Here is a 57,259-nt window from a genome sequence, read left to right as displayed (position 1 = left end):
TGAGCACCGCTCTTGAATTGTCGACCGTCGAGGCCTACGCTGATCCGAGAGAGCACTGCTCTCGTTTATTGTTCGGAGGCATCGGAAGGGATCCGTTATGAAAGCAGCACTCGTCATCGGCAGTGGTCAGATCGGTTCGGAGATCGCGGCTCAGCTCATCGCGTCAGGCACAGATGTCCGCATCGCCACCCGCTCCGGCGGAGGTTCATCCATTACCTCGGCCGGCGCAGCCAATGCGCACGCCCCATCGGAAACGTCGTCAACGACTGGTATGACGACAGTCAGCACGCCGACCCACCTCAAGGCCGATGCGAGTGATCGCGCCCAATTGACTGAAGCCGCGGCGGGAGTCGAAGCGATCTTCGCCTGCGCCCACGCACCCTATGACAGTCGGATATGGGAGCAGATCCTCCCCCGCCTCGATGCGGCGATTCTCGACACCGCGGCCGAAATCGGCATTCCCGTCGTCTTCCCGGAGTCGGTCTACGCCTTCGCGGGACTGCACACCCCGATCACCGAAACCTCACCATTCGCTCCGGTGGAGGACAAGGGTCACATCCGACAGCAGCTCATCGAGGCCCGTGACGCTCACTCAGCGACTGGTGCGAGCGTCATCGCCGGGGACCTGCTCGGCAGAACCGCAGAGAAATGGTCGTCGGTCGTGCGCATGTGCATCACCGAACCGATCTCCGCCGGGCGCCGGGCCATGGTGCCGGCACGGACTGATGTCCCTCACGGCATCACTGTCATCGCCGATCATGCAGCCGCCATGATCCGGGTGGCAGAGGATCTGAAAGGCGTCCCCGCGGGGACCCATCAGCTGCGGATCGCACCGGCATCAAATCCGACACTGGCCGAGATCGCCGACTTCACAGCGGACACTCTTGGGCAGAAACACAAGCGTCCGCTCTCGGTCCCACGTTGGGCGACCCGGGCCATCGGTGCGTTCGAACGCTCATTCTACGAACTCAACCAGCTGGCGCCGATCTGGTACGAACCCTGCGTGATCACCCCGGGAGACCTTGCCGCGGAGGTCGGCACCACCGACTGGCGTGCGGGAGTCACACAGATGCTTCGGGCGGAGACGCCTGAGATTCCCGCACAGCAACCTCGGTGATAGGGGCCAGCCTCACAGTCGGATCCCGTTGCCCGGGCCCAGTGGCAGGTCGAAGAGGAACCAGATGCCCAACAGCACGGCCCAGGCCAACCAGAACGGGATGACGAACGGGAACATTCGGGAGATCACCGTGCCCAGCCCGGCATTCGGCTCATAACGGCGGACGAGGCCGAGCAGCACGATCATGTAGGGGTTGAGCGGTGTGATCACCTGAGTGGCCGAGTCACCGACACGGAACCCGGCCTGAATGAACGCCGGTTCATAGCCGAGCAGAGCGAAGAGCGGGACGAACACGGCGGCCATGAGCGTCCACATCGATGATCCGGACACGATGAACAGGTTGAGCACGCTGGCCAGGAGCATGAACCCGATGACCGCGGCGAACCCGGTCAGACCAATCGCCTCGAGCCCCGATGCACCGGCGACGGCGATCCACGAGCCGATCCCCGTCCAATTGAACAGGGCGATGAACTGGCCGAGGATGAACGCGAGAATGAGGAAGGACATCATGTCGATGATCGACTGGCTCATCATCTTCACCAGGTCGTTCATCGACCGCACGGTGCGCACGACGAAGCCGTAGACGACGCCCATGAGCATGAAGTAGGCGAAGACGATGAACACGATCGACGACAGCAGCGGGGACTCCGGGAGGAATCCGCCGTTCTCGTTTCGCCAGGGCGACGCGGGGAGCAGGAATGCGAAGAGGAAGGCCGCGGTGAGGATAAGCGCCGCCACGACCGACCAGATCAGTCCGCGTTTCTCCTCCGGCTCGAGTTCGGCCTTGATCTCGGTGGCATCGCCGTCGTCGGAGCCATCTGACTTCGCCGAGGCATCCCCGTAGGGGCTGTCGGGAGCTTGGTATTCCTTAGCCAGCCCACTCGCCGAGGCGCTCGCGTATTCGCGAGGCACCCCTTTGCGCACCATGTTCGGTTCGATGAGCCGGTCGATGATGAATCCGGCGATGATCGCCAGCACGATCGATGAGGCGATGTTGAAGTAGTAGTTCGATACCGGGTTGACCGCGGTGTAGTCGGTGTTCGGCAGGGTCTCCATCACCGAGGTGGTGATGCCGGCGAACAGCGCATCGAGGCTCGTGGGGACGATCGACGTCGAATAGCCGGCACCGGTGGCGGCGAACCCGCCGATGAGACCCGCCATCGGATGTCGGCCGGCAGCCTTGAACACGAGTGCGGCCAGAGGCGGGATGATGACGAAGGCCGAGTCGGCCATGATCGACCCGACCACCCCGACGAAGCCCACGGCATAGGGCAGCAGCCACTTGGGGCTCTTGCCGAAGGCGATCCGCACGGCCGCGGCGAGCATTCCCGACTTCTCGGCGACACCGACGGCGAGCAGAATCGGCAGCACCGTGGCCAGGGGCGGGAATCCGATGTAGTTGTCGCCCATCGTCGTGGTCAGCCACGCCAGGCCCTCCCCGGTGAACAGGCCCTTGATAGCGATCGTCTCGTCGCCGCCGGGAATGGCCACGGTGACATCGGCCATGGCCATCGCCGTGGAGACGAGACCGGTGATGATGAACAGCCCGAGGAACAGCGTGAACGGTTCGGGCAGCTTGTTTCCGATGCGTTCGATCCAGTCCAGCATGCGCTGGCCGAAACCGACTTTCCCATCTGTCGTCGTCGACATGAGCGGTCCTTCTCTTCGATGGCGCGGGTCTGGGTGCGGCGGAACGATCTCAGTCGAAGAAGTGCTCGACGTCGATCGCTCCCCCGTCGCGGGCGAATTCTTCGGTCACCTCGGCGGCGAGGGCATCGTCGACGAGGAAATCCAGGGCGGTGCACGCAAGACCGTAGGCCCCGTCGTAGGCCGCGGATTCGGCGGCGTGGGACTTCGCGGCTGCGGCGAACTCACGAGTATGCAGGGCCACCTCGGCGTCGGCGGTCTTGATGAGCGGATGGATGCCGGGAATCCGGTAGGAGACATTGCCGAAGTCCGTGGACGCAGCGATCGATTCGTCGAGGACACCGGCGGGAAGCGGGTGACGGCCGCGGGTCTGTTCATGTTCGGCCCAGCGGGCGGTCAGCGCCGAATTCGTACGCACGGGCAGCGAGGGCGGGTGTTCGTCCCAGTCGACAGTGACCCCGGTTCCGGACATGAGCGCGGCACCCTTCGCCGCGTCCTCGACCCGGTCGGAGAGCTCCTTGAGCGTCTCGGGGAACTTCGAGCGGACGTAGCACTGCACAGTGGCGGATTCGGTGATGATCGACGGCCGCGTTCCACCGTCGGTGATGACCGCGTGCAGGCGGGAGATCGGCGGCATCTGCTGCCGCAGCAGGCCGAGCCCCTGGTAGAAGAGATTCGCCGCGTCGAGGGCGTTGCGCCCCATGAAGGGCTGCGCCGAAGCGTGAGCGGCGATCCCTGAGTATGTGACCTTCAGCAGGCGGCGGCCCAACCACACCTGGTCGGAGCAGTCGTAGCCGTAACCGTGAACCATGATGGCCGCGTCGAGACCATCGAAGGCACCGGCCCGGGCCATGACTTCCTTGCCCGAATGACCCTCCTCCGCGGGAGTGCCGAGCAGAACGACGGTGCCGGGCACTGCTTCGGGGTCTTTTTCGTACAAGGCGTGGAGGGAGAGGAAAGCACCGACTCCGGCGGTGGCGATGATGTTGTGCCCGCAGGCGTGCCCGATCTCGGGCAGGGCATCGTATTCGGCGAGGATCGCAATCCTGCGACCGTGACCGGATCCCGTCGTCGCCCGCAGAGTGGTCTCCACCCCGAAGAGGCCCGTCTCGACGTCGATTCCCTGCTTCTTGAGCACCGAGGCGATTGCGGCGACCGAATCGAACTCCTCGAAGGCGGTCTCGGCCAAGTCATGGATGGTGTGGAGCAGGTCCGTCAGGTCCCCCTGAGCTGCGTCCAATCCGGCGGCTATGCCGGAGCGGCTCGACTCCGGGGTCCCGGTGAAGTCGGAGACCCACTCGGCGGCCTGGGCGGCCCGTGCCCGGGTCTGCCGAGCCATCTCGTCAAGATAGCTGTCGTCCGGTGCGGTCGAGTGGCCGAGGTCACGGATTTCGCTCATGGTTCACAAGCATAAAGGCCGCGCCGATCTGACACGCCCGGAACAGTCAGACTTCGACGAGGCGGATGGCCAGCGAGTCGATCCTCGCCACGAGGTCCTCGTCACCGGCGACGGCTTCCTGGAACCGGCGCACCTCCTCCGTTGGCACCTCGGGCTCGACTCCGAGGGTGATGCCGAGCTCCGGTCCGCCGAGGTGGACCCTGTTGCTGCCGGGGCTCACCCCGATTCGAGCCAACCAAGGGAAGGACTCGGCGATGGCACCCAGTCGCTGAGCCACCTCGGCGTCGGCCCAGGACGGAGTCCAGGGCTGGGACTGCACGAACGCGAACATGGCCGGGCGGCGCAGCAGGAACGAGGACTCGGCTCCGGGGTCGAGGACGACGAGCTGGGACTCGGCCTCGATCGCGCCGAGCACGAGCCTTTCGGACTCAATCGGCACGGGACGAGCATCGGAATGCCACGCAGTCAGCGGTGGGATTCCGGAGAATCCCGGAGTGCACTCACGTCCGTCCTCGGCCTGCAGGCGAACCATCGCCATCTCCGAGGAGTTGTCGGCCATCAGCCCGTTCTCCCCGACCTCCTGGTCGAGAACCATCGGCACGATCGGGGCATAGAGCCTGGCCCCGGACAGGGCCGTGAGGACCTGCTGGTGTGCGGCCGGATCCAGGGGCGCCTGAGCGACCTGGGTCAGGGCCTCCATCAGGGCCGCATCCGCCAGCCCGGTGTCCCCGGAGAACGGGTTGGGTTTGAGATCCCGGCCCTCCCACGCCTGTCCGGCGGAATCCGTCGGGACCTGGGCACCGCCTGACTGGTCAGCGGACGCGGCGGGCCGGGCCTCATCCGGTTCGTGTGGTTGGTGCGGCCCGTGCGAGTGGATGCTCACAAACTCACCGTCCTGCGACGTCGAGGGCTTCTTCCAGAGTGAACTTTCCGGCGTAGAGCGCCTTCCCCACGATCGCCGAGTCGACACCGAAGGGCACGAGCTCGCGGAGGGCGCGCAGGTCATCGAGGCTCGAGACGCCGCCGGAGGCGACGATCGGCGAGTCGGTCTTCTGTGCGAGGTCCTTGAGCAATTCGACATTGGGTCCCTGCAGGGTGCCATCCTTGCGCACATCGGTGACGACATAGCGCGAGCAGCCGGCGGCTTCGAGGGTGGCGAGGACTTCGTAGAGATCGCCGCCGTCCTTGGTCCAGCCGCGGGCCGCCAGGGTGGTTCCGCGCACGTCGAGTCCGATGGCGACCTGGTCGCCGAAGCGGGAGATCATCTCGGCGGTCCATTCGGGATTTTCAAGTGCGGCAGTGCCGATGTTGACGCGTTCGGCTCCGGTGTCGAGCGCGCGTTCGAGGCTTTCGGTGTCGCGGATTCCGCCGGAGAGTTCGACTTTGATCCCCACGGCCTTGACGACCTGGTTGAGCAGGTCGGAGTTCGATCCGCGTCCGAAGGCGGCGTCGAGGTCGACGAGGTGGATCCATTCGGCTCCGCGGTTCTCGAAGTCCTGGGCGGCATCGATGGGTGAGCCGTAGTCGGTTTCGGTTCCGGCTTCGCCCTGGACGAGGCGGACGGCCTTGCCGTCGGCGACGTCGACGGCGGGGAGGAGGACCAGCTTGTTCGAACTGTCTGTCATTGTGACCTTTCTGCCAGGGTGCCACGGGGTTTGCGGGCAACCATAGTCGGTGTGCTCGGTCAGGAGCTGAGTGAGTCTGTGGGGTTGGTGCCGGAGCTGCCGGTGCTGCCCGGGCTGCTGTCGGCGGAGAACGAGGCGAGCCAATTGCGCAGCAACTTGGCGCCCGCCTCGGAGGATTTCTCGGGATGGAACTGTGCTGCCCAGGTGGTGCCGTCTTCGACGGCGGCGATGAAGTCGCCGCCGTGACGGGCGGTGGTCACCGACGTGTTCGTCGGCGGCTCGGTCGCGGCGTAGGAATGGACGAAGTAGAAGCGTTCATCTCCGATGCCGGCGAACATGGCCGAGTCTGCGGGAGCGTTGACCGTCGACCACCCCATATGCGGGATGACCGGGGCCTCGAGGCCGGTGACGGCTCCGGGCCACAGTCCGATGCCCTCGGTCTTCACCCCGTGTTCGACACCACGGGCGAAGAACACCTGCAGGCCGACGCAGATGCCGAGCAGCGGTCGGCCCTGATCGTGGCGGGCTCGGATGAGATCGACTCCCCCGACGTTCTCCAGTCCGGCCATCACGGCCGAAAAGGCGCCGACGCCGGGAACCAGCAATCCGTCGGAGTCATTGATGACGTCATGGTCGGCGGTGAGCGTGACCTCGGCGCCGGCTGCAGCGACCGCACGCACGGCGGAGCGGACGTTGCCGGCTCCGTAGTCGAGGACAGCGACCGTCGTCATCGTTTCGCCCCCTTGCTCAGCACCGACCAGATTCTCCACAGGGAGAATCCGAGGACGACGGCGCCGAGTGCGGCGACGACCCACGCGACGGTGTTCCCACCCAGCGCCAGCGCGATGCCGAAGGCGGTGACGAGTCCGGCGAGAACGGCGGCGATGATCCACAGCAGTGCCGTGCGTGCCATGGCGGCCCGCCCCGGGCTCATTGTGGCGGCGCTGGCCTGCAGCTTCGTCATCGAATCGGTTCTGATGCTGCCTTCGACATCGTCGGCGGCAACGGTTTCGAGCAGCAGACCTTCGAGCACATCGGGCAGGTTCTTCAGCGCCAGTCCGGCCGGCACATCGGATTCGCGGGCGCCGTGGCTGTAGTGGCCGGCGTCGATCTGCTCTTCGCTGCGCACGAGCAGGAGCACCTCGTGCTTGCCGGCGAGCTTCGAGATCGCGGCGGCCGCCTCGTTGCCGGCTTTGACGTCGGTGTCAGCGAGGACGATTCCGCTGAACTCGCCGATCGGCACGATGGTGCCGGAGATGTTCGACAGTACGCAGGCGGCGGCCAGCTGCTGGGCGACCCCGAAAGGGGTCACGATGACAGTGGTGCTCACAGGACTCCCTTGGTGCTGGGAACGGAGTTGCTGCGCGGGTCGGTTTCGACGGCTTCGCGCAGCGCTCGGGCGAAGGCCTTGAACTCGGCTTCGACGATGTGGTGCGGGTCGCGGCCCCGGATGAGGTCGAGGTGGACGGTCAGACCGGCGTTGAAGGCGATGGATTCCAGCGAGTGGGAGGTCATCGAACCGGTGAAGTGACCGCCGATGAGGTGGTACTGCTGGCCTTCGGGTTCGCCTTCGTGGACGAAGTAGGGGCGGCCGGAGACGTCGACAACGCACCGAGCCAGGGCTTCGTCCAGGGGCACGGCGGCGAATCCGTAGCGGCGGATTCCGACCTTGTCGCCGAGCGCTTCCCGCAGCGTCTGGCCGAGCACGATCGAGGTGTCTTCGACGGTATGGTGGACGTCGATGTGAGTGTCGCCGGTGGCGGTGATGTCGAGATCGATCATCGAGTGCTTCGACAGGGCGGTGAGCATGTGGTCGAAGAACGGCACGCCCGTCGAGATGGTCGAGGTGCCGGTGCCGTCGAGGTCGACGGACACGGACACCGTGGACTCGGACGTGGTGCGTGAGTTCTGGGCCTGCCTCATGGAGTGCCTTTCGTCGGGGCGGCTGAGGACGGGGTGGGAGACTGCGGACGGTCGAAGAGGATGTCCGGGTCTTCGGCGAGGATCTCGTCGATGGCGGTCAGGAACGCTTCGGTCTCCTCCTCGGTTCCGGCGTTGACACGGGCGTGGCCGGTGATGCCGATATCGCGGATGAGCACTCCGCGGTCGAGGAGTTTCTGCCACAGATCTGCCGGTGAGGCGATATTGCCGAAGAGGACGAAGTTCGAATCGCTGTCGTGGACGGTGAAGCCCGCCTCGGCGAGGTGGCCGGCCATCCGATTGCGTGAGTCGATGAGCCGGTCGACGTTGCCCAGCAGCAGCTCAGCGTGTTCGAGCGCCGTGCAGGCCAGCACCTGGGTGACCTCGGACAGGTGGTAGGGCAGTCGGACGAGGCGGAGGACATCGATGAGCTCGGGTGCGGCGATGGCATAGCCCAAGCGCAGTCCGGCGCAGGCGAAGGCCTTGCTCATGGTGCGGGAGACGACGAGGCGGGGCCGGCCCTCGAGCAGTGTCATCGCCGAGGTTTTGGCGGGGCGGGAGAACTCCGCATACGCCTCGTCGACGATGACGATTCCCGAACAGTTGTCGTAGGCGGCTTCGATGACGTCGAGGCCGATCGACGTACCGGTCGGATTGTTCGGAGTGCACAGGAAGACGATGTCCGGATTCACCCGAGCCACCTCGGCGGCGACCGTCTCCGCGGCGAGAGTGAAGTCGTCCTTGCGTTCGACGTGCTGCCATTCGGCACCCGTACCTGTGGTGATGAGCGGGTGCATCGAATACGAGGGGGTGAAGCCTAAGACGGTGCGGCCCGGCCCACCGAAGGCCTGAACTATATGGCTGAGCACTTCGTTCGAGCCGTTGGCGGCCCAGATCATGGAGGGGTCGAGTTCGACGGAGTCTCCGGCGCGTTCGTTCACACCGTCCAGATAGGTGACGAGGTGTTCGCGCAGTGCGGTGAATTCGCGATCGGGATATCGATTGAGACCGGCGAAGTGATCGTCGACGGCTGCGCGCATGCTGTCGACGACGACGTCCGGAAGCGGATAGGCGTTCTCGTTGACGTTGAGCTGGACCGGCACATTGAGGTGCGGTGCCCCGTACGGCTTGAGGCCGACGAGGTCTGAACGCACAGGCAGAGAGTCGATGTTTCCCACGGCGATCATTCTACCGAGAGGCCCCCGCCGCCCGGGCGGCGGGTCGGGCATCGAGATCCGCTGGTCGGCTCACCCGATCGGATGGGTCAGCACGCTGCCAGTCGGGCCGGCATCCTGCCGGTCGAGCAGGTTCCGACCTCAGCGGACGGGGACGTCGAGAGTTTGGCCGGGGTGAACCGTCGGGGTGTCCAGGTGGTTGATCTCGACGATATCGGCAATGACATCGCGGGTGTCGCGGTCGATGCCGAGGTTCGACGCCACGGTCCACAGCGATTCGCCCTCACCGACGACGACCGCCTCGGCGTCGATGCCGATGCTCTCCGTCTCCGATTCGGCGACGGCAGCGGCCGAGAACGACTGGGTGGCGAGGAGGACCGCTCCGCCGATGACGACGAGAGCGACGAGCAGGGTCCGGAGAAGGCGCACAGCCTGGCGTCCACGAGGGGTCAGGTGCAGCTCGGTGTTCTGTGCAGACATCGCATTACCTCTTTCATTCGTACGATTCCACCAGCAATTGGTAGAACGTCTGTTCTATTCAACATGCCAATCGAACAAATGTCCAGTCCAACTCGAACATCTATGCGACAATGGGAGGGAACCAGCGTTGTTGATTGATCTGTCAGAACCATCTCAGTCGGCACTGACACGAGAATTTCCGTAGCGGAGATCACGGCGTTCAGCGGCAGGGAATAGAACGAAGGGGAACGAGCAATGGTTCAGAACAAACGAGGCAGAGGCAGGCCTCGCAACGAAGATGTTGCCAGCGAGATCGCTGCCGCTCGCACCGATGACGACGTCGTCCAGATCCCTGAGGGGTCATCCGGTGAGGGCGACTTCCGCCTCACTCCCCGTCAGCGTCTCGTGCTTGAGACCATCGAACGTGCCGTCGTCACCAACGGCTACCCGCCGAGCATGCGCGAGATCGGCAAGGCCGCCGGGTTAGCCTCCCTCTCCAGCGTCGCCCATCAGCTCTCCCAGCTCGAACGCCTCGGCTATGTCCGCCGCGACCCGAAGCGTCCGCGTGCCATCGAAGTGGTCAATCCGTTCGAAGAGGAAGAGGCCGAACGCGCGAAGTACGAGGAGCTGGCCAACAACACCGTGCAGGTGCCGGTCGTCGGACGCATCGCCGCCGGCGGCCCGATCCTGGCCGAGCAGGAAGTCGACGATGTCTTCTCCCTGCCGACCCAGGTCGTCGGCTCCGGTGAGATGTTCCTGCTCAAGGTCGTCGGCGATTCGATGATCGAAGCCGCCATCTGCCACGACGACTGGGTGGTCGTGCGCAAGCAGCACACCGCTGACAATGGTCAGATCGTCGCCGCCCTGCTCGACGGTGAGGCCACGGTGAAGACGCTCAAGCGCAAGGCAGGCCAGCAGTGGCTGATGCCGCAGAACGAGAACTACGAACCCATCGACGGCACCTACGCGCAGATCATGGGCCTCGTCGTCGCCGTCATCCGCCGCCTCTGATCCTCGGCCGGCGCGCAACGGAGGCCTGAGCCGCCTCGTTTCCGCGCACGTCGGAGGCCCGAGCCATTGGATGTGGCGAAAAGTCTGATTTCACGAAGGATTTCAGACTTTTCGCCACTTTCAAAGACTGATTGGCCGGCGCTCCCCGTCATATGGCGGCTCCGCAGTCTGAACACAAAGGCCCGCACCCGGTTCGGTCGCGGGCTTTCTGTCATCCCTCGTCGGTTTCGGCCAGCCTCGCCAGGCTCTTGCGGACGAGACCGGAGTTCGTCGTCGGCCACATCCTCGGCATCGAGTTGACGAGGAACCCGGCATACCGGGCCGAGCGCAGCCGCGAGTCGAGCACGGCCACCACTCCCCTGTCCTTGGTCGACCGGATGAGCCGTCCGGCTCCCTGAGCCAGACGCAGTGCGGCGTGTGTGGCCGACACCGCCATGAATCCGTTGACTCCCCGCTGGTCGGCATCGCGCGCTCGCGCCTGCATGAGCGGGTCGTCGGGGCGTGGGAACGGCAGACGGTCGATGATGACCAGGCGGTTCGTTCGTCCCGGCACATCGACTCCCTGCCACAGTGACATGGTTCCGAACAGGCAGGTCTGGTCGTCGGCCGTGAATTGTGAGACGAGGGCGGGCAGTCCGTCATCGCCTTGGAGCAGGATCGGGAAATCGAACTTCTTCCGCAGGTGCTCGGCCGCCGCGTTGGCCGCCGCCCGGGAGGAGAACAGGCCCAATGCCCCACCGTTCGAGGATTCGACGAGTTCTTCGAGTTCGGTCAGCGCTTCTTCGCTCAGTCCGCTGCGCCCGGGTTTCGGCAGATGGGAAGCGACGTAGAGGATGCCCTGTTTGCCGTAGTCGAAGGGCGATCCGACATCGAGGCTGTCCCACTTCGGGGCATCTGGGCCGAAGAGTCCCAACGAGGCTGCGACCGCGTCGAAGTTGCCGCCCAGGGACAGAGTCGCCGAGGTGGCCACGACCGTGGATTCTTCGAAGATGCCGTTGCGCATAGTGCCGGCCACGCTCAGGGGCGCGACAACGATGTTCGTCGTCTCCTTCTCTCTGAAGGTCGAGCGCGAGAGCCAGATGACGTCGTTCTTGCCCGGATCGCAGAAGCGTTCGGCGAGTTCGAAGATCTCCTGGCAACGGGCCTTGGCCATCTGGCGACCGGCGTCGGCGTCCTCGGTCCTGCCTCCGATGTCGTTGATGATCTGGCGGGCGGAGTCGCGGATCTGCGTCAGGGCCAGTCCGAGAGCCTCACTGATGTGCAGAATAAGTCCTTCGGGCACCGATTTCTGGGCGCGTTCGAGTGCCGCTGCCGCGGAGTCCAGCAGGGAGACGACGCCGTCCTGGACCGTCGTGTGTTTGCGCACGGAACTCGTCGCCGCCGAGAGCATGCTCGTGTTGATCTGCCCGGACAGGGCGCTGGTCACCCGATCTTTGAGCTCGTGAGCCTCGTCGATGATGATGACGTCGTGTTCGGGCAGCACGTTCGATTCCCCGAAGGCGTCTATGGCCAGCAGGGCGTGGTTCGTCACGACGATATCGGCTTCGGCCGCCTTGTTCCGTGCTATTTCGGCGAAGCATTCGGTGAACAGCGGGCAGTTCGAACCGAGGCAGTCGAAGGCGTTGACGGACACCTGTGACCAGGCACGATCACTGACGCCGGGCAGCAGGTCGTCGCGGTCGCCGGTGTCGGTGGTCTTCTCCCAGATGCGAATCCGTTGGATCTCCTCCCCCAGGCCCGAACGTTCGGTGGGTTTGCGTCCCGCCTCAGCGTCGGCACCGAGGTCGAAGAGCATCCCCTCCCCCTCGTCAGGGTATCCGCCGGCGAGCTTGTGCTTGCACACATAGTTCCGCCGCCCTTTGAGCAGTGCCGCCCGGGGCAGCGGATCGAGGTCCTTCTTCACGGCTTTGAACAGCCTGGGCAGATCGCGGTGGATGATCTGCGTCTGCAAGGCCAGGGTCGCCGTGGACACGACGACCTTCCCGCCGGTGCGGGTAGCGTATTCGGCTGCGGGCACAAGGTAGGCCAAGGATTTTCCAGTGCCGGTTCCCGCCTGCACAAGCAGGTGGATTCCCTTGTCCAGCGCCGAGGCGACCGCCTGCGCCATCTCCTGCTGACCTTCTCGTGGCGATCCGCCGATGGCGCCGACGGCGGATTCGAGGAGGTTGTCGACTTCTTTCACTCGTCGATGACCAGGTCAGGACGTTGGAATTCGCGGAGTTCGTCGACGAGTTCGGCCGGCACCTTGACCTGCATACTGGTGCCCTCCGTCCCGTACGATTCGTGTTCGACCGTACCGAGGGCGTAGATCTTCGACACGAGGTCACCGCGTTCATAAGGAATGAGCACGGTCATGTCGATGTCCGGGACGGGAAGACGATTCTCGATGGCCTCGATGAGGTCGTCGATGCCTTCTTTCGATACGGCGGAGACGAACTGCGCATCGGGATACTCCGTGCGCAGCCCGGTGATCACGGCTTCCTCGGCGAGATCGGACTTGTTGAACACAAGGAGTTCGGGGATGTCCCCAGTATCGACGTCGCCGAGGACGTCGCGCACGGCTTGGATCTGCCCGTGTGGATCCGGGTGGGAGGCGTCGACGACGTGGAGGAGCAGATCCGAACCGGCCGCCTCCTCCAGGGTCGAGCGGAAGGCTTCGACGAGCTGGTGGGGCAGATTGCGGACGAATCCGACGGTGTCGGTGTAGGTGAAGGCGATGCCATCGGCGGTCTTGGCCTGGCGGACGGTCGGATCGAGGGTGGCGAACAGGGCGTTCTGCACCATCACCTCGGCGTTGGTGAGCAGGTTGAGCAGGGAGGACTTGCCCGCGTTCGTGTATCCGACGATCGCGACGGACGGGACGTGGTGGCGGGCGCGGTTCTTCCGCTTCGTCGCCCGGGAAGGCGCCATGGCGTTGATCTCACGGCGCAGCTTCGACATACGCGCGCGAATACGGCGGCGGTCGAGTTCGATCTTCGTCTCACCTGGTCCGCGGGAGCCGATTCCGGCACCGCCTGCCACGCGGCCACCGGCCTGCCGGGACAGCGACTCACCCCAACCGCGCAGTCGCGGCAGGAGGTATTCGAGTTGGGCGAGTTCGACCTGAGCCTTGCCCTCGCGGGATTTCGCGTGCTGGGCGAAGATGTCGAGGATGAGCGCGACGCGGTCGACGACCTTGACCTTGATGACGTCCTCGAGTCCGCGCCTCTGGCTGGGAGCGAGTTCGGAGTCGATGATCACAGTGTCGGCGCCGACGCTGGCGACGACCTCGGCGAGCTCGGCGGCCTTGCCTTTGCCGAGGTAAGTGCCTGGGTCGGGCTTATCGCGACGCTGGATGAGCGCGTCGAGGACTTCGGAACCGGCGGTTTCGGCTAGGGCGGCGAGTTCGCGGATCGAGTTCTCGGCTTCGGCCTGGGTGCCGTTCCAGATGCCGGCGAGGACGACGCGTTCGAGGCGGACCTGTCGGTATTCGACCTCGGTGATGTCTTCGAGCTCGGTGGAGAGTCCGGCGACGCGGGTGAGCGCGGCGCGCTCGGCGAGGTCGAACTGGTCGTCCTCGGGGGTGGTGTCGTGATCATCGAGGGCTTGGGCGCCTCGGGAGAGCACACGGTCGAGCATCGCGTTGCGACGCTCTTTGTCTTCAGACGTCATTCATTCCTTTGTTCTGTGCCGTCGGCGGCCATTCGCACCGACAGTGGTGTCCATCAATTCTCCCACAGCCGTCTAGACTGAAACTGTGTCAGAGCACTATTTCACCGAATCGCCGAGCAGCGAAGCCAAGTCGCGGGAGCTGAACCTCGAGTTGGCCGGCCGCGCCGTCACCGTCGAAACCGTATCAGGCACCTTTTCGCCCACTCGCCTCGACCTCGGGACGGCCGTTCTGCTGCGGCATCTGCCTCAGCCGCCGGCCGGGGATATCCTCGACCTCGGCTGCGGTTGGGGGCCGATCGCCCTGCACACGGCCCTGGATGCCCAGTCCGCCGAGGTGGCTGTGCGAGTGTGGGCACTCGACGTCAACTCCCGGTCCCTGGAGACCACCGCGGCGAATGCGCGCAGGCTGGGACTCGAGACGATCAACACCGTCACGGCCGCAGATGTTCCAGAGGACCTGCAGTTCGCTGCGATCCGCTCGAATCCGCCGATCCGCATCGGCAAGGAAGCGCTGCACGAACTACTGGAGACATGGCTGCCGCGCCTGGCTCCTGGCGGGCAGGCCGACCTCGTCGTGTCGAAGAACCTCGGTGCCGATTCCCTGCAGAAGTGGATCGCCGGGATGCTCGGCGACGGGTATTCGGTCACTCGGACAGGGTCGTCAAAGGGCTTCCGCGTGCTCACGATCGAACGCGGCTGAGCGGTCCGCTCAGCCCTTCCCACGTCCGGCTCAGCTGATCGTGCCGCTGGCGACGAGCACCGCGGGGCCGGCGAGGCTGACGCGCCCACTCGTACCGTCGGCGTTCGGGTCGATTTCGATGCGCAGCTGACCACCGGGGACGTCGACTCGCCACTGCAGAGGCGACTTCTCGCCGGCCCAGTGGTGGGCTGCGATTGCGGCCGCGCAAGCGCCGGTTCCGCAGGAGCGGGTCTCACCGACGCCGCGTTCGAACACGCGCATGCGCAGGGCGCCTTCTCCCCCGGCCACATCAGATCGGGCGGGTTCCATGACGATGTATTCGACGTTGGATCCCTGGGCCGGGACGGGGTCGAGGACGGGCGCGTCGCGCAGTTCGGCTGCTGCGAGTTCAGCATTCTCGGCCAAGGCGACGACCGTGTGCGGGTTGCCGGTGCTCACGCTCAGTCCGGGGCGGGCGACTTCGATGCCGCCAGTGGTCACGAGCACGCTGTTCGAGGGGTCGAGTGACCATTCGCCCATATCAATCGTGTACCAAGCATCGCTGGCGGTTCCGGGTCCGGGTGTGCCGGTGTCGACGACGTCGTCTCCGGTCTGGACGCCGAGTGCCGGGTTGAGGGTGGTGCGCACGGTCTTGATTCCGTCGCGTGTACCCACGAGGATTTCGCGGGCATCGGCGGAGACGCGGCCGCTGGTCACGAGAGTATGGGAGAAGACGCGGACGCCATTGCCGCACATCTCGGAGAGGCTGCCGTCGTTGTTGTAGTAGTCCATGAACCATTCGGCACCGGCTTCGGCCTGTTCGGCGGCTCCCGGGATGCGACTGGCTGCGGAGCGCACGATGCGGATGATGCCGTCGGCACCGAGCCCGGCACGTCGGTCGGCGAGCGTGGCGACGGTCTCGGGATGCATTTCCAACTTGCTATCGTCGTCGGAGATCAGAACGAAGTCGTTCTGGGTGCCGTGCCCCTTGACGAAGGCGGCATCGGTCCAGGCGACGAACGGGGTATCCGGAGTGCTCATGGCTCCATGGTATCGGTGACGCAGCGGCCAGGTCTTCAGTGCCCGCTCAGGACATCGATCGCAGTCATCGTTTCGTCAGAACGCGGCGAGCACGTCGAGTGCTGTCGCCAGATTCTGCTCGGCGTCTGCGGCGCTGCCGTCGATCCAGCAGATGCGCGGATCACGACGGAACCACGTATCCTGTCTGCGTGCGAACTGCCGCGTGCGGATCGTCGTGTCGTCCTTCGCCTCGGCGGCGGTGAGTTCTCCGGTCAGGTGCCGCTGGATCTGCGCGTATCCGATGGCGCGCGATGCGGTCTTGCCTTCGGCCAGGCCGACCTCGAGCAGCCGAGTCACTTCATCGACCCATCCGTGGTCCCACATGCGGTCGACACGTGTGGCGATCCGCTCATGCAGAATGGCCCGGTCCATGTTCAGTCCCAGGTGGATGGTCGGTTCGATCTCCTGATAGTCCGGCAGCTGGGCGCTGAAAGGACGTCCCGTGAGTTTGATGACTTCGAGCGCTCGAGCGATTCGCCGTTGATCGTTGACGGTGATCTTCTCGGCCGCTTGAGGGTCGAGTTCGCGCAGCTTCTGGTGCAGCGCCCAGCGGTCGGTGGCAACCTCGGCCTCGAGGCGGGCCCGCACCCCGGGGTCGGTGCCCGGGAACTCCATATGATCGACAGCGGCACGCACGTAGAGCCCGGACCCGCCGACGAGGATAGGCCGCAGTCCGCGCTCTCGGATGTCCGCGATCGCGGCCCGAGCCCGTGCCTGAAAATCTTGGACGTTCGCTTCTTCGGTGACGTCGAGGATGTCGATGAGATGGTGCGGGATCCCCCGCCGCTCATCGACCGGCAGCTTCGCCGTTCCGATGTCCATCCCCCGATAGAACTGCATCGAATCCGTGTTGATGATCTCCCCGCCGAGGCGGTCGGCCAGATCCAGCGCCAGATCCGATTTCCCGGTGGCGGTGGCGCCTACGACGGTGATGATCGGCGAACGGTCCTCAGTCATGGACGTTCACTGCCAGGTTCCGGTGCCGCAGAGTGTGCGCACTTCGTGAACGGGCTCGTCGACGATCGGCTCCAGCGTCGAGACACGAGCACTCCGGCTGACGGCGTATCGGATTCCGGCGGCGAGAGCACTGAGATTCGCGGCCACGGAGTCCGCTCGATCGCAGAATTCGAACAGTCTTTCGGTGTCCATGGTGGGTCCGGAGGTGAGTGCCTCGATGACCGCAGCGTCGAAATCTGCGGCGCCGTCGACCGGGGCCAAGGGAGCGTCCTCTGTGGCAGCTCCCGACAGATCGATCGGCAGCAGAAGATTCTCACTCGTTCCGAGCGTGCCGATGTCGACGCCGGCGGCGTGAGCGTGAAGGATCGCGACGATGATGGCGGGGTCGGCCGCCTCGGCGAGTCTGCGTTCTTCCGGTGTCAGGGCTTCAACGGTCTCGCCCCAGTCCGACCCGGTCAGGAGCCGGCCGGTGCGGGTGTCGACTCCACGGTCGATCCCCCAGCCGCCGAGCCCGGCTACGGGCGGCAGGACCTCGATCGGCAGAGCCCACTCAGCCTGCGTCCGCACGGTATCGCGGATGGCGGTTCGCAGTTCGACCATTCGAGTGGTCTCGATACGGTCGATGTCCTCGAGCAGCACAGGTGCTGCCGGGATGATGGCGAAGGTGCCCATCTCAGCCGCGGGGGCGGATGGTCGGCATGCCGAGGTTCGTCGATCCTGCCGAGCCCTGGCCCGGGCTCGGTGCGCCGCAGCTCTCGGCCTGTGCCCGGTCATAGGCATCGCCGGCGCGGGAGGGGCGCACCGAGTAACCGGAGTCGGCGAGGAGGAAGTAAGGCTTCGCCTCGGTGATGGTGGCGGTGACGAAGTCGCCGGGCCGCGGCATCTGGGCGCCTTTGGGGATTCCAACGTGGACCAGGCGGTTGTCTTCGGCTCGTCCACTCAGTCGCGGGGAATCGTCGTGGGGCAGCTTGGTCACTAGCACTTCGACCTCACGGCCGATCTGGGTCTTGTTCTCGTCCCAGGCGATCTCGTCCTGGAGCGCGGTGAGGCGTTCGAACCGTTCCTGAACCACGTCTTTCGGCACCTGGTTGTCCATCGTGGCCGCCGGTGTGCCGGGGCGGATGGAGTACTGGAAGGTGAAGGCCTGGGAGAAGTGGGCGCGGCGGACGATGTCCATCGTGCCTTGGAAGTCCTCTTCTGTCTCGCCGGGGAAGCCGACGATGATGTCGGTGGTGATGGCGGCGTGCGGGATGCGTTCGCGCACGGTGTCGAGGATGTTCATGAACCGCTTAGTCCGGTAGGAGCGGCGCATTGATTTGAGGATCGTGTCCGAACCAGACTGCAGCGGCATGTGCAGCTGCGGCATGACCGTCGGGGTCTCAGCCATCGCGTCGATGACGTCATCGGAGAAGGCGGCCGGGTGCGGGCTGGTGAAGCGGACCCGCTCGATGCCCTCCACGTTGCCGACGGCACGCAGCAGCTTTGCGAAAGCGCCCTTGTCGCGGAATTCGGCGCCGTATGAGTTGACGTTCTGTCCAAGCAGGGTGACTTCGACGACTCCGTCGGCGACGAGTGCTTCGACCTCGGCGAGGATGTCGCCGGGTCGGCGGTCCTTCTCCTTGCCGCGCAGGCTGGGTACGATGCAGAAGGTGCAGGTGTTGTTGCAGCCGACCGAGATCGACACCCATCCGGAGTGCTGGGATTCGCGGCGGCTGGGAAGGGTCGAGGGGAATACGTCGAGGCTTTCGAGGATCTCGACCTGAGCTTCCTCGTTGTGGCGGGCGCGTTCGAGCAGCGCGGGCAGGGATCCCATGTTGTGGGTGCCGAAGACCACGTCGACCCAGGGGGCCTTCTTCACGATGGTGTCGCGGTCCTTCTGTGCCATGCAGCCGCCGACGGCGATCTGGAGACCGGGGTGGTTCTCTTTGACCTTCGCGAGCTGGCCGAGGTTGCCGTAGAGACGATTGTCCGCGTTTTCGCGAACGGCACAGGTGTTGAATACGACGACGTCGGCCTGGTCGTCGGTGTTCGCCTGAACGTAGCCGGCGTCATCGAGCAGTCCGGACAGACGCTCGGAGTCGTGCACGTTCATCTGACATCCATAGGTCTTGACCTCGTAGCTGCGAGGAGCGGTGCCGGATGTCGTCGGGGATTCAATCAGTTCAGTCATGGCGCACCCATTCTAGCCGTTCCATAGGTGCCATTTCAGTCTTCGGCGAGCACTTCCCGTGTGACCTTGATGCAGATCGCCGAGGGGAAGCCGCGGCGGGCGAGCATGCCGAGGATCCGGCGCTCCCGCACCGCATAGTCGAGGCGCCGGGTGGAGTCTGCTTTCTTCTGGGCGACTTCGCGGGCGAGCTCTTCCTCGCCGTCGATGTCGGCCACGGCTTCGGAAGCCAGTTCGGGGCTGATGCCTTTCTTGCTGAGTTGGCGTTTGAGCACGGACCGGGAGAGTTTCCGGTTCTCTCGCTGCGCCCGTGCGAAGCGGTGGGCGAATTCTTCGTCGTTGAGCAGGCGCGAGTTCTGCAGCTTCTCGATGAGGACATCGATCGCTTCGGGCATGAGATCGCGTTTGAGAAGCTTCTTGCGCAGTTCGTCACTGGAGTGGTCGCGCATGGCGAGCATGTTCATCGCCGTCTTCTTCGCCTGGGCGTAGTCCTCGTCGAAGTCCGGGGCGTCGTCTTCGTCCTCGTCGAAGCTCAGTCCGGGCCCGGCAGCGAAGTCCGGTCCGCCGTCGTCTCCACTGTCAAGGAAGTCGGGAACGTCGATGAAGTCAGGGGTCGATTCGGTGCCGCCTTCGGCCCATCCGTTGTCCGGTTCTTGCGTTGGTCGTTTCCAGCTGCTGGACTTCTTCTTCCGCCGCGTAGTCGTGCTCGTACCCGAACGGGCAGTCTTGCCGACACTCTTCCGTTTGCCGGTTCGACCGCCGCCGGTGACATCGTCGTCGAGTCCGGAGAGACCGGCGAAGAATCCGGTCTCTCCTTCGGCATGGCGTTGGTCGATCTCCGAGATCGCGCTGCGCAGCTGGGAGAGCGTCTCGGTCTGAGGCGAGCCGGTCGAATCGGAGTCACCCGCACCGGCCTTGTCGGTCGATGCGGTGGACTCATCGTCGATCGACTCGGTCTCAGTCGACGAAGCGTCAGGAGACTTCGACGTCATCCGTCTGTGCTTCTCCGGCTGCCTCGGTGTCGTCCTCGGGTTCGTCGACCTGGATCAGTCCGAGCTTGTGCTTGATCTTCAGCTCGATCTCTTCGGCCAGACCGGGGTTGTCGCGGAGGAAGTTGCGGACGTTCTCCTTGCCCTGGCCCAGCTGGTCGCCATCGTAGGTGAACCAGGATCCGGACTTGCGCACGATGCCGTTGTCGACGCCCATATCGATGAGGCTGCCCTCGCGGGAGATGCCCTGACCGTAGAGGATGTCGAACTCGGCCTGCTTGAACGGCGGGGCGACCTTGTTCTTCACGATCTTCGCACGGGTTCGGTTGCCGACCGCGTCCTGACCTTCTTTGAGGGTCTCGATGCGGCGGACGTCGATGCGCACGGATGCATAGAACTTCAGCGCCTTACCACCCGAGGTGGTCTCCGGCGAACCGAAGAAGACGCCGACCTTCTCACGCAGCTGGTTGATGAAGATCGCAGTGGTCTTCGACTGCGCCAGGGCACCGGTGATCTTACGCAGAGCCTGCGACATCAGACGAGCCTGCAGACCGACGTGGCTGTCGCCCATCTCGCCTTCGATTTCGGCCTTGGGCACCAGCGCTGCGACGGAGTCGATGACGATGATGTCGAGGGCACCGGACCGGATGAGCATATCGGCGATCTCGAGAGCCTGCTCACCGGTGTCCGGCTGGGAGACGAGGAGCTGATCGGTGTCGACGCCGAGCTTCTTCGCGTACTCGGGGTCGAGAGCGTGCTCAGCATCGATGAACCCGGCGATTCCGCCGGCCTTCTGAGCATTCGCCACGGCGTGGAGAGCCACGGTCGTCTTACCGGATGATTCCGGGCCGTAGATCTCGACGACGCGACCGCGCGGCAGACCGCCGATGCCCAGTGCGATGTCGAGGGCGACCGAGCCGGTCGGGATGGAGGCGATGGGCTCGCGCACACCGTCACCGAGGCGCATGATCGCGCCCTTGCCGTAGTTGCGATCGATCTGGCCCATAGCGGCTTCGAGCGCCTTCGACTTGTCTCCGCCGGTGGGAACCTGGAGGTTCTTGGGTGTACGTGCCATGACGTCTCCTCTTCGTTGCTTTTCCGTTGAGACCAAGGCTAGAAGATGGCACTGACATAACGACAGAGGATGCGATTCCCCCGTGGATAACCAGCCACTCATGGTCACAGGTCCCGTGATTCCTCACCAGGATAACCCACATGGGAACAGGTGTTCTATATATTCACGTGTGTCGCGTGTCTCTGCGAGACCTAAGCCGATGCGAGGCCCAGCTGCCAGGTGAGTCCGAAGCGGTCGCCCACCCACCCGAATGGTCCGAATCCGTAATCGTCGAGCGGCATGTACACAGTTCCCTGCTCGCTCAGCGCAGCGAAGAGACGCTCGAGCTCCCCGGTCGATTCGCAGTCGACCATGAGTGACACACCAGGAGTGATGTCCCACTCGTGTGCGACGAAGCTGTCGCTGAAGCGCAGTCTCTGTCCGGCGACTTCGATTTCGGACATGATGACCGTGCCCTCTGCGCCAGGTCCTTCGGAACCGTAGCGATGGTCGAGGATCACGCGTCCGTCCGCGAAGACCTCGAGGTAGGTCTCCATAGCCTCGGCTGCGCTCTGGCCGCGGCTGGGCTGAAGAGTGATGAACGGGACAGCCTGATTCATACGGTCAGTCTACACGCGGGCGATGCCGCGCCCGCAGAACAATACCGGGACGTCTCCGACCGGACAGAGTTGAACACCTCCCATCGATCAGGATGGTGCTGAGCATCGCTGAGAACAGCGCCGAACATCGTTCAGAACGGGGTCGAGCGCGGCTTTTCTTTGCCGAGGCGACGGGATTCGGGAACGCCCATGGAATCGCACACGGCGATCCAGATGTCGCGGGGTTCGACGCCGGCTTCGAATGCCTGCGCAGCGGTCCGCGAACCGAGGGAGCTCAGAGTGAGGTCGGTGTGCAGGGAGGCGGCACGAGCCTCACCGAACTCCTCGTTCATGAGGATCCAGTAGAGCGTGTGCCGCATCAGGGCTTGGCGGCCAGGCGCGGAGAAGAGAATCCCTCAGGGTGGCCGAGGATCTTGTCCGAGAGCTCCTGCGGAATGGTATCGGGGATCTGCACGCCCTCTTCGAGGGCGAAGCGATCAGACACCGACGACAGCAGTGCCGACAGAGGCAGGTCGAGTGCTTCACAGATCGCCGACAGCAGCTCCGAGGAGGCTTCCTTCTGTCCGCGCTCGATCTCGCTGAGGTAGCCGAGCGAAACGCTGGCCCCGGTCGAGACATCGCGAAGGGTGCGTCCTTGACGACGGCGGGCGGAACGTAGTGCGTCGCCGATTTCGACTCTCAGTAACATAACGCGGCCCTCCCTTTGTCAGCGCGTCCCGTCAATGTAGTTCCAACTACCTTACAACCTGGCCGTGACACTGCACCAACCTGGCGCCCCGAGCGGATGGTATTGCCAGTCCATTCGAAGACTTTGGAGAAATTTCGTCCGATGGTCATCACTCAGTCAACCCCGCGGCGGACAGACTTATTCCTCGAGGTCCCCGCGGCCCTTTCCCGGCCCCGCAACCGGCCCGAATGCGAGTTCGCCGACGAATTCGTCGAGGTTGACCGCCATCGCCTGGACCGTCTGGCTGCGGATGGAATCGCGGTCACCGGTGAACTCGTGCTCGAAGACCTTGGCCTTCCCACCGAAGGCGATCGCCGTATAGACGAGTCCGACGGGTTTGTCGTCCTGCGGATCGGGACCGGCGACTCCGGTGCAGGAGATTCCGATATCGGCCACGCACTGCACAGCCGTGCCGACGGCCATCTGCGCGGCCACGACCGGATCGATCGGACCGGTCTCCTCGAGGTGGTCGGCATCGACTCCGGCCAGGCTCGCTTTGAGGTCGGTGGCGTATGTGACCAGTCCCCCGCGCACCACGGCCGAGGCGCCCGGCACATCAACGAGCGAGGCGACGAATCGTCCGCCGGTCAGCGACTCCGCCGACGCCAGCGAGATCCCCAGCTGAGAGCAGGTGGAGATGGTCCGCCGCGCAGTCGCCATCAGATCGGAATCAGCCACGCTGCTTGTTCCCGCCGTTCTTCGCGTCCTTGTACAGCTTCGCCGCCTGCACACAGTAGTCGACGCCGGTGACGATGGTGACGACAATCGCCGCGGTCATGATGATCCACGCAAGGACGAGCAGGATGACGTAGACGACCGGGGGCACCACAGCTGAGAGCGGGAACACCAGCAGGAACAGTCCGATCGCCGCTGTCTGCAGCACGGTCTTGATCTTGCCACCGCGTGAGGCCGGCATGACGGCGATGCGGATCATGAAAAACCGCAGCACGGTGATTCCGAGTTCGCGGACGAGGATGATCACGGGCACCCACCACGGCAGTTCGACTATGATCGCCAGACCGATGAGTGCGGCGGCCATGAGTGATTTGTCGGCGATGGGATCGGCGATCTTGCCGAAGTTCGTGATGAGGTTGTCCCGCCTGGCCAGGTAGCCGTCGACGAAGTCGGTGAACATGGCCAGCAGGAACACGACGAGAGCCCACCAGCGCAGTGTCACATCGTTGCCGCCGTCGGCCAACAGGAACACGAGGAACAGGGGCACCAAGAGGATGCGCAGCACCGTGAGCGCGTTCGGCACATTCCACGGACTCGGTTCTGCAGAGGGCTGCTTTGAGGCTCCGGCCTCGACTCGATCGTTCACACGTCCAGCCTATCGGAGTGAGCTGTGCAGATCATTCCAACCAGTGGTACCTCAACCACTATCGCCGAGGCGGCGCACCGTCGGTACGGTGCGCCGCCTCGGCGAGGGGTGGGGTTCGGACCGGATCAGCGGCCGGTGAGCTGCCAGGCGTCCTCTCCGCTGGCTTCGACGACCTCGAGTCCGGTCTCCGGGTCGATGTCGCCGACGGTGAGGTCGCCGGCATGGCCGACTCCGTTCGCATAGCGGTCGGAGCCGCTGGAACCACCGGAGCCATCGGCCGCCGTTCCGCTGCCGGACGACTGACCGAAGTCCTCGAACTCCTCGTCGTAGTCCCCCGCCGCAGAGGCGTGTCCGGAGTGACCCTGACCGGCGGGTTCGGCCGCGGCACCGGACGAGTCATCATCGGGCGGGGTCTCGCCCTTGATGATCGCCAGGGTGCCCGGCAGATCATCAGGGCGCACGAGCACATCGCGTGCCTTCGAGCCCTCGGAGGGGCCGACGATTCCGCGGGACTCCATGAGGTCCATGAGGCGACCGGCCTTCGCGAAGCCGACGCGCAGCTTGCGCTGGAGCATCGAGGTCGATCCGAACTGAGTGGTCACGACCTGCTCGATCGCCTGGAGCAGCAGTTCGAGGTCGTCTCCGATGTCCTCGTCGATCTGCTTCTTCGGTGCTTCGACCGCCACGTCTTCGCGGTAGTTCGGCTTCAGCTGGCTCTTGACGTGGTCGACGACCTTCTCGATCTCGGACTCGTTGACCCAGGCTCCCTGGACACGCATCGGCTTGGCCGCACCCATCGGCAGGAACAGAGCGTCACCCTGACCGATGAGCTTCTCCGCGCCGGGCTGGTCGAGCACGACTCGCGAGTCGGCCAGCGACGAGGTCGCGAACGCCAGACGCGAGGGCACGTTGGCCTTGATGAGGCCGGTGACGACGTCGACGCTGGGTCGCTGAGTGGCGAGAATCAGGTGGATGCCTGCGGCTCGGGCCAGCTGAGTGATGCGCTGGATCGAAGCTTCGACGTCGCGCGGGGCGACCATCATGAGGTCGGCGAGCTCGTCGACGACGACCAGCAGGTACGGGTACGGCTGGAGGACGCGCTCGGATCCGGCGGGCGGCTGGATGCGGCCCTCCCGGACGGCCTTGTTGAACTCCTTGACGTGTTTGAACCCGTAGTTCGCGAGGTCGTCGTAGCGGGCGTCCATCTCGCGCACGACCCATTCGAGCGCCTCGGCGGCCTTCTTCGGGTTCGTGATGATCGGGGTGATCAGATGCGGGATGCCTTCGTAGATCGTCAGCTCCACGCGTTTGGGGTCGACGAGGATCATGCGGACCTCGTCGGGGGTCGCGCGCATCATGATCGAGGTGATCATGGAGTTCACGAAGCTCGACTTACCGGCACCGGTGGCACCGGCGACCAGCAGGTGGGGCATCTTCGAGAGGTCGGCGACGACGAATCCGCCTTCGACGTCCTTGCCCACGCCCATGACCATCGGGTGGTCGGTCTTGCGGGCGGCCTTCGACCGCAGCACATCACCGAGGGCGACGTTCTCACGGTCGGTGTTCGGGATCTCGATGCCGATGGCCTTCTTGCCGGGGATCGGCGAGAGGATGCGCACATCGGCGCTGGCCACGGCGTAGGCGATGTTCTTCGACAGGGCCGTGACCTTTTCGACCTTCGTGCCGGCGCCGAGCTCCACCTCGTAGCGGGTGACCGTCGGGCCGCGGGAGAATCCGGTGACCTCGGCGTCGATCTTGAACTGCTCGAGCACATCGCGCAGGGCTTCGACTACGCGGTCGTTGGCCTCTGACCGTTCCTTTGCGGGAGGTCCGGGCTGGAGGTTGTCCGAGGCGGGCAGCGTGTAGGTGACGTCGCCGGCCAGGGTGAGCTGCTCGACGCGTTCGGGCAGCTGCTCCGTGGGCGGGGGTGCGGGTGCGTTCGTGATCGGCACCGGCGCCGAGGCGGCAGCGGGGTCGGACTTCTTCGCCTGGTTTGCGGCGTCGTCGTCCATCCCGATCGTCTTCTTCAGCTCGGCCATCTCGCGTTCGGCCTTGGTCGGGCGGCGCTGGCCGGGCTTGAGCTTCGGTTCCGGGTCGGTTTCGATCCGGGTGGTGTCGGCTTCTTCGTCGCTGACATCGTTCTCGTGGATATAGGCCTTGTCGTAGGCCTTCGTCACGGCGTCGTCGTCGGCGGAGTCGGGGTTGTCGGTCTTCTTCTTCCGGCCGCGGCGTTTGGTGCCGGTCACGGATTTGAGGTCGGAGGTCCGGCCGTTCTCCGCAACGAGGTCGGACTGCTTGGTGTCGGCCGATTCGGATCCGGGGCGGACACCGCCGGTGAGGCGGTAGTACAGGTCAGTGAGGCGACGGGGAATCGCACGTACCGGTGTCGCGGTGACCACGAGCAGAGAGAACAGTCCAAGCAGCACGAGCAGCGGCACCGCCACGTAGACGGTGGTCGCGATGACCAGCGGTGAGGACACGACGAATCCGAGCGCGCCTCCCCCATTGGCCATGGCCTCGCGGGAGTTCGTGAAGGTCGGGTTGCCGGCGGCGATATGGGCCAGGCTCGAGGCGGCGAGCAGACCGAAGATCATCCCGATGAGGATTCGGTTGTTACCGCGGTTGTCGTCACCGCGCAGGAACAGGCGGATCGCGTAGCAGGTGAAGACCACCGGCAGGACGAGTGCTACGCGGCCGAAGGTGCCTTCGACGATTCCGCGGACGCCGTCGCTGATCGCGCCGGGGAAGTTCCACCATTCGAAGGCGGCGATGATGACCGAGAGCCCGATGAGGAAGAAGGCGGTGCCGTCCCGCTTCGTCGGTGACTGATCGGTCGGTTCGTCGCTGAGAGTCTTTCGCGCACGGTTTCCGGCCATGTGGGCCACTCCCCTCCATGCACCGGTGACAACATTTGTCCCGGGTTCTTCGGTCCCCGCTTTGCCGGACCGACCAGCGTTTTTGCGCGCTGTGCGTTTCCCGGAACCAGAAGCGGGGGAAGTCGTTCTGGTCGCCATGCCTCTCATCTTAGGACGATATTGCGCTCCTGCCCAGCAAATCCGCAGGGTTCGGCGTGTGGCGCGGCGGGCAGCTGCGGGTTCGACGGGCGGGTCGTGTCGGGTGGATTTCGACGTCAGCTGGGGTGCTGGCGGGAAGGTCAGACAGGGCGGCGTGGTGCCGATCGGAATCTTGGAAGAGCTGCATTCGACAACATGCGGAGTGAATGTCCACGTCAGGCCGCATCTCTCGACACTTCACCTGCATCTCAGCGACGGCGCTCTGCCGGGATCCGTACTGCGTGACGGCTGAATCTCTGCGCATGTGGGGATCGACTATCCGCGCCTAGCTCCCAAAAAAGTAGGATGCGTAAGTTCGCCGCTAGCTGGCCTAAAACGATCGAAAAACAACAGATATTGTATGCTCCCAGTGGACCGCCGCACACGAAAGGGAAAGTTGTTGAAACGCTTCGCGATCGGAATCATAGCTGTGGCCTGCGCATTCACGCTGCCCGCCTGCTCTGACGGATCCGGAGATCAGGCAGGGCAAAGCCAGAAACAGCAGGAGGCTTCCCCCGATCCAGCATCTATTGAATCTCAAGAAGCAGACGAGCGCGCAGTTCTGAGCGGCGACGAATACAGCGACAGAATCCTCTCGCTGGAGGACTTGCCCGGCGGTTTCACGTTTGAGGACGACGTCGAATTCGGGGAAAAGGACGAGCAAGCGGCCAATCCGTTCGACTCTGAGGACAGCTCTCCCGACGAGCAGTCCACACAATCCGAGTGCGTCATCGGTGTCATGTCCGCCTACTCATCCGATCTGGACGGCGTATCCGCTTCGCGATCATTTGATCAGTCCGATGACAGCACCGGTACATACGTCCTGACATCGCTGACCAGACCCGAAAGGGGATCGGCGGAGCTGCTCCATGATCTCCGAAACACCGTGGGCGACTGTCAAGAATCGATCAGCGCGGAGGCGACAGAGTCGGTCGAGGTCTTCGAACCCAAAGGCAACAAAGGCGAAGGCTTCTGCATCGCGGCCTACAACGGAACGTTTTTGGACCAAGGGAAGATGGCAGCGTCAGAGTGCTACGTTTCTTGGGCAGGAGAATTGCTGACAGTCCATCAAATGGCATTCGACTCAGAGACCAGCCTCGCCATCGACAAAGAAGCGATGAACGGTGTCAGCGACTACCTGACTGAAGATCTCCTCCCGACGGCACTCAAGAAGGCGGATATGGCGGAGAACCAGGGCTGAGCCCGGTGTTGAGCGAGATAGTTGTGTCCAGAGTGCTCAGTTTGCTCGCCATTTTGGCAATCCGAAAACAATTGACTTGCCGTTCGCGGCAGAATCAGCGCAGCTGGTCCAGGTCGGCGCCCCGCCTATAGGGGTACCCGAGCGATGAAGACGAACTCGCGGCCCGGTCGGTCCGGGGCGTCACGAATCCCCTCGACGACGAACCCGACGCTTTCCAGTGACCTCGTCAGCTGACCCCGGTCACGAAACTGCAGCCGGTTCTGCTGCTCGACTCGATAACCGTCTCGCTCGAAGACCAACACCCCGGTGAAATCAACGAACGCGCCAGAAGCGCTTCCGAACTCCACCCACGATTCGGCTGTCCCCTCGTCGTCGACCTCGGCCGAGGAATAGGTGTTCGCCTTTGTCCACTCCAGCCATGCCCGCCGTTGAGGGTCACGTGATTCGAAGACGAGGAGCCCTCCCGCTCGCAGGCTCCGGCGGATCGCCGTCAGAGTTTCCATCCACGCTTCGTCACCGAGAATCGCCTGCGCCACATCGGCCGTCATGAATGCCATATCGGCCTGCAACGGCGGCAGATCCGCGGCGACCCCGTGAACCCATGTCACCTCATCGGCGTGAGGTTTTGCGCGAGCCACATCCAGGGCAAGCGCCGATGGGTCAACGGCCACGACGTTCCTCCCACGACAGGCGAGCATCGTTGCGAACGTTCCCGTTCCGCATCCGACATCCACCACCGAGGCGGCCCCGAATTCCTCGACCATCGCCGCGTAGGCGTCAAGGTCATCCCTCTCGGGCCCTTCGAAGACGTCATAGACAGCCGCACAGCGGGCGTCGACATGGTTGTCCGCTTCAGAGGTCATGCGGATCACTCGGATGCATGGCGATGAACAGACCCCACTGAGTGGCGCCGGGCCTTCTGCGGCGACCGCGGAACTCTTCGAACAGCTCATCGATGCGGGATCGGAATTCCTCGACTTCATCCTCGGTGAGCATCGCAGCCATCCGCCCCATCGTCCGCTCCTCATAGGGTGCGGCTGTGAACTCGGCGGTGAAGGCCTCGAGCATCTCGGTCGTCATGTCCCCGGTGTTGAGGAACCAGCTCTTGCCCATGGCAAGGTACGGAATCTCCCTGGACCCGCGCCTGCCTCGCCGCGCCTCCTGGGCGATAAGGAATCCGGTGTCGGCGAGCATCCGCACTCGGTGTTCCGCTCGCCTCGCTCCTGCCCGCTCTGCCGACCCTGCTGATCAGCTGGTTCGTCGTGGCCTGGGCAGTGGTTGTCTACAACATTGCGCAGGTGAGCTTCCGCCAACGCCTGTGCCCAAAACCGCTGCTGGGCCGGATGAACGCCTCGATCCGCTTCCTAGTGTGTGTGGGGGGCCGATGCCACTCGGCGCGTTCGTCGCGGGCATCCTCGGTGACTGGTTGGGTGTGGCGATGACGATGTGGATCCTGGCGGTCTGCGCGCTGCTCGGTTCGATGCCGGTGTTCGCCTCCCGGCTGGTGCGGATGCGCGAGCTTCCCCGAGAACTCGATCTGCTCGACAGCGGCGACGGAGCAGCCGAAGCGCAGCGGTAGAAGGTTCACAAGACGGCGTAGTTCCCCATGGGAACGCGATGCGAACCGTCGATGAGCAAGATAAGTGTGCTCTGATTGCACACTTTCCCCTCACAATCGGCAATCCGCGCCCACTTAACTTGCCGATCGAGCGCGACTGAAAGTTGAGTGTGGCGATAAGTCTGAATTCTCCGGAGAGTTCAGACTTATCGCCACAATGAACGTGTTCAAAGCAGCGTGGCAGGCGGATTCACGCCAGCGGGAGGTCAAGATGGGCGGTCGCCACGGTTTGAGCAATCTACTTCGTGGCGTAGAGATGCTCGGGACGGCCGGTGTTGCCGTACTGCAGGGACACCGTAATCGTGCGGGCTTCGGCGAGCTTCGCCAGGTGCCTCTGCGCGGTCGCACGGGAGGCACCGACCGCCTCGGCGACCTCGAGTGCCGTCATCGGACCGCTCGCTTCCTCGAGCGCGGCCAGGATCCGGGTCGTCGTCGACGAGCCTGCCGGGCTCGCACCAGTCCCGCCGACGGCCGCGGCATCGTGGAGGTTGCGCAGCTGCCGCTCGAGATCCGCCTGCCCCACCTTCTCCCGCTCCCAGTAGCGGAGGAACCTCGCGTAGCGGCGCAGGAAGCTCTGCAGCACCTCGGCGGCGAAGGGCTTGACGATGTACGTCATCGCTCCCGCCCGCAGCGACGAGCGGACCACCTGCGGATCCGTGACCGCCGAGAGCACGATCGCATCTATATCGGTCTCGCGGATGAGTTCGGCCCCGGTGCCCTCGGGCAGGACGTAGTCGACGAGAAGCAGGTCGACATCATTCTCGGCGATGACATTGCGAGCCGTCCTCAGGTCACGGACGGGTTCGAGCGCCGTGAAGCCGGGCACCTCGTCGACGTAGCGGGCGTGGATCTGCCCGACGAAGAAGTCGTCATCGAGCACGAGAACGTTGACCATCATCTCTCCTCATCAGTTGGGAAGTCATTGTCGGCGGCGAAGGCAGCACCCTCGCCGTCAGGGTCGTCCAGGGCATCGGGCAGGCGCATGCCGAAGCTCGCCCCGCCGAGGTCCGGATCGTGGCCGTCGATGAGCCACACGGCTCCCCCGCCCTTCTCCGCGACCCGGCGGCTGAGCGCGAGGCCGATGCCGAGACCGTGGCCGTCCCCGGTGCCGGTTCCCGTGGTCAGCCCGATCCCGAAGTCCGGCGCCGAGGCGGCGGTCGAGGTCGAGAATCCCTCGTCGAAGATCTGTCCCACCACCTCGTCGTCGATACCGTCGCCGGTGTCGGTGACGACCGCGTGGAGTTCCCCTCCGGAGCTCAGCAGCTGCACTTCGACCCGGCCGCCGTCCTCGGCATACCGGCGGCCTGCGACCGCCGCACGTACGGCGTTGTCGATGAGGTTGCCGAGGATGAGCGTGACCGCCTCCGGGTCGCGGACCGCACCGACGGCCAGGGAATCAGGGGTGACGGCCAGACTCACACCCGCCTCGGCGGCGGTCGTCCCCTTCGCCTCCAGGACGGCGCGCAGGTACGGGTCGGAGACGAGGTCGATGTCCTCCACCGGGGTCGTGATCGGCCCGGTGCCGAGGATCGACGACAGGTAGGTGTGGGCCTCATCGGTCGCACCTGTGTCTACGAGTCCGAGCACGGTGTGCAGCCGGTTGGCGAACTCGTGTCGCTGAGTGCGCAGGGCTCGGGCCATGGCGGTGACGGACTCGAGTTGGCGCGCCATCGTGAGCATCTGCGTCTCGTCGCGCAGGGTCACGACGCCTCCGACGGAGACCCCGTCGCGCTGCACCCGCACGGCGGTGGCCAGCAGAATCCGGTCGTTGATCGTGATCCGCCGTCGCAGGGCGCCGTCTGCTGGGGCTTCGGCCATGAGTGCGGTGACTTCGTCGGGCACGTCGACCAGATCGTCATCAGTTCCCCTCGCCGAGGCGGCTCCGCCGTTCGCCTCGTTCGCGCCGTCCGCACGGTCGCCGTCCTTCGCCGAGGCGGTTCCGAGCAGCTCCTTCGCGTTCGAGTTGCTCAGTGTGAGCGTCCCATTCGTGTCGAACCCGAGCACTCCGTCGTCGAGGCCGTGGAGCACGGCCCCTTGATCACGAGCCATTTCGGCGAGCTCTTCGGGTCCGACGCCGAGTGTCTCCCTCCGCAGTCGGCGCCCGAGCATGAGCGACACCACCCCGCCGAGCGCCAGGGCGAGCACCGCGACGGTGCCGAGCAGGATGAGTTCACGGCGGACGTCAGCATCGAGCACGGAGGCGAAGATGCCCACCGAGACCTCACCGACGACGGTCTTGCCGTCCTCACTCGAATAGATCGGGACCTTTGCCCGCACCGTCTCGCCCAGGGTTCCGGATTCGTGGGACACGTTTTCGCGGCCGGCCAGCGCCTCGTCCGGAGATGTCGAGACCTTGTGCCCGATCTTCGACCTGTCGGGGTGGGTGAGTCGGATGCCGCGGTCGTCGGTGATGACGGCGAAGCTGATGCCCGAGCGGTCGCGCAGATCATCGGTGATCGCCAACATCGAGGTGACGATCTGCTCATCGGGTTCGTCGGCATGTTCGGCCGAGGCCTGAGTCGAGGCGGCGCGAACATCCGGATCGATCGCGAGCGTGCGGGCAGTAGCCAGCGCCTTCGTCTCGGTCACCTCGGTGACGGTGCGCGCCCCCATCCACGCGAATACGCCGGTGACCAGGGTGAGGATCACAATGACGAGCGCGAGCTGAGAGATCAGCACACGTCGGGAGAACGAACGATGGGGCCGGGGCACGCGCTCAGCGTAGTCGCGCTTGAGCGCAATGCGCAAAAGGCACTCAACGAGCTAATCGCCATCAGTGCACACAAACGCGCGCGGCACGTGATCTGGACCCTACGGTGTTTCGAGCCTCACATTCGCCTTCGAAGGAGAAGCTCGTGCTTGTCATTCTCGGTTTTGCCATGATCTTCGTCTTCATGACGCTGATCATGACCAAACGACTCTCGCCGATCCTCGCACTCATCCTCGTGCCCACGATCTTCGGCCTCTTCGCCGGGGCCGGTCTGGGCATTGGGGACATGGTCATGGACGCGATCGCCTCGATGTCGTCAACGGCAGCGCTGCTGCTCTTCGCCATCATCTACTTCGGCATCATGATCGACGTCGGCCTCTTCGACAAGCTCGTCGACTTCATCCTCAAGGTCGCCGGCAACGACCCCGTCAGAGTCGTCCTCGGCACCGCGCTGCTCACCGGTGCCGTGTCCCTCGACGGTGACGGATCGACGACGTTCATCGTCGTCACCGCGGCCATGCTGCCTATCTACCAGCGCCTCGAGATGTCACCGGTGGTGCTCACCTGCGTGGCCGGTCTCATCAACGGCACCCTCAACATCGTCCCGTGGGGCGGACCGACGGCACGAGCCTCCTCGGCGCTGCAGATCGACGCGAACGAGATCTTCGTCCCCATGGTTCCGTCGCTGGTGGCGGGCCTGCTTGTGTGCTTCGTCTTCGCCTATGTGCTCGGCATCTCCGAACGCCGTCGCCTGGCCAAGAACGGCGTTGCCTGGGTCGAGGACCGCGGATCGAACCGCCGCAGGGACCTCGTCGGCGCCGTGGCCGGAGCCCGCGCCGCCACCGGCTCAGCCTCGACCAGCAGCTCAGCCGCGACCGGCGGTCACGGGGCGGGGAACTCCGGTGCCGCCTCGGCGATCGATGGCACCACCACCGAGGCGGCCCCCGTCTCCGCGAACGACACAGACGGATCCGCCGGAACTGGTTCGGGCCTGTCGAACACCGCGCTCGATCCCAACCGCTCGACCCTGCGACCGAAGCTGTTCTGGTTCAACCTGGCCCTGACCGTGGCCGTCATGGTCCTGCTCATCATCGACATCCTGCCGCTGCCGTACCTGTTCATGATCGGCACCGTCATCGCGCTCATGGTCAACTTCCCGAAGATGAAGGACCAGCAGGAGGAGCTCGCTTCCCACGCCACCGCGATCATCTCCGTCGTGGCCATGGTCATGGCCGCGGGCGTGCTCACCGGCATCATGTCCGGCACCGGAATGGTCGATGCGATGGCCGAATGGCTGGTCGCGGTCATCCCGAACTCGATGGGGCCCTATATGGCCGTCATCACCGGTCTGCTGTCGATCCCGATGACGTTCTTCATGAGCAACGACGCCTTCTACTTCGGCATCCTGCCCGTGCTCGCCGAGACCGCCTCCCACTTCGGCGTCTCTGCGGCCGATATGGCCCGCGCGTCGATCACCGGCCAGCCCGTGCACATGCAGTCGCCGCTGGTGCCCGCGATCCTGCTGCTTGTCTCACTGTCCGGCGTCGAGCTCGGCGATCACCATAAGAAGGTGCTGTGGCGTGCGCTCATCGTCGCCCTCGTCATGCTCGCCGTGGGTGTCGCCGTCGGCGTCATCGGAATCGGCTGAACGGGGACCTGCGATGACTGATCTCTATTCGGCTCCGCAACGCCGATTCCCCGCCCCGTCCCTGCAGGTCACCGCCTCACCGAACATCAGTTCGGCTGCCGCGACCGTAGTCCTGGCGCTGCGTCCGGATACCTCGGACAAGGTGCTCGAGCAGGCGATCACCGCAGCCCTCCGTGAGAACGCGGCGGTGCAGGCGGTCGTGTTCGGCACGGATACGACGACAGCACCGTCGACGTCTCCCCTGGCCGAGTGCACTAAGTTGGGTGCCGCCCTCGCCGAGGCGGGACTCGAGTATGCCGTCCACCGCTCCGGCCCCGACCCGGCTGAGCAGATCCTCGGCCTGGCCGACGAGCACGACGCTGCGGTGATCGTCATGAGCACGAAGCGCCGCTCACCGGTGGTGAAGCTGCTGCTCGGGTCGAGCGCGCAGCAGGTTATCCTCGAAGCCGAGTGCCCGGTGCTGTTGGTGAAGTAGAAGTCCAGGTTTCGTCGATGCGCGGCGCCAGTCGCGTGAAGTCGGTCGCGCGGGGCTAGATCCCGGCGGTTCCCCGACCCGGTGCCAGAATCCCGCGCGGGTCGACGAGCGCCTTCAGCTCCTGCAGGCCCTGACGCCCCGGACGCGGCCCCCACGCGTCAACCTCGCCCCAGACCGGTGCTGGTGCATGGATGAGCCAGGCGGCGACATGGTGCAGGCCGAAGCTGCGCAGATGTTCGAGGACCACGCGGGTGGCCATTCCCGGTTCGGATTCCGGAGCGCCGATGCCTAATTCGAACGACCCCGTTGCGCTTCCGCGCAGCTGCAGCGGATAACCGATCGTCGTCTCCAGCCGGTCGACGGCATCGATGAGGGTCGGGATGAAGCTCGGTGCCACCGACACCCCGATGGTCGCGGCCAGTCGCGCTCTGCTCCCCCACCAGCCCGGTTCCCCACACGGAGTCGCGCCAGGGTTCCAGGCGACGAGGTGGCCGACTTCGGCCTCGACTTCGCCGGTCTCCCCTTCAATAAGGACTACCGTCGTCGCCGGTGACCCGGGTGGGCGTTCGATGACGACGGCATCGGGGACACGGCGTGCGACAAGGAGATCGGCGGCAGTCTCGGTGACGGGGATCCACACGAATCTCTGCGCTTCGGGTCGCCGGGTCAGACCGATTTCTGCCTCAGCGATGATCGCTCGGGTCCCCCAGGATCCGGTGATGAGGCTGCGCAGATCGCGGCCGCCCAGCTCCGGGTGGAGACCGTGAGCGGTGCGGGCGATGGTCCCGTCGGCGGCGACGGTCGTCATGGACAACACGGTCTCGGCCAGCCGAGGCCGGCGCAGGCTGCGGGGTCCGGTGGCCGCAGTTGCGATCATTCCGCCGAGGGTGGCGCCGGCGTCGATTCGGTCGAGGGGAAGGTCGGCGAGGATCTCCTGCCCGGACTGAGCGGCGAACCTGTTCAGCGCGGTGATCCGGGATCCGGCTCCGGCACGGATCGTGTCGCCTGCACCGGAACTGACGGCCACCTCGGCGATCGAGGTCAGATCGATGAGCAGGCCCGGAGTGGACGCTGGCGGATGATCATCGAAGGCGGTGCCGCCGCCGAACACAGCGACGGTGCGGTTCTCGGCATGGGCGCGGGCCATGAGCTCGGAGAGTTCGGCGATGCTGCCGGGACTGGCCAGTCGGGGCAGTTCGTCTGTGGTCAGGCTCATCCGCATCTTCCGTTCCTGCGATCTCGGGCGCTGCGCTGCGTTCATGTGTACGACGAGCCTAGCGAAGAACGCCCCCGAAATCGGTGCTTCCGGCACAGATTTCGGGGGCGTTCGGCGTTGTCACCGGTCATGGACCTGCATGCCCTGGCCGGGGCACGCGGTGCGGCCGGAGTCGATCACGACATGCGGATCACGGCATGCGGGCGTAAGCCGGCAGGGTGAGGAAGTCGACGTATTCGGGGTCGAGGGCGACCGAGACGAAGGTGTCGGTGGCGTCCTTCCAACCTGCGTCGTCGCCGGGCAGCTTGGCGACCTCCTCGGCGACGATGCGCTCGACGAGCTCCTTCGTCACCTTCTCACCGGAGTCCAGCGTGATTCCGGCATCGTGCCACTGCCACACCTGGGAGCGGGAGATCTCGGCGGTCGCGGCGTCCTCCATGAGTCCGTTGATGGCGACCGCGCCGTTGCCCTCGAGCCAGGCGCGCAGGTACTGGATGCCGACGGACACGTTGGTGCGCAGACCGGCCTCGGTCATCGAACCCGGGGTCGACTTCACGTCGAGGAGATCAGAGGCGGCGACGCTGACGTCTTCGCGCTTGTTGTCGATCTGGTTGGGCTTGTCGCCGAGGGTCTCCGTGAAGACCTCCTTGCACAGAGCCACCATTCCGGGGTGAGCGACCCAGGAACCGTCGAAGCCGTTGGAGGCCTCACGCGACTTGTCTTCGCGGACCTTGTCGAAGGCGGCCTTGTTCGCGGCTTCGTCCTTCGAAGGGACGAATGCGGACATTCCCCCGATGGCATGTGCCCCGCGCTTGTGGCAGGTGCGCACGAGCAGTTCGGTGTAGGCCCGCATGAACGGCACCGTCATCGTCACGTCCGAACGGTCCGGCAGCAGGAAGTCGGAGCCGCGCGAGCGGAAGTTCTTGATCACGGAGAAGATGTAGTCCCAGCGGCCGGCATTGAGTCCGGCCGAGTGCTCGCGCAGTTCGTAGAGGATCTCTTCCATCTCGAAGGCCGCGGTGTAGGTCTCGATGAGCACGGTGGCCCGGATGGTGCCGCGGGCCAGGCCGAAGGCATCCTCGGCGTGCTCGAAGACCTGATTCCACAGGCGGGCCTCGAGGTGGGATTCCATCTTCGCGAGGTAGAAGTAGGGTCCGCGGCCCTTCTCGATCTGGACCTGGCCGGCGGTCGCGAAGTAGAGCGCGAAGTCGACGAGCGAACCGGAGGTCTCCTCACCGTCGATGAGGATGTGCTTCTCGGGCATATGCCAGCCGCGGGGACGCACGACGATGGTCGGCAGATCCTCGTCGGGAGCGAGCTTGTATTCCTTGCCCTCGGGGGAGGTGAAGTCGATTTCGCGGTTGAGCGAGTCGAGCAGGTTGATCTGGCCCTGGATGACCGAGTCCCACTGCGGGGTGTTCGCGTCTTCCTGGTCGGCCAGCCACACCTTCGCACCCGAGTTGAGCGCGTTGATCGTCATCTTCTTGTACGTTGGGCCGGTGACCTCGACGCGGCGGTCTTCGAGGCCGGGAGCCGGAGGTGCGACCTGCCAGGACGGGTCGTTGCGGACTTCGGCGGTCTCGGGCAGGAAGTCGAGGTCCTTGCCAGCGGCGATTTCGGCCTGGCGGACCTTGCGAGCTTCGAGTCGCTCGAGACGGTCGCCGTTGAACTTCCGGTGCAGGTCGACGATGAGCTCAAGCGCCTTGGGCGTGAGGACCTTCTCAGCCCCGTCCGGCAGCTCACCGGTGATCTCCATCCCGGCGGGGATGTCCAGGTTTTCGATATGAGCGGTCATCGATGGTTCTCCTTAGTCAGCACATCAGTGCTGCGTCCTTATCAACATCTGGTGATGCGATATGTTCGCTGGTCAACGGGGTTATGACTGCGACATTTTCACATCGTGAAAATGTTTGTTCACACAACGAAAGAATATGAGGTGATGCACGTCTCGTCAAACCATATCCTGCATTCGAGACGGTGTGTTCGTTGACTCCGCCCGTGGGCCTGGGGAGGATAAGGGGAACATCTCTCATGGACTCGCCGAGGCGGCCCATCGTCACCGACCAACCCCTGGTTCCCGGTCGGCTGAGGACAATCGTCGCCCCAGGTCAGGTCCTTGGAACGATGCGGCAATGACGCCGCGGATCGGACTCACGGTGGACAACCTCGCTGTTGCAGCTCTTTTGGCCCTCTCGCCCATCCTCTTGGCCGGAATCCTTCTCATCGGCTTCCGCTGGCCCGCCAAATACGCGATGCCGGTCGGCCTGATCGCCGCCGCGTTGGTGGCGAACTTCGCGTGGAAGATCGAGTGGGTGACGATCGGCGCCTCGGTCGTCCAGGGCCTTCTCGTCGCGATCGGCCTGCTGTGGATCGTCTTCGGTGCGCTTCTGCTGCTGGCCACGATCACACGGTCCGGAGCAATCGAGACGATCCGCTCCGGCTTCATCGCGATCTCCCCTGACCGACGGGTGCAGGTCATCATCGTCGCCTGGCTCTTCGGCTCCTTCATCGAGGGTGCCGCCGGCTTCGGCACTCCGGCCGCCGTCGTCGCTCCGCTGATGCTCGCCCTCGGCTTCCCTGCGATCGCCGCTGTGCTCGCCGGTCTCATCATCCAGTCGACCCCGGTGAGCTTCGGCGCGGTGGGCACTCCGATGGTGCTGGGCATCGGCTCAGGGCTGGCGCAGGAGGACGGGTCGATGTCGGCCGATGTCGCCGAACGTGCCGGCCAGCTCGGCCTCGACCAGGCCGAGTTCGTCGCTCACACGGCCACGCAGGTCGCGCTCATCCACGCCTGCTGCGGCATCCTCATCCCCCTTCTGCTCTCGTGCCTGATGACCGGGTTCTTCGGTGCCACCCGGCGCTTCGCCGACGGTCTGGCCATCGCCCCGTTCGCGATCTACGCGGCCCTGGCGATGATCGTTCCCTACCTCATCGTGGCCAATGTGCTCGGGCCCGAGTTCCCGTCGCTGCTCGGTGGGCTCATCGGTCTGGCCATCGTCGTGACGACCTCGCGGATGGGCTTCCTCATGCCGAAGAAGACCTGGGACTTCGCTCCGCGTGAGAAGTGGCCGGCGTTCTGGATGGGCACCGTCGATCCGAACAAGGAGAAGGCGCAGCTGACCAAGAAGATGTCGCTGGCCCGCGCCTGGTCGCCCTACCTCATCGTCGTCGCGCTTCTCCTCGTCACACGCAACGTGCCCGCGATCAAGGAGTTCCTCAACGGTCCGGCCGTGATCAAGATCGACAACATCTTCGGCACTCCGATCAGCCAGAACATGGATCTGCTGTGGTCGCCCGGCGCGATCTTCGTCCTCGCCTGCGGGCTGACGTACTTCATCCACCGGATGACGAAGAAGCAGATCGCCGGCTCCTGGCAGATCGCCGGTTCGCAGATCGCCGGCGCGGCCGTCGCCCTGCTGTGCTCCCTGCCGCTGGTGCGCGTGTTCATCAACTCCGGTGCCGACTACAACGGCGCTGGCCTGGAATCGATGCCGGTCACCCTCGCCGAGGCGGCCGCCAGTTCCGTGGGTGACGCCTGGCCGCTGTTCGCCCCGTTCGTCGGTGCCCTGGGTGCCTTCGTCGCCGGATCGAACACCGTCTCGAACGTCATGTTCTCGCAGTTCCAGTTCTCCACCGGCACCGCGATCGGTGCTGCCAGCCCTGAGACCGTGGTCGCGGCTCAGGCGGTCGGCGGCGCCGCTGGAAATATGGTGGCCGTGCACAACGTCGTGGCCGCCTCGGCGACGGTGGGACTCATCGGTCGGGAGGGCGAGCTCATCCGGCGGACCTCGATCCCGATGCTCGTCTACTCATTGACTGCGGGAGCCCTGGCGTTCATCGGCCTCAACGGGCTGGGCTTCAACGCGGGCACCGTCGTCCTCACTGCGATTGTCATCGGCCTCGCCGTCGTCGTGGTGATGATCCGCCGCTCGCCAGGCAAACCGCTGCCGGGCCTTGAGGCAGTCGCCGGCAGCGCAGCCAAGGCCGACGGGATTGCTGAAGGCACAGACGGGCGTTCAGCTCGCGGTGGCAGCTCTGACATCGACGATGACGAACCGGAGCCCACGCACCGGGCCTGACGGCTCTCGCCCGAAGGCTCCCCGTCGCTCGTGGTCACGGCTGTCTCAGTGACACGAGCCTTCTCGGCCGAGCGTCGTCGCCGCGGTGGCGCCCTTTCTCGTCCACTGTGGAACCGGCCGGCTCGACGGCCCCCAGTCCGGCACCCCGTCGACGGTGGTGCGCCAGCACGAGGAGATCGGAGCGCCGTGGCCACCCACCGGAGCTCCGGCATCGATCGGATCGGGCCACCCCTCGGGAACCTCCTCCCATCCCTCTCGACGACCGTAGGGTGTGATGTCAAGGAGTCCGAGGAACGGACTCACCCTCTCGATGCCGCGGCCCGTCGTCGAGTACGTGATGAACACTCGGTCGCCTCGGCGCAGGTAGCACTGGAGATTGCCCATCGCACCGCCGATCGGTGCAGCGAGGCCACGGACGGAGTACCAGGGTGCGCGATAGCCCATGAAGGCGACAAAGCGCTCGACCTCGACCATCGGCAGGCGCCGGCGAGCGGCGGCAATCGAATCGGATTCGCGGGTCAGCGCCTTCTCTCGCGCGAGCAGAGCGGCACTCGCCTCGGTCCACGTGCTCATATCGACGATGGGCGGGCTGCCGGGAATGGAATCATCCGACACTTCTGCGGGATTCGGGTCCATGCGCCAACGCTACGCATCGGGCGGGTCGCGGGCAAGGCTCGGGCCGCAGGCACCGGACTGCGCTGGGGACGACGACGCCCGCAGGGCCTTGAGGCACCAGCGGGCGTTCGTGAGTTCGTCGGCGCAGCAGACCGACAACTGAGTCTCAGACGATGACGACCATGGGGACGATCATCGGCTTGCGGCGCAGCTTCGACGACACCCAGCGGCCGATGGTGCGGCGCACCACCTGCTGGAGCTGGTACTGATCGGTCGTTCCGTCACGCAGCGCATCTTCGACGGCCTTCTGCACCTTCGGGATGATCGTGTCGAAGACGTCATCGGACTCGGCCACACCGCGGGCGTGGATCTCGGGACCGGCGATGAGCGACTTCGTCTGCGAGTTCACGGCCATGAAGATCGTCACGAAGCCCTCGCCGGACAGAACCAGGCGATCCTTGAGGTCCGCCTCGGTGATCTCACCGACCGACGAACCGTCGACGAAGACGTAGTTGCAGTCGACGGCGCCGACGACCTCGGCGCGGCCGTCCTTGAGGTCGACGACCCAGCCGTCGTCGGCCAAGACGATGTTGTTCGGGTCGACTCCGGTCGCCTCGGCGTGGCGGCCGTTGGCCAGCAGGTGGCGCCATTCCCCGTGGACGGGCATGACGCCGCGGGGCTTGACGATGTTGTAGCAGTAGAGCAGCTCGCCGCCGGAGGCGTGACCGGACACATGGATCTTCGCATCGGCCTTCGAGATGACACGGGCACCGAGCTTCATCAGGCCGTTGATGACCTTGAACACGGAGTTCTCGTTGCCGGGGATGAGCGAGGAGGCGAGGATGACGGTGTCACCGTCGCCGACGTCGACGCGGTGGTTGCGGTTGGCCATCCGGGACAGGGCCGCCATCGGCTCACCCTGGGAGCCGGTGCACATCAGGACGATCTGATCCTCGGGGAAGTCGTCGACCTTCTTGATGTCGATGAGGGTTCCGGCAGGCACGTTGAGGTAGCCGAGGTCTTCGGCGATCTTCATATTGCGCACCATGGAGCGGCCGACGAGGGCCACCTTGCGACCGTGGGCGGTGGCGGCGTTGAGCACCTGCTGCACACGGTGGACGTGGGAGGAGAACGAGGCGACGATGATGCGGCGCTCAGCGGTGCCGAAGAGGTTCTCGAGCACGGGCCCGATGTCCTTCTCCAGCGCGGTGAAGCCGGGGACCTCGGCGTTCGTCGAGTCCGTCATGAACAGGTCGACACCCTCTTCGCCGAGGCGAGCGAAGGCGCGCAGGTCGGTGATGCGGCCGTCGAGCGGCAGCTGGTCCATCTTGAAGTCACCGGTGTGCAGGATGTTTCCGGCGCCGGTGCGGATGAACACGGCCAGGGCGTCGGGGATCGAGTGGTTGACGGCAACGAACTCGAGGTCGAAGGGACCGAGCTGGTCGACGTCGTCTTCGGCCACCACGCGGGTGATGGGCTTGATGCGGTGCTCTTTGAGCTTGGCTTCGATGAGCGCGATCGTCAGCTGCGAGCCGAGGATCGGGATGTCGCCCTTGCGGCGCAGCAGGTAGGGAACGGCACCGATGTGGTCTTCGTGGCCGTGGGTGAGGACGAGGCCGATGATGTCATCGAGACGGTCATCCAGGTAGGAGAAGTCGGGGAGGATGAGGTCGACGCCGGGCTGGTCCTCTTCGGGGAAGAGCACACCGCAATCGACGATGAGGAGTTTGCCGTGGTATTCGAAGACGGTCATATTGCGGCCGACTTCGCCGAGTCCGCCGAGCGCTACGATGCGGACGGCTTCTTTGTCCATCCTCGGCGGGAGGGACAGTTCTTGAGTCAATGCATTATTCACTGAGGTAACCACTCCTGGTCAATTGGGCGGCGACGAACGCCATCTGCTCCTCATCAGCTGGGAGCAGCGGCATACGCACGTCGCGGTTGTCGAGTATTCCTTGGGCCTGCAGAGCGGCCTTCGCCGAGATCACTCCCGGCATGTGGTTCATGAGCGCATCCACTACGTCCGCGGTGTCGCGGGAAAGGGTGCGTGCGGTGTTGAGGTCGTTGTTCGCCACTGCGGCGACCATGGCTGCGAACCGGTCCGAGCAGACGTGCCCGGCCACGGACACGAGTCCGAGGGCTCCGAGGGACAGCAGCGGCAGGTTGAGGGCGTCTTCGCCGGAGTAGTACACGAGCGAGGAGTTGTTCATGACGAACGAGGAAGCGAAGAGGTCGCCCTTGGCGTCCTTGACCGCGAGGATGTTCGGGTGGTCCGAGAGCCGCAGCAGGGTGTCCGTGATGATCGGGGCACCGGCACGGCCGGGAATGTCATAGAGCATGACCGGCAGGTCGGTGGAGTCGGCGGCCGCGCGCATATGGGCTTCGATCGCCGGCTGGGTCGGCTTCGAATAGTACGGGGTGACGAGCAGGATCCCGTCGGCTCCGGCATCGGCCGAACGGCGGGAGAGCTCGATGGTGTGTGCGGTGACGTTGTTGCCGGTGCCGGCGACGATCCTCGCCCGCTTGCCGATGACACCGCGGACGACGCGGATGAGTTCGACCTTCTCGTCATCGGTCGTCGTCGGAGATTCTCCGGTGGTGCCGGAGACGACGAGCATGTCATTGCCGAGCTCGACGAGGTGGTTCGCCACCTTCTCCACGGACGCATAGTCGATGCTGCCGTCGCGCTTGAATGGAGTCACCATTGCAGTGCCGACGGAACCGAACGCATCAATGGCAGTCGCTGCTGCCTGGTCACCGAGAATCGCCATAGAACCAGGATACCGCCCACGTCCTCTCATCAGTGCAGTGGTCCGACCGCGTTGCGGGTGTCGTTCTCCTCGCCTGCGGTGCCCGTGCGGTCATGTTGAGAGACGGATCACACCTGCAGCCGCTCGATCGTCTACTCTTGAGCCCTGCCTGCCACCGAAACAAGGGAGTTTTCGATGACCCGCACCCGCATCCGCGATTTCCATGATGATGACCTCGACGGAATCATCCGTCTCTTCGAAGCCGCCGTCCCGGAATCCGAGGCCGTTCCCCCGCTCTATCCGCTCTCCGAGGTGTTGGCCGCCTGCCAGCGCAATCAGGCCGTCGTGGCCGTCCGCGATGAGGAGATCGTCGGTGCCGCCGTCGGCCGCGCCGCACACGGTCAGGGAGTAATCGTGTTCTTCCATGTCCTGGAGTCGGTGCGTGCCGATCCAGAGCAGGGCATCCGCGCCGAGGCGGGGCTGCTCGATGCGCTCGAACGCCGTCTCATGCCGCTGGGCTTGGGGAAGCTGTCGATGCTCATTCCCGCGGGGACGTCGGCCTGCGATGGTCTGGTGGCCAATGGCTTCGAGACCCGTTCCGGGTTGAGATACGTCGAACGGCATCTGCCCGTCCAACGGCGTGAGCTCGACCGGCTCAAAGCGGTCGGGGGACGGATCCTGCCGCGCCACCTCTGGGATGGGGTGAGCGGGATGCAGGAGGAGAAGGACATGCTCGAGGACCGCCTCGTCGTGCCTTTGGCCGAACCGGACCTCGCGGATCATTTCGGGGTAGTCCCGCCTCGGGCGGTGATGCTCTTCGGTCCTCCGGGGACGGGGAAGACGACGTTTGCGAAGGCGGTGGCGTCGCGGTTGGATTGGCCGTTCGTCGAGGTCTTCCCGTCGCGGCTGTCCGGTGAGCCCGGCGGTGTGGCCGCGGGGCTGCGGACGACGTTCGAGCAGATCAACGAGCTCGAGCATGCCGTGGTGTTCATCGATGAGGTCGAGGAGATCGCGTCGAAGCGCGGAGGTGAGCCGCCGTCGCCGACGCAGGGTGTGACGAATGAGCTGCTCAAGCAGGTCGGTCAGTTCCGGGATCGGGAAGGCAGGCTACTCATCTGCGCGACGAATTTCGTCCGCGCCCTCGACGCGGCGTTCCTGCGGCATGGGCGCTTCGACTACGTCATTCCCATCGGCCTGCCCGATGCCACCGCCAGGGAGGCGATCTGGTCGCGCTACATTCCCGAGCACACGGTCGCAGGTGTCGATCTCGAGGTGCTCGTCGATGCCAGCGATGGACTGACCCCGGCCGATATCGAGTATGCGGCCAGGCGTGCATCGCAGGAAGCTCTGGCGTCTTCGCTGCGACAGCAGCACGTCGACATCGCTTCGCGGACAGATGTGCTGTCGACCGATGACTACCTCGAGGCGCTGCGGGCAACACGGGCGACGGTGTCCGAGGAGACCGCCCGGGAGTTCGGCGAAGACGTCGATACGATCGCGAGGCTGTGAGGCGGGCCGGGCTATGACCGGACCGGATTGTGCGGATCCGGATGCGTCGCAGCGGCGCCCGCACTCCCACCACTCAACAGGCCGTGCGCAGTCGAGCCGAGGATGCGCGCCATCGTCGTCGGCTCGGTTCCCTGTCCGGCAACGGCGGCGAGGTCGAAACCGTCGATGATGGCGATGAACGTATCGACCACCTCGGTGACGGTGAGCCCGTAGAGGGTGAAGTCTCCGGTCCTGATGCCGTCACCGATGATGCGTGAGAACAGGCTGCGCCACCCTTCGAAGACGGAGTCGACGCAATCCTGCAGGCTCGCGTGGGTGCGTGCCGCGGTGACGAGTTCGATCCAGATCCGCGACCTCTGGCCGTGATTGCCGACCTCGTGGACGGCGGTGAAGGCCGCGTGCAGACGGGACCGAGGCGAACTGGCTTCTGTCCCTTCGCCCGTGTTCTTGCCATCAGGGTTCGCCATGTCCGCGATGTCCTTGAGCACCGCATCACTGTGGGCAGAGAACGCTGCGGCGAGTAGGGCATCGCGTGACCCGAAGTAGTACTGCACCGTCCCGACTGACATGCCGACCGCTTTCGCCACATCGGCCATGCGCACAGCCGTGGGGCCTCGGTCGACGATCTGGCCGAGGGCGGCCGCGATGATCGCCGCCTTCTTCGCCTCGGCTGCGGCAGCCGGTTGGGCCGGGCGCGGGCTCACGCCGTGACCGGTGTTCGTCGTTCGGCCAGGGCGGTGGCCGCGGTCAGCCCTTCGTACACGGCCTCTTCGACCGTGCGCGGTGCCAGGGCGTCGCCGATCACCGTCACCGAGGCGGCCCCGAAGTCGAGGTCGACCGGAACAGATCGCGGAGCACCGGAGACGATCGTCGCGGCGACATCGTCGACCTCGTGAACGACCTCGCAGAGAGTGGACTGCAGGTAACCGGTATCGGCATCGACTCCGACGAGGCGCACGTCGTTGACGAATCGCATCCGACCGGTCCGCAGCGCTTGGGACACGAGCAGGGTGCGCGTGTACTGCTGGACCTGGGCACCGGCGAAATTCGCCGCCGTCGCCAAGCTCACATGTCGCCCGGCCTCGGCCAGCCGCAGGGCGATGCCGAGTCCGATCCAGTCGCCCTTCCAGTCGGCGACGAGCACGCGGCCCGGCGGCAGGTCCGGGGACTTGCGCAGATAGTCGCGAGCCCCGATGACGAGCGCATCGTCGGCGATCTCGAAGGCGGGCATGCGCTGTTCGGCTCCCGTGGCGATGATGACGTGGTCGGGGACCACCTCGGTGATGAGGTCCTGGGTGGCCGGCACGGAGGTGCGGATGTCGACGCCGGCGCGGGCCGCCTCGGCGGAAAGATTCGTCGCCGCTCCCCCGAATTCGGACCGATACGGCAGTTCCTGAGCCAGCAGCACCGCTCCGCCGAGGTGGGGCTCCTTCTCGCACAAGACGACCTCATCGCCCTGTTCGGCGGCGACTGCGGCGGCCTTGAGTCCGGCCGGTCCCCCGCCGATGACGAGGACTCGGTCGCGGGTGCGCACTGTTGGTCGGGGAAGAAAAGTCAGTTCCCGGCCCGATTCGGGATATTGGATGCACGAGATCGGCACACCCTGTTGGAAGTGGCCGATGCAGGCTTGGTTGCAGCCGATGCAGGCGCGGATCTCGTCAACTTTGTCGGATTCGGATTTGTTCGCGATTTCGGGGTCGCAGATCATCGCGCGGGTCATGATCGCCATATCGGTGCGGCCCTCGGCGATCGCGGCTTCGGCTTCGTGGGGTTGGTTGATGCGGCCGGCGACCATGACGGTCTTGGCGGTGATCTTCTTGACCTGCTCCGACAGGTTCGCGGCGTAGCCGGGGTCGATCTGCATCGAGGGCACAATGTGGACGGCGCCCTGCAGGGTGGAGGAATCGCCGGCGGTGATCGAGAAGTAGTCGAGGCAGTCGACGCCGTCGCTGGTCAGGGAGTCGAGGTGTTCGATGAGGTCGAGGATCTCGGTGGCGACGAGGCCGTCCTCGGTCTTCTCCTCACCGGAGATCCGCACGCCCACCACGACGTCGGGTCCGACGGCGGCGCGGACCGTCTGGGCCACCTCGGTGAGGAAACGGCGGCGGTTCTCCGGGCTGCCGCCGTAGTCGTCGGTGCGAGTGTTGACGGCGGGGTTGAAGAACTGGATGGGCAGGTAGCCGTGGCTGGCGACGATCTCGACGCCGTCGATTCCGGAGTCGGCGATGCGTTTCGCGGCGTGTCCGTAGCCGGTGATGATGCCTCTGACCTCAGCGGTGGTCAGTGTCTCGGGGACGACCTTGAACCTCTCCTGCGGTTCGTCGCTCGGAGCCTTGGCCCGTGGTGCCATTCCACGCTCGCCGTCCATGACTTCGCGACCAGGGTGGAAGAGCTGGGCGAAGATCGTGGCTCCGTGGCGGTGGACCGCCTCGGCGACGTTTTGGTAACCGGGGACGGAGGAGTCATCGGTGGCCATGAGGACGTGGCTGGTGTAGCGGGCGGTTTCGTGGACGCCGGAGACCTGGAGGACGATGAGTCCGGCTCCGCCTTTCGCCCGGGCCTCATGGTAGGCGACGAGTTCGTCGCCGATGTGTCCGTTCTCGTCGAGCACGGTGTCATGACCGGAGGAGACGATGCGGTTTCGGATCGTCGTGGAACCGATGGTGATGGGTTCGAAGAGGTGCGGGAACAGCTGTGACATGATCGTCCTTGATCAGTTCGTCGGGTGGGGCTGGGTGGCCGCCCCTCGATGGGGCTGCCTCAGTTATTCATATCACCGTATGACGAACGGCGGCAAGGGTCGGCTCAGAGCTGTCGCAGAGGCTCGAGCCGATACAGACCCCTGGTCGGCCGGGCCTCGCGGGCCCGGTAGGCGCGAACTCGTGTGAAAATCGTTCCATGAGCTCTCACCCGGCGGACTCCCACCGAACGCGCGATGCGAACTCCACGGCCACCCCGGCGAGGCCGGTCCGTCGACTCAGCCCCGACGGACGGCTCATCGGGCTCGACCTCGCCCGCGGGATCGCGCTGCTGGCGATGATGGTCACGCACATCTTCGCACTCGGAGACGAAACGGGAATGCCGACCTGGGCGGCGGTCTTCGCCGGACGGGCCTCGGCACTGTTCGCGGTCCTCGCCGGCTGTTCGCTGGTGCTCTCGACGCGGTCCCGGATGGCGGAGTCGGGCCGGTTGCGCGATGCGGCGCCGAGCGTGCTCATCCGGGCGGCAGCCATCGTCCTCATCGGGCTGTGCCTGGGATCGATCTCCGGACTGCTCGCGGTCATCCTCGTCAACTACGGGATCATGTTCGCTCTCGCCCTATTCTTCCTCCGGCTGCGGGCCCGTGCGCTGTTCGCGATCGCCGGAGTCTGGATGGCCCTCTCTCCCGTCGTGTCGATGTGGGTGCGCTCGACGTTGCTCCTCGAACCGAGCTATCTGCCGATGGGCTTCTTCGACCTGGCGACGCCGTCGACGATGCTCACCGATCTCTTCCTCACAGGCTATTACCCGGTGTTGCAGTGGCTGTCGTACATTCTGCTCGGCATGGCCGTGGCGAAGCTCGACATCGGCCGCCACCTGCTCGCACTGTTCACGACTGGGCTCGGCCTTTTCGTCCTCGGCCGCGGTGCCTCGTGGCTTCTGCTCCATGTCGTCGGCGGTGATGCCGCGCTGGTGGAGGATTCGCAGATGTGGGGCACGGATCTCACTGCGGCCCTGTTCACCGGCAGCTACGGGGTGACTCCGGCGACGTCGTGGTGGTGGCTGGCGATCGCGGGACCGCATTCGGGGACGCCGTTCGATCTGCTCTCCACGGGCGGAACCGCGGTGATGACGATCGCCGCCTGCCAGGCCGCGGCAGTGCTCTTGGGTCGCCAGTCATGGGTGCTCGCACCGCTGTCGGCACCGGGATCGATGCCATTGAGCGTGTATTCGGCCCATGTCGTGCTGCTGGAGATCACGAGGTCTCAGATCGTCGGCAATCCGATGGAGGAGTCCGCGACGACGGGTGAACAGACGCTCGAATTCGTCATACACGCTCTCACATTCGTGCTGCTGCCTCTGCTATGGAAAACATTCGTCAGCACCCGCGGCCCGCTGGAAGGCGGAATCGCGGGCATCATCAGGGTGGCGTCGCCGGGTCCTAAGCGCCCTGCTTCTGACCTTCCCGGAAAAGACTGATCGATTTGCGCATCGTGGCGCGCGCCCGTTTCCGGTCGCCGCTTGCGTCGTAGGCGCACGATAGTCGGAACCAGGACCGCCAATCCTCGGGTGCGGCCTCGGCTTCGGCCTGGTACTTCACGAATTCCCTGTCGGCGGCCTCGCGGATGATCTTCCCGCCCGGCGTCCTAGGCAGGTCGTCGACGGGCAGTCCGCCTTCCTCCCCGAGGATGCGCGCGAGCTTCTCCGTACGGGCGCCGAAGACGAGTTCGACGATGAGAGTCCATGCGCCGATGATGGGCAGGACGAACAGGGCGATGCCCATGATCGTAGGGATCATGGCGGGTTCGCGCACGAGGATCCACGCCCGCTGCCCCATGAGCACGAAGTAGAAGACGAGGACGACGGAGACGATGATCGCCCCGATCTTGGCTTTCGACATCAGAGGTCGAGAATGTTCTCGAGGCCGTGGATGAGCCCCGTGTAGTCGGCGATCGACCGTACGGCGGTGACGATGCCGGGCATGAACGCCGAGGTGGAGTGCGAGTCGGTGCGGATGGTCAGGGCTTCGCCGTCGGAGCCGAAGTGGATCTCCTCGTGGGCGTTCATGCCCTGCTGGCGGATGGCATGGACGTGGATGCCGTCGATGACCGCACCCCGCGCACCCAGCGGATCGGATTCCGTGGAGTCAGGGACAGCCGGGAGTCCGGCTGCGTCGCGGGCGGCGGCAATGCGCTGGGCCGTGTGGTTCGCGGTGCCCGAGGGAGCGTCGAGTTTGCGGGTGTGATGGGTCTCGACGACCTCGGCGGAGTCGAAATAGGGGGCGGCGAGTTCCGCGAACCGCATCGCCAGGACCGCACCGATCGAGAAGTTCGGGGCGATGAGAACCGCGGTCTTCGGGTGGTCTTTGAGTGTGCCTTCGAGCCGGGCCAGGCGGTCGTTGTCCCAGCCGGTGGTGCCGACGACGGTGTCGACGCCGTTCTCGACGAGGAAGGTGACGTTCTCCTCGGTGGATTTGGGCACGGTGAGTTCGACGGCCACGTCGATGTTCTGTTCCAGCAGGGTCTCCAGCGAATCGCTGCTGCCGAGCGCGGCGACGAGTTCGAGTCCGTCGGCGTCGTTGATCGCATCGACGGCGTGGGATCCCATCCGCCCCTTGGCTCCGATGACGGCTACGCGAATGCTCATATGCTGTGACTCCTTGTGTGACGACCCTGCGAGGTAAGTCGATCCCTGCGATCTCCGCCAGCCAGTCTAGCGACTCCCCCGCCGGCACCGCGCATCCAGTGACCATCCGAACACTCCTTATTGCTACCTGACGGGGGCTGAGATACCTGGCGCCAGGTTGCTGGGCCCCCGTCAGGTAGTTCTGGAGGGCGGGAGTGGGGTCAGTGAGGTGCGGCGATCGGCATTCGCAGACCGGGGTGCCTCGGGTCTCCACTGAGACGAGCACAGACCTCGGTGTCATAGCGGACGCCGTCGTAGAGCAGCTTCTCCCGTTCACGGCCTTCGATGATAAAGCCCGCGTTCCGTGCAACTGCGGCCGAGGCCGGATTGTTCACGCGATAACCGAGTTCGAGCCGGTAGATCCCGAGTTCGTCGTGGAGGAAATCGACGAAGCTGCGCAGCGCCGCCGAGACCAGACCGTGGCCTCGAGCTTCAGCCACGGCCCAATAGGAGATCCAGGCGCTCGAATGCCGGCGCTCGATCCCTGAGGCCATGACCTTGCCGAGGATCCGTTGCTCTGATCTGTCCCCGTCATGGACGATCGCCCGAGCGCAGAGGTCACCAGCTGCCTCGGCGTCGGTGATACTTGTGATCCATGTCTGGGCACCGACGATCGTGCGGTCGTCGGGGATGTTGCTCAGCAGGGCGTCATCGGCACGCTCATACACCCCGGCCAGTGCCTCGGCGTCGCCCGACTTCCACGGTCTGAGTATTGCGCTCATCCGGTCACCCTATCCGCAGCGGCCAGTCCGACGGCACTTCCACCGGCGCCGGTTCCACTCCCCCAAACAACCTGACGGCGGCCCAGCAACCTCGCGCGAGGTTGCTGGGCCGCCGTCAGGTAGCAATTGGGGTCTCAGCCGAGGAGGAGGCCCTTCGTCTGAGCGACTGCGCGGTCGAAACGTGCGCCGGCGTCGGCCCAGTTGACGATGTTCCACCAAGCCTTGACGTAGTCAGGCTTGACGTTCTGGTAGTCGAGGTAGAAGGCGTGCTCCCACATGTCGAGCTGCAGAACCGGGGTGCCGCCGAGCTGGATGTCGGACTGCTGGTCCTTGAGCTGCTCGATGAAGAGGTTTCCGCCGAGCTGGTCGTAGACGAGCACGGCCCAGCCGGAGCCCTGGATCGTGGTGGCAGCAGTGGTGAAGTGCTCGCGGAACTTGTCGAAGGAACCGAACTGGTCATCGATGGCTGCGGCGAGTTCACCGACCGGCTTGTCTCCACCGTCCGGGGACATATTGTTCCAGAAGATCGAGTGGTTGACGTGACCGCCCAGGTTGAATGCGAGGTCGCGGGTCAGCTTCGGCACAGCGGCGAGGTTGCCGGACTCGCGTGCTTCGGCCAGCTGCTCAACGGCGGTGTTGGCGCCCTTGACGTAGGTGGCGTGGTGCTTGTCGTGGTGCAGCTCCATGATGCGAGCCGAGATGTGCGGCTCAAGAGCGGAGTAGTCGTAGGGCAGTTCCGGAAGTGTGTACTGCTCAGCCATGAGATTCCTCCTGATCAGATTTGATGACCACCACATCGGTGGCTTCATTTCGACCCTATCCCAGGGTCTCATCTCGGACAACAAGGGGTTCCGGCATCCTATTCCATATGACGCGAGGTGACGAGGTCACCATGTCGCCCGAGGCTGCCTTGGCACCCACTCACCCGAGGTTGCGAGAGATGAGCAGCCGCATGATGTCCGAGGTGCCTTCTTCGATCTCCTCGAGCTTGGCATCGCGCATCCACTGCTCGACGGGATGCTCCCGCGAGTACCCCCATCCGCCCAGCGTCTGCACGGCCGCCCAGGTGCAGAACATCGCCGTCTCCGAGGCACCCAGCTTCGCCATCGCCGCAGCGGCGCTCATCCGCTGCCGATCCACGGCATCACCGGCATCGAGCATCCGCGCCGCGTTGAGCACCTGCAGCCACGCGGCATCGATGCGCGAGGACATATCCGCCAGCCGGAAAGCGACGGCCTGATGATCGATGATCTTCTGCCCGAACTGCGTGCGCTCCCGCGCGTAGTCACGCGCGTATTCGAAGGCCGCCCGTGCCGTGCCGAGCGCCGCAGCCCCGAGCACCACCCGTGAGATGTCGAAGGTGCGCATGAGTCCGTAGAAACCCTGCCCCTCCTCGCCGAGGCGGTTCGACGTGGGCACGAAGGCATCGGAGAAGAAGATCTCCCGACACACGATGGCCCGCTGCCCCATCTTCTTCATCGGCGCCCCGAACTCCATCCCCTCGGTCTCCCGAGGTAGGAGGAAGGCGCTGATCCCACGCGAGCGCCGAGTCGGGTCGGTCTTGGCGAAGACGACGTAGAAGTCGGCGAGTCCCGCGTTCGAGATCCAGGCCTTCTGCCCGTTGAGCACGTATCCGCCGTCGACGGCATCCGCGCGGGTGATGATCGAGGCCGAGTCCGATCCGGAGCCGGGTTCCGTCGTTGCCAGGGCAGTGATCTTCGGGTCCGGACCAGTGAGGGGGCGCAGCCACTCCTCCTTCTGCTCCGGCGTGCCCAGGGCGAGGATCGGGTCGGCGAAGAAGCCGTTCGAGCACACGAAGTTCCCGATCCCCGGGTCCCCGAAGCACAGCTGCTCCTGGACGAGGCATTGGGTGAAGACGTCGGTGTACCCGCCGCCGCCGAATGCCTCGGGAATCATGAAGTCGGTGATTCCCAGTTTCGCGGCGGCTCTGAAGATGTCCACGGGCGATTCGGTGTCGGCTTCGTCGACGCGGCGACCGGCAGGTCTGACCGTGTCGTGGGCGAATCCGCTCACGAGATCGAGGATGTCGTGCTGCTCGTCGGTCAGCGGCCAAGGTGTATAGCTCATGAGTTCTCCTTCGAATGTCAGTGGAGGTCGGGCGCCCCGTTGCGCCCGACCGGCTTGCCTCGTCCCGAGTCAGCCGAGCATGTCTGCCGCAGCGCGCGAGTCCTCGGTGATGTGGATGAGGGTCGGACCATCTGCGGCCTCGGCCTCGGTGAGTGCCGCCAACAGCGCGTCCGCACCGTCGACGTGGACCCCCCGTGCCCCCATCGACTGCGCGAGTGCCGGGAAGTCCGGTCCGGTGAGCTTCACCCCGGAGGGAGTGTCCCCGCGGTCCTCCATCTCGTTGCGGATCTCCCCGTACCCGCCGTTGTCGACGATGATGAGGCTCATCCTCACGCCCGCCTGTACAGCCGCGGTGAGTTCGGCGATCGTGAACATCGATCCCCCATCGCCTTCGACCGCGACCACTCTGGCCTGCGGAGCCGCGAGCTTCGCCCCGATCCCGGCGGGCAGACCGAAACCGAGCGTTCCGGCCCCGGCCGGATAGAGGAACCGGTCACCGGGGCGGGCGTTCCACCCGGTCTGCACCCCGTAGTAGCAGGCCATCGTCGAGTCCGCCGCGACGATGAGCGGCGAATCCTCGGACCGTGCGAACGCCGTGAGCGCCTTCGACAGATCGGCCCAGGGCCGGCCCTCGGACTCCATCGCCGAGGCGGCCCTGGACTTCCAGCCGGCCGTCCAGTCCCGTGCGGCGGCAGTCGCGGACTCCGCCCGCAGCGCAGACACCCGCCTGTTCAGGGCGGCCGTCGCATCCATGGCAGCCGCGAGGATCGGATGGGTGACGCTTGCGTTCGTCAGCATCTGCACCTCATCGATGTCGACGCGCACCACGGTTTCAGGCAGCGGCAGGGGTTCCGGCCAGAAGTCACTGGGTGCCAGTTCCGTGCCGATGGCGATGACCGCATCGGCATCGCCCGTGAGCTCTGGGAGCAGTTCGAGCACCCCGACGGCGCCGATGGTGGTCTCGGCGCGGTCATCGACGAGTCCCTTCGCATTCGATGACAGGACGATTCCCCCGCCGAGCGTCTCCGCCAGCGCTGCGATCTCCTCCCCTGCTCCGTGCGCTCCGGCGCCGGCGATGATGAGCGGACGATTCGAGCCGGCGATCGCCTCGGCGGCGGCATCGATGTTCGAGGGCACGGGGACCGGCAGGGCCCGAGTCACGGACGGATGGAGCACTCCTGTGCCGGCGGATTCGATGAGGTCGAGCGGGATCTCGATGGCGGCCGGGCGGGTCCGACCCGAGCGCATCGCCGACAGCGTCTGCCCGACCGCCAGGGACACCTCGCCGGGGCTGGTGACCCGCGTGACCTCGGTGAGGACGGCCGACAGTGCCGCGGACTGGTCGCGCACTTCGTGGAGGAGTCCGTTGCCGCGGCCGGGGTGGGTCAGCGGCATGCCCGGTGTGATGAGGAGGACGGGCACGGAGTCGGTGAAGGACTGCAGCAGGGCGGTGAGCGCGTTGAGCGCGGCCGGTCCGGTGGTCGTGACGATGACCTGCACCTCGCCGGTGACGCGGGCTGCACCGTCGGCCATGTAGCCCGCACCCTGTTCGTGGCGGGGTGAGACGATGTCGATGCCCGCGGCGCTCAGCTGTGCGAAGATCTCGAGGTTGTGGGTCCCGGGGATCCCGAAGACGCGAGTGATCCCCTCGGCCTTGAGTGCGCGGGCCAGATGCGCTCCGCCGGTGATGGTCTTCTGTTCCATGCTCATTCCTCGTTGTTCGGATTCTCTGCCGGCGCTTTCTCTGTGGTCACGACGAGCGCGTCGACGGCCAGGGCGCCATCCGGGGCGACACGGACCGGGTTGATCTCGATTTCGGAGATCTCATTGTTTCCGGCCACCAGTCTGGACACCGCGACGATGACCTCGGCCAGGGCGTCGATGTCTGCGGCGGGCCTGCCCCGCCATCCGGTGAGCAGCCGCGAGCAGCTCAGCCGCGCAATCATGTCCAGGGCCTCGGTGTGGGTCACGGGCGCGAGTTCGAGCCACGTATCGGCGAAGAGTTCGGTCTCCGTCCCTCCGGCGGCGACGACGACGAGCGGCCCGAAGTTCTCGTCCTGCCGACCTCCGACAAGGATCTCGACGACGTGCTCGCGTGTGTCCATCTCCTCGAGGATGTACTCGCCCTCGCCGAGGCGGCCCACCATGTCCGCGTACGCCGTTTCGACCGCGGTGAGATCGTTCAGCCCCAGGCAGATGCCCCCGACCTCGGTCTTGTGCGCCGGCCAACCGGCCTTGAGCGCGAACGGCGGAGTGAGTTCGGATCCCAGGACCGCCTCGGCGGGTTCACGGGTCTCCCCCAGCCCCACGCTGCCCACGGTCACGGCCGCGGGGACGGGGATCCCAGCATCCTCGATCACGGCCCGGGCGGCCGCGTATCCGGTGCCCCACGGGGTGACCGGACCGGTGAGATCGACGGTGTCGGTGAGCCGTCCCGAATGGGCGGCGTAGAACCCGGCGCGCGCGAGCACGCGCATGGCCGCTTCTATGGAGGTGTAGGCCGGTATGCCGTGCTCCCAGAGGCGGGTGACGGCGGGCGAGGAGGCGCTCATCGAGTGCACGATGACGGGTTTCTTCGCCTCGGCGACGATCTCGCCCAAACGGTCGACGACTGTCAGCTCTCGGTCAAGGAGATCGGGAACGTCTTCGCCGTAGCAGCCGAAGTATCCGGACAGGACGACGGCGTCGATGTCCGCATCGGTCAGGAGCACCTCGGCGAGGTCCGCATACACGTCGAGATTCTTCTCTCCCGCACCGTCGAGGTCGATGGGATTGTCGACGTGGTCGGCGTCGGTGAGGATTCCGGCGGCACGGTCCCGTGTGGCCGATGTCAGCTCGGTGACGTGCAGGTTCCAGCTCTCGGCCGTGTCGGCGGCGATCGCTCCCTGGCCACCCGAGTCGGAGAGCATGCCGATGTGCCGGCCTTTCGGCAGCCAGGCGGAGGCGAAGAATCCGGCGAGTTCGACGAGCTGGCCGGGGGTGGTCAGGCGGATGGAGCCGGCGGCACGGCAGGCGGCGTCGATGGTGTCCATGGCCGTGGTCATCGATCCGGTGTGGGATTTGGCGAGTCGCGCCCCTGCGCTGGAGGCTCCGGTGGTCAGGATCATCGTCGGCTTCCCGGCGGCGCGCAGGGCTTGGAGCGCCGAGACGAGGGCAATGCCGCCGGTGAAGGATTCGAGGTAGAGCGCGACCTGAGCGGTGGCCGGATCGTCGACGAGGGTGGCGAGCACCTCGGCGGCACGGACGTCGGATTGTCCGCCGATCGAGGCGAACCGGGAGATGCCGAGTCCGCTGCGGGCTGCGAGTGTTGCGATCTCCGTGCCGAGCTGACCGCTCTGGGTGACCACGGCGAGGCTCCCGGGAGTGAAGTTGCCCCAGGCCAGGAGCAGATCATTGCGAGAGTCGACGAGCCCTAGGGAGTTCGGGCCGATGAGGCGACCACCGGCTTCACGGATCGTCACGGCCAGGGCATCGGCGTCGGGAACGCGGGCGGAGATGATGAGGAAGGCGCGCACTCCGTTCTCGAGTGCTTCGGCGACGACTTCCGTGACGGTGGGACCGGGCACGGAGATGACGAGCAGCTCGGGCGTCTCCGGCAGGTCTCTGAGACGGGCGTACGTCGGCTGACCCTGGATCGACGCTGCCTTCGCGTTGATGAGGTAGACGCGGCGTCGCTCGGCTCCGCGCAGGGCTCCGGCGGCGAGCCAGAAACCCCATTTGCTGGAGTCGTTCGATGCTCCGAGGACGGCGACGCTGCCGGGATCGAAGAACGCATCCATGGCGCTAGATTTCCGGCACCGAGGCGGGGGCGACGTCGAGTTCGGCCGAGGCTGCGCTGAGTGCGGCGAGGTTCGCATCGACCTTCGCCTGCGCGGCCGCGCGGGGGCTGATGCCCTGTTCGCGGGCTGTGGCGAGCACCTCGGTGGTGAGCTCGTTCAAGGTGGTGGTGACGATGGCACGGCTGTCCTCCCAGCTGCCGTCGACGTCGCCGAAGGTCACCCACCACCACCAGGCGTTCGTCGCGGAGTTCGCGAGGAAGTCAGGGATGACTGTGATGCCGCGGGCCAGCAGCGCCTCTTCGGCTGCCGGCAGGACGGGCATGTTCGCGGCCTCGACGATGAGTGAGGCTGTGATGCGGTCGCAGTTGTCCGGGGTGATCGAGTAGCTGACGGCGGCGGGGACGAGGACGTCTGCGTCGGCGGCGAGCCAGTCGTCGCGATCGCCGACGTGGTCGTCCGGGCGCAGCGAGGAGCGATCGATTCCCCCGAATTGGTCACGGGCGGCGAGCAGTGCCTCGATGTCGAGTCCGTCAGGGTTGGTCACGAAACCGTCGGCGTCGGCGATGCCGACGATGCGCAGTCCCGCCTCGGCGAGGTAGCGGGCGGTGGCTCCGCCCATGGATCCGAATCCTTGGATGACGGCGGTGGATGCGCGGGGGTCGCGGCCGGCGTCGTTGAGGGCGGCGAGCACCGAGGTGGCCACGCCGAGGCCGCCGACGAGTTCGTCCTGGGCGAAGCCGTCGACGATCGTGGAGAAGGCCGTGTCCGCGCGGACTTCGACGGCGGCCGGATCGTCGAGGAGTTTGTCGACGG

At 65.4% G+C, this 57,259-nt stretch carries 52 protein-coding genes (1 of these 52 cut by a window edge); 10 read left to right on the top strand and 42 right to left on the bottom strand.

The window, feature by feature from the left end:
- Positions 1-97: 97 nt before the first annotated feature.
- Positions 98-1,117 carry an NAD-dependent epimerase/dehydratase family protein gene (locus tag BLU88_RS08895; RefSeq protein ID WP_092012627.1) on the top strand — a complete coding sequence of 340 codons (1,020 nt, stop codon included), beginning with the start codon at positions 98-100 and terminating at the stop codon, positions 1,115-1,117.
- A 12-nt stretch (positions 1,118-1,129) separates the two neighbouring features.
- Here the strand turns inward: BLU88_RS08895 and BLU88_RS08890 are convergent, their stop codons facing one another.
- The 9 genes from BLU88_RS08890 to BLU88_RS08850 all read right to left on the bottom strand — a co-directional run bounded on the left by BLU88_RS08890 (position 1,130) and on the right by BLU88_RS08850 (position 9,363).
- Complete coding sequence (locus BLU88_RS08890) at positions 1,130-2,767, bottom strand: AbgT family transporter (RefSeq protein ID WP_092012624.1); 1,638 nt, start codon at positions 2,765-2,767, stop codon at positions 1,130-1,132.
- A gap of 49 nt (positions 2,768-2,816) precedes the next feature.
- Positions 2,817-4,163 (bottom strand): amidohydrolase, encoded by a 1,347-nt coding sequence (locus BLU88_RS08885; protein ID WP_092012621.1) that lies wholly within the window; start codon positions 4,161-4,163, stop codon positions 2,817-2,819.
- Between the two features lie 46 nt (positions 4,164-4,209).
- Positions 4,210-5,046 (bottom strand): SseB family protein, encoded by an 837-nt coding sequence (locus tag BLU88_RS08880; protein ID WP_231939697.1) that lies wholly within the window; start codon positions 5,044-5,046, stop codon positions 4,210-4,212.
- 4 nt (positions 5,047-5,050) lie between these two features.
- Positions 5,051-5,788 carry a bifunctional 1-(5-phosphoribosyl)-5-((5-phosphoribosylamino)methylideneamino)imidazole-4-carboxamide isomerase/phosphoribosylanthranilate isomerase PriA gene (gene priA, locus BLU88_RS08875; protein WP_039206660.1) on the bottom strand — a complete coding sequence of 246 codons (738 nt, stop codon included), beginning with the start codon at positions 5,786-5,788 and terminating at the stop codon, positions 5,051-5,053.
- A 59-nt stretch (positions 5,789-5,847) separates the two neighbouring features.
- Complete coding sequence (gene hisH, locus BLU88_RS08870; RefSeq protein ID WP_092012618.1) at positions 5,848-6,519, bottom strand: imidazole glycerol phosphate synthase subunit HisH; 672 nt, start codon at positions 6,517-6,519, stop codon at positions 5,848-5,850.
- Positions 6,516-7,118, bottom strand: coding sequence for a hypothetical protein (locus BLU88_RS08865; protein WP_092012615.1), 603 nt, complete (start codon positions 7,116-7,118; stop codon positions 6,516-6,518). The genes hisH and BLU88_RS08865 overlap by 4 nt, the downstream gene beginning before the upstream one ends.
- Positions 7,115-7,711, bottom strand: coding sequence for an imidazoleglycerol-phosphate dehydratase HisB (gene hisB, locus BLU88_RS08860; RefSeq protein WP_092012612.1), 597 nt, complete (start codon positions 7,709-7,711; stop codon positions 7,115-7,117). Before hisB ends, BLU88_RS08865 begins: the two co-directional genes overlap by 4 nt.
- Complete coding sequence (locus tag BLU88_RS08855; RefSeq protein WP_231939696.1) at positions 7,708-8,886, bottom strand: histidinol-phosphate transaminase; 1,179 nt, start codon at positions 8,884-8,886, stop codon at positions 7,708-7,710. Before BLU88_RS08855 ends, hisB begins: the two co-directional genes overlap by 4 nt.
- Before the next feature lie 138 nt (positions 8,887-9,024).
- Positions 9,025-9,363 (bottom strand): LysM peptidoglycan-binding domain-containing protein, encoded by a 339-nt coding sequence (locus tag BLU88_RS08850; RefSeq protein WP_092012606.1) that lies wholly within the window; start codon positions 9,361-9,363, stop codon positions 9,025-9,027.
- A gap of 234 nt (positions 9,364-9,597) precedes the next feature.
- Between BLU88_RS08850 and lexA the strand changes: the two genes are divergently transcribed.
- Positions 9,598-10,353 carry a transcriptional repressor LexA gene (lexA, locus tag BLU88_RS08845; RefSeq protein WP_092012603.1) on the top strand — a complete coding sequence of 252 codons (756 nt, stop codon included), beginning with the start codon at positions 9,598-9,600 and terminating at the stop codon, positions 10,351-10,353.
- Between the two features lie 211 nt (positions 10,354-10,564).
- Here lexA and BLU88_RS08840 read toward each other — a convergent pair whose 3' ends face one another.
- A complete protein-coding gene (locus tag BLU88_RS08840) occupies positions 10,565-12,535 on the bottom strand; it encodes an ATP-dependent DNA helicase (RefSeq protein WP_092012600.1) in 1,971 nt (656 codons plus the stop codon).
- Positions 12,532-14,004: a GTPase HflX gene (gene hflX, locus BLU88_RS08835; protein ID WP_092012597.1), complete on the bottom strand. Its 1,473-nt coding sequence runs from the start codon at positions 14,002-14,004 to the stop codon at positions 12,532-12,534. Before hflX ends, BLU88_RS08840 begins: the two co-directional genes overlap by 4 nt.
- An 85-nt stretch (positions 14,005-14,089) precedes the next feature.
- Here hflX and BLU88_RS08830 point away from each other — a divergent pair, with 85 nt between their 5' ends.
- Entirely contained in the window at positions 14,090-14,704 is a 615-nt protein-coding gene (locus tag BLU88_RS08830) for a class I SAM-dependent methyltransferase (RefSeq protein ID WP_092012594.1), read from the top strand.
- Between the two features lie 30 nt (positions 14,705-14,734).
- On the opposite strand, the gene dapF is transcribed toward BLU88_RS08830, so the two are convergent.
- The 12 genes from dapF to BLU88_RS08770 form a co-directional block, all read right to left on the bottom strand.
- Complete coding sequence (gene dapF, locus BLU88_RS08825) at positions 14,735-15,724, bottom strand: diaminopimelate epimerase (RefSeq protein WP_092012591.1); 990 nt, start codon at positions 15,722-15,724, stop codon at positions 14,735-14,737.
- Positions 15,725-15,799: 75 nt separating this feature from the next.
- Positions 15,800-16,720, bottom strand: a complete 921-nt coding sequence (gene miaA / locus BLU88_RS08820; RefSeq protein ID WP_092012588.1) for a tRNA (adenosine(37)-N6)-dimethylallyltransferase MiaA — start codon at positions 16,718-16,720, stop codon at positions 15,800-15,802.
- Positions 16,721-16,726: 6 nt separating this feature from the next.
- Positions 16,727-17,392 carry a hypothetical protein gene (locus tag BLU88_RS08815; protein ID WP_092012585.1) on the bottom strand — a complete coding sequence of 222 codons (666 nt, stop codon included), beginning with the start codon at positions 17,390-17,392 and terminating at the stop codon, positions 16,727-16,729.
- A 1-nt stretch (position 17,393) separates the two neighbouring features.
- A complete protein-coding gene (miaB, locus tag BLU88_RS08810) occupies positions 17,394-18,890 on the bottom strand; it encodes a tRNA (N6-isopentenyl adenosine(37)-C2)-methylthiotransferase MiaB (protein WP_092012582.1) in 1,497 nt (498 codons plus the stop codon).
- Positions 18,891-18,925: 35 nt separating this feature from the next.
- A complete protein-coding gene (locus tag BLU88_RS18655) occupies positions 18,926-19,879 on the bottom strand; it encodes a regulatory protein RecX (RefSeq protein WP_231939695.1) in 954 nt (317 codons plus the stop codon).
- A complete protein-coding gene (gene recA, locus BLU88_RS08800; protein WP_092012579.1) occupies positions 19,860-20,951 on the bottom strand; it encodes a recombinase RecA in 1,092 nt (363 codons plus the stop codon). Before recA ends, BLU88_RS18655 begins: the two co-directional genes overlap by 20 nt.
- A gap of 191 nt (positions 20,952-21,142) precedes the next feature.
- Positions 21,143-21,550, bottom strand: a complete 408-nt coding sequence (locus BLU88_RS08795) for a VOC family protein (RefSeq protein WP_092012576.1) — start codon at positions 21,548-21,550, stop codon at positions 21,143-21,145.
- Positions 21,551-21,681: 131 nt separating this feature from the next.
- On the bottom strand, positions 21,682-21,909 hold the full coding sequence (locus tag BLU88_RS08790) for a DUF3046 domain-containing protein (RefSeq protein WP_025779743.1): 228 nt from the start codon (positions 21,907-21,909) through the stop codon (positions 21,682-21,684).
- Positions 21,909-22,238: a helix-turn-helix domain-containing protein gene (locus tag BLU88_RS08785; RefSeq protein WP_092012573.1), complete on the bottom strand. Its 330-nt coding sequence runs from the start codon at positions 22,236-22,238 to the stop codon at positions 21,909-21,911. The genes BLU88_RS08790 and BLU88_RS08785 overlap by 1 nt, the downstream gene beginning before the upstream one ends.
- Positions 22,239-22,415: 177 nt before the next feature.
- Positions 22,416-22,955 carry a CinA family protein gene (locus BLU88_RS08780; RefSeq protein WP_331712471.1) on the bottom strand — a complete coding sequence of 180 codons (540 nt, stop codon included), beginning with the start codon at positions 22,953-22,955 and terminating at the stop codon, positions 22,416-22,418.
- Positions 22,948-23,598: a CDP-diacylglycerol--glycerol-3-phosphate 3-phosphatidyltransferase gene (pgsA, locus tag BLU88_RS08775; RefSeq protein WP_092012570.1), complete on the bottom strand. Its 651-nt coding sequence runs from the start codon at positions 23,596-23,598 to the stop codon at positions 22,948-22,950. Before pgsA ends, BLU88_RS08780 begins: the two co-directional genes overlap by 8 nt.
- A 125-nt stretch (positions 23,599-23,723) precedes the next feature.
- Complete coding sequence (locus BLU88_RS08770) at positions 23,724-26,474, bottom strand: DNA translocase FtsK (protein ID WP_092012566.1); 2,751 nt, start codon at positions 26,472-26,474, stop codon at positions 23,724-23,726.
- A gap of 577 nt (positions 26,475-27,051) precedes the next feature.
- On the opposite strand from BLU88_RS08770, the gene BLU88_RS08760 reads away from it, so the two are divergent.
- Entirely contained in the window at positions 27,052-27,852 is an 801-nt protein-coding gene (locus BLU88_RS08760) for a hypothetical protein (RefSeq protein WP_157689051.1), read from the top strand.
- A gap of 125 nt (positions 27,853-27,977) precedes the next feature.
- Here the strand turns inward: BLU88_RS08760 and BLU88_RS08755 are convergent, their stop codons facing one another.
- Positions 27,978-28,715: a class I SAM-dependent methyltransferase gene (locus BLU88_RS08755; RefSeq protein ID WP_092012557.1), complete on the bottom strand. Its 738-nt coding sequence runs from the start codon at positions 28,713-28,715 to the stop codon at positions 27,978-27,980.
- Positions 28,705-29,046, bottom strand: a complete 342-nt coding sequence (locus tag BLU88_RS08750) for a hypothetical protein (RefSeq protein WP_231939693.1) — start codon at positions 29,044-29,046, stop codon at positions 28,705-28,707. The genes BLU88_RS08755 and BLU88_RS08750 overlap by 11 nt, the downstream gene beginning before the upstream one ends.
- Positions 29,047-29,236: 190 nt before the next feature.
- Between BLU88_RS08750 and BLU88_RS08745 the strand changes: the two genes are divergently transcribed.
- The gene (locus BLU88_RS08745) at positions 29,237-29,431 is read left to right on the top strand and encodes a hypothetical protein (RefSeq protein WP_092012554.1); all 195 of its coding nucleotides are present in this window, start codon (positions 29,237-29,239) and stop codon (positions 29,429-29,431) included.
- A gap of 277 nt (positions 29,432-29,708) precedes the next feature.
- Here the strand turns inward: BLU88_RS08745 and BLU88_RS08740 are convergent, their stop codons facing one another.
- Positions 29,709-30,365 carry a response regulator gene (locus BLU88_RS08740; RefSeq protein WP_092012552.1) on the bottom strand — a complete coding sequence of 219 codons (657 nt, stop codon included), beginning with the start codon at positions 30,363-30,365 and terminating at the stop codon, positions 29,709-29,711.
- Positions 30,365-32,182, bottom strand: coding sequence for a sensor histidine kinase (locus tag BLU88_RS08735; RefSeq protein WP_092017341.1), 1,818 nt, complete (start codon positions 32,180-32,182; stop codon positions 30,365-30,367). Before BLU88_RS08735 ends, BLU88_RS08740 begins: the two co-directional genes overlap by 1 nt.
- Positions 32,183-32,325: 143 nt before the next feature.
- Here BLU88_RS08735 and BLU88_RS08730 point away from each other — a divergent pair, with 143 nt between their 5' ends.
- Positions 32,326-33,828 carry a CitMHS family transporter gene (locus BLU88_RS08730; RefSeq protein WP_092012549.1) on the top strand — a complete coding sequence of 501 codons (1,503 nt, stop codon included), beginning with the start codon at positions 32,326-32,328 and terminating at the stop codon, positions 33,826-33,828.
- A gap of 13 nt (positions 33,829-33,841) precedes the next feature.
- On the top strand, positions 33,842-34,303 hold the full coding sequence (locus BLU88_RS08725; protein ID WP_092012546.1) for a universal stress protein: 462 nt from the start codon (positions 33,842-33,844) through the stop codon (positions 34,301-34,303).
- A 55-nt stretch (positions 34,304-34,358) separates the two neighbouring features.
- Here the strand turns inward: BLU88_RS08725 and BLU88_RS08720 are convergent, their stop codons facing one another.
- Both BLU88_RS08720 and aceB read right to left on the bottom strand, forming a co-directional pair.
- A complete protein-coding gene (locus BLU88_RS08720; RefSeq protein ID WP_157689049.1) occupies positions 34,359-35,519 on the bottom strand; it encodes an FAD-binding oxidoreductase in 1,161 nt (386 codons plus the stop codon).
- 190 nt (positions 35,520-35,709) lie between these two features.
- Positions 35,710-37,314 (bottom strand): malate synthase A, encoded by a 1,605-nt coding sequence (aceB, locus tag BLU88_RS08715; protein WP_092012541.1) that lies wholly within the window; start codon positions 37,312-37,314, stop codon positions 35,710-35,712.
- Positions 37,315-37,651: 337 nt separating this feature from the next.
- Between aceB and BLU88_RS08710 the strand changes: the two genes are divergently transcribed.
- Positions 37,652-39,598: an L-lactate permease gene (locus tag BLU88_RS08710; RefSeq protein ID WP_092012538.1), complete on the top strand. Its 1,947-nt coding sequence runs from the start codon at positions 37,652-37,654 to the stop codon at positions 39,596-39,598.
- Positions 39,599-39,643: 45 nt separating this feature from the next.
- Here the strand turns inward: BLU88_RS08710 and BLU88_RS08705 are convergent, their stop codons facing one another.
- The 3 genes from BLU88_RS08705 to dapA form a co-directional block, all read right to left on the bottom strand.
- Positions 39,644-40,234: a DUF899 family protein gene (locus BLU88_RS08705; RefSeq protein ID WP_092012536.1), complete on the bottom strand. Its 591-nt coding sequence runs from the start codon at positions 40,232-40,234 to the stop codon at positions 39,644-39,646.
- A 145-nt stretch (positions 40,235-40,379) separates the two neighbouring features.
- Positions 40,380-42,026: a ribonuclease J gene (locus BLU88_RS08700; RefSeq protein WP_092012533.1), complete on the bottom strand. Its 1,647-nt coding sequence runs from the start codon at positions 42,024-42,026 to the stop codon at positions 40,380-40,382.
- Between the two features lie 34 nt (positions 42,027-42,060).
- Positions 42,061-42,984 carry a 4-hydroxy-tetrahydrodipicolinate synthase gene (dapA, locus tag BLU88_RS08695; protein WP_092012530.1) on the bottom strand — a complete coding sequence of 308 codons (924 nt, stop codon included), beginning with the start codon at positions 42,982-42,984 and terminating at the stop codon, positions 42,061-42,063.
- A gap of 174 nt (positions 42,985-43,158) precedes the next feature.
- On the opposite strand from dapA, the gene BLU88_RS08690 reads away from it, so the two are divergent.
- The gene (locus BLU88_RS08690) at positions 43,159-44,472 is read left to right on the top strand and encodes an ATP-binding protein (protein WP_092012527.1); all 1,314 of its coding nucleotides are present in this window, start codon (positions 43,159-43,161) and stop codon (positions 44,470-44,472) included.
- Between the two features lie 11 nt (positions 44,473-44,483).
- Here BLU88_RS08690 and BLU88_RS18305 read toward each other — a convergent pair whose 3' ends face one another.
- Together BLU88_RS18305 and BLU88_RS08680 are read right to left on the bottom strand one after the other, a co-directional pair.
- Positions 44,484-45,176 carry a TetR/AcrR family transcriptional regulator gene (locus tag BLU88_RS18305; protein ID WP_092012524.1) on the bottom strand — a complete coding sequence of 231 codons (693 nt, stop codon included), beginning with the start codon at positions 45,174-45,176 and terminating at the stop codon, positions 44,484-44,486.
- Positions 45,173-47,173, bottom strand: coding sequence for an oxidoreductase (locus BLU88_RS08680; protein ID WP_092012521.1), 2,001 nt, complete (start codon positions 47,171-47,173; stop codon positions 45,173-45,175). Before BLU88_RS08680 ends, BLU88_RS18305 begins: the two co-directional genes overlap by 4 nt.
- Positions 47,174-47,370: 197 nt before the next feature.
- Between BLU88_RS08680 and BLU88_RS08675 the strand changes: the two genes are divergently transcribed.
- Positions 47,371-48,651, top strand: a complete 1,281-nt coding sequence (locus tag BLU88_RS08675) for a heparan-alpha-glucosaminide N-acetyltransferase domain-containing protein (RefSeq protein WP_092012518.1) — start codon at positions 47,371-47,373, stop codon at positions 48,649-48,651.
- Here the strand turns inward: BLU88_RS08675 and BLU88_RS08670 are convergent.
- From BLU88_RS08670 to BLU88_RS08635, 8 genes are all read right to left on the bottom strand, one after another.
- Complete coding sequence (locus tag BLU88_RS08670) at positions 48,614-49,072, bottom strand: tetratricopeptide repeat protein (protein ID WP_092012515.1); 459 nt, start codon at positions 49,070-49,072, stop codon at positions 48,614-48,616. The genes BLU88_RS08675 and BLU88_RS08670 overlap by 38 nt on opposite strands.
- A complete protein-coding gene (dapB, locus tag BLU88_RS08665) occupies positions 49,072-49,818 on the bottom strand; it encodes a 4-hydroxy-tetrahydrodipicolinate reductase (protein ID WP_092012512.1) in 747 nt (248 codons plus the stop codon). Before dapB ends, BLU88_RS08670 begins: the two co-directional genes overlap by 1 nt.
- 200 nt (positions 49,819-50,018) lie before the next feature.
- Positions 50,019-50,579, bottom strand: coding sequence for a GNAT family N-acetyltransferase (locus BLU88_RS08660; protein ID WP_092012509.1), 561 nt, complete (start codon positions 50,577-50,579; stop codon positions 50,019-50,021).
- Positions 50,580-50,713: 134 nt separating this feature from the next.
- Complete coding sequence (locus BLU88_RS08655) at positions 50,714-51,340, bottom strand: superoxide dismutase (protein WP_039210893.1); 627 nt, start codon at positions 51,338-51,340, stop codon at positions 50,714-50,716.
- 160 nt (positions 51,341-51,500) lie between these two features.
- The gene (locus BLU88_RS08650) at positions 51,501-52,667 is read right to left on the bottom strand and encodes an acyl-CoA dehydrogenase family protein (protein ID WP_092012506.1); all 1,167 of its coding nucleotides are present in this window, start codon (positions 52,665-52,667) and stop codon (positions 51,501-51,503) included.
- A 69-nt stretch (positions 52,668-52,736) separates the two neighbouring features.
- Entirely contained in the window at positions 52,737-54,371 is a 1,635-nt protein-coding gene (locus BLU88_RS08645) for a thiamine pyrophosphate-binding protein (RefSeq protein WP_231939692.1), read from the bottom strand.
- A 2-nt stretch (positions 54,372-54,373) separates the two neighbouring features.
- Positions 54,374-56,446 (bottom strand): acetate--CoA ligase family protein, encoded by a 2,073-nt coding sequence (locus BLU88_RS08640; RefSeq protein WP_092012500.1) that lies wholly within the window; start codon positions 56,444-56,446, stop codon positions 54,374-54,376.
- Positions 56,447-56,450: 4 nt separating this feature from the next.
- Positions 56,451-57,259: the 3' portion of a glutamate dehydrogenase gene (locus BLU88_RS08635; protein WP_231939691.1), read on the bottom strand. Its footprint extends 289 nt past the window's final position; 809 of the gene's 1,098 nt are visible here — the last part of the coding sequence; its start codon lies beyond the right edge, outside the window — the gene reads right to left on this strand; it ends in the stop codon at positions 56,451-56,453.

The sequence above is a fragment of the Brevibacterium siliguriense genome, assembly GCF_900105315.1.
Classification (GTDB): domain Bacteria; phylum Actinomycetota; class Actinomycetes; order Actinomycetales; family Brevibacteriaceae; genus Brevibacterium; species Brevibacterium siliguriense.
The sequence above is the reverse complement of the archived record's forward strand: the minus strand, read 5'-3'. Positions and strand labels throughout refer to the sequence as shown.

Coding starts and splice junctions, on each gene's coding strand:
- BLU88_RS08895 (WP_092012627.1), top strand. CDS start 98: ATGAAAGCAGCACTCGTCATCGGCAGTGGTCAGATCGGTTCGGAGATC.
- BLU88_RS08890 (WP_092012624.1), bottom strand. CDS start 2,767: ATGTCGACGACGACAGATGGGAAAGTCGGTTTCGGCCAGCGCATGCTG.
- BLU88_RS08885 (WP_092012621.1), bottom strand. CDS start 4,163: ATGAGCGAAATCCGTGACCTCGGCCACTCGACCGCACCGGACGACAGC.
- priA (WP_039206660.1), bottom strand. CDS start 5,788: ATGACAGACAGTTCGAACAAGCTGGTCCTCCTCCCCGCCGTCGACGTC.
- hisH (WP_092012618.1), bottom strand. CDS start 6,519: ATGACGACGGTCGCTGTCCTCGACTACGGAGCCGGCAACGTCCGCTCC.
- hisB (WP_092012612.1), bottom strand. CDS start 7,711: ATGAGGCAGGCCCAGAACTCACGCACCACGTCCGAGTCCACGGTGTCC.
- BLU88_RS08850 (WP_092012606.1), bottom strand. CDS start 9,363: ATGTCTGCACAGAACACCGAGCTGCACCTGACCCCTCGTGGACGCCAG.
- lexA (WP_092012603.1), top strand. CDS start 9,598: ATGGTTCAGAACAAACGAGGCAGAGGCAGGCCTCGCAACGAAGATGTT.
- hflX (WP_092012597.1), bottom strand. CDS start 14,004: ATGACGTCTGAAGACAAAGAGCGTCGCAACGCGATGCTCGACCGTGTG.
- dapF (WP_092012591.1), bottom strand. CDS start 15,724: ATGAGCACTCCGGATACCCCGTTCGTCGCCTGGACCGATGCCGCCTTC.
- miaA (WP_092012588.1), bottom strand. CDS start 16,720: ATGACTGAGGACCGTTCGCCGATCATCACCGTCGTAGGCGCCACCGCC.
- BLU88_RS08815 (WP_092012585.1), bottom strand. CDS start 17,392: ATGGGCACCTTCGCCATCATCCCGGCAGCACCTGTGCTGCTCGAGGAC.
- miaB (WP_092012582.1), bottom strand. CDS start 18,890: ATGACTGAACTGATTGAATCCCCGACGACATCCGGCACCGCTCCTCGC.
- BLU88_RS18655 (WP_231939695.1), bottom strand. CDS start 19,879: ATGACGTCGAAGTCTCCTGACGCTTCGTCGACTGAGACCGAGTCGATC.
- recA (WP_092012579.1), bottom strand. CDS start 20,951: ATGGCACGTACACCCAAGAACCTCCAGGTTCCCACCGGCGGAGACAAG.
- BLU88_RS08795 (WP_092012576.1), bottom strand. CDS start 21,550: ATGAATCAGGCTGTCCCGTTCATCACTCTTCAGCCCAGCCGCGGCCAG.
- BLU88_RS08790 (WP_025779743.1), bottom strand. CDS start 21,909: ATGCGGCACACGCTCTACTGGATCCTCATGAACGAGGAGTTCGGTGAG.
- BLU88_RS08785 (WP_092012573.1), bottom strand. CDS start 22,238: ATGTTACTGAGAGTCGAAATCGGCGACGCACTACGTTCCGCCCGCCGT.
- BLU88_RS08770 (WP_092012566.1), bottom strand. CDS start 26,474: ATGGCCGGAAACCGTGCGCGAAAGACTCTCAGCGACGAACCGACCGAT.
- BLU88_RS08755 (WP_092012557.1), bottom strand. CDS start 28,715: ATGACCTCTGAAGCGGACAACCATGTCGACGCCCGCTGTGCGGCTGTC.
- BLU88_RS08750 (WP_231939693.1), bottom strand. CDS start 29,046: ATGCTCGCCGACACCGGATTCCTTATCGCCCAGGAGGCGCGGCGAGGC.
- BLU88_RS08745 (WP_092012554.1), top strand. CDS start 29,237: ATGCCACTCGGCGCGTTCGTCGCGGGCATCCTCGGTGACTGGTTGGGT.
- BLU88_RS08740 (WP_092012552.1), bottom strand. CDS start 30,365: ATGGTCAACGTTCTCGTGCTCGATGACGACTTCTTCGTCGGGCAGATC.
- BLU88_RS08725 (WP_092012546.1), top strand. CDS start 33,842: ATGACTGATCTCTATTCGGCTCCGCAACGCCGATTCCCCGCCCCGTCC.
- BLU88_RS08720 (WP_157689049.1), bottom strand. CDS start 35,519: ATGAGCCTGACCACAGACGAACTGCCCCGACTGGCCAGTCCCGGCAGC.
- aceB (WP_092012541.1), bottom strand. CDS start 37,314: ATGACCGCTCATATCGAAAACCTGGACATCCCCGCCGGGATGGAGATC.
- BLU88_RS08710 (WP_092012538.1), top strand. CDS start 37,652: ATGACGCCGCGGATCGGACTCACGGTGGACAACCTCGCTGTTGCAGCT.
- BLU88_RS08705 (WP_092012536.1), bottom strand. CDS start 40,234: ATGGACCCGAATCCCGCAGAAGTGTCGGATGATTCCATTCCCGGCAGC.
- BLU88_RS08700 (WP_092012533.1), bottom strand. CDS start 42,026: ATGGACAAAGAAGCCGTCCGCATCGTAGCGCTCGGCGGACTCGGCGAA.
- dapA (WP_092012530.1), bottom strand. CDS start 42,984: ATGGCGATTCTCGGTGACCAGGCAGCAGCGACTGCCATTGATGCGTTC.
- BLU88_RS08690 (WP_092012527.1), top strand. CDS start 43,159: ATGACCCGCACCCGCATCCGCGATTTCCATGATGATGACCTCGACGGA.
- BLU88_RS08680 (WP_092012521.1), bottom strand. CDS start 47,173: ATGTCACAGCTGTTCCCGCACCTCTTCGAACCCATCACCATCGGTTCC.
- BLU88_RS08675 (WP_092012518.1), top strand. CDS start 47,371: ATGAGCTCTCACCCGGCGGACTCCCACCGAACGCGCGATGCGAACTCC.
- BLU88_RS08670 (WP_092012515.1), bottom strand. CDS start 49,072: ATGTCGAAAGCCAAGATCGGGGCGATCATCGTCTCCGTCGTCCTCGTC.
- dapB (WP_092012512.1), bottom strand. CDS start 49,818: ATGAGCATTCGCGTAGCCGTCATCGGAGCCAAGGGGCGGATGGGATCC.
- BLU88_RS08660 (WP_092012509.1), bottom strand. CDS start 50,579: ATGAGCGCAATACTCAGACCGTGGAAGTCGGGCGACGCCGAGGCACTG.
- BLU88_RS08655 (WP_039210893.1), bottom strand. CDS start 51,340: ATGGCTGAGCAGTACACACTTCCGGAACTGCCCTACGACTACTCCGCT.
- BLU88_RS08650 (WP_092012506.1), bottom strand. CDS start 52,667: ATGAGCTATACACCTTGGCCGCTGACCGACGAGCAGCACGACATCCTC.
- BLU88_RS08645 (WP_231939692.1), bottom strand. CDS start 54,371: ATGGAACAGAAGACCATCACCGGCGGAGCGCATCTGGCCCGCGCACTC.
- BLU88_RS08640 (WP_092012500.1), bottom strand. CDS start 56,446: ATGGATGCGTTCTTCGATCCCGGCAGCGTCGCCGTCCTCGGAGCATCG.